53 protein-coding genes and 3 tRNA genes (1 of these 56 cut by a window edge) are annotated in these 56,852 nt (G+C 59.2%); 23 read left to right on the top strand and 33 right to left on the bottom strand.

Translation table 11 applies throughout. The features are described from left to right. The 5 genes from ACR0KJ_RS03490 to purC form a co-directional block, all read right to left on the bottom strand. A protein-coding gene (locus ACR0KJ_RS03490; protein ID WP_170450850.1) for a sigma-54-dependent transcriptional regulator crosses the window boundary here: on the bottom strand, positions 1–364 show its start. Its footprint begins 971 nt before the window's first position; only the first 364 of its 1,335 coding nucleotides appear in the window; it begins with the start codon at positions 362–364; its stop codon lies off the left edge, out of view. A gap of 11 nt (positions 365–375) precedes the next feature. Further along, positions 376–2,154: a sensor histidine kinase gene (locus tag ACR0KJ_RS03485; RefSeq protein WP_480625980.1), complete on the bottom strand. Its 1,779-nt coding sequence runs from the start codon at positions 2,152–2,154 to the stop codon at positions 376–378. Positions 2,155–2,190: 36 nt separating this feature from the next. Beyond that, on the bottom strand, positions 2,191–2,859 hold the full coding sequence (gene purQ, locus ACR0KJ_RS03480; RefSeq protein WP_170450854.1) for a phosphoribosylformylglycinamidine synthase subunit PurQ: 669 nt from the start codon (positions 2,857–2,859) through the stop codon (positions 2,191–2,193). Between the two features lie 25 nt (positions 2,860–2,884). Continuing rightward, positions 2,885–3,115 carry a phosphoribosylformylglycinamidine synthase subunit PurS gene (gene purS / locus ACR0KJ_RS03475; protein ID WP_117872765.1) on the bottom strand — a complete coding sequence of 77 codons (231 nt, stop codon included), beginning with the start codon at positions 3,113–3,115 and terminating at the stop codon, positions 2,885–2,887. 264 nt (positions 3,116–3,379) lie between these two features. Next, a complete protein-coding gene (gene purC, locus ACR0KJ_RS03470; protein ID WP_170450855.1) occupies positions 3,380–4,135 on the bottom strand; it encodes a phosphoribosylaminoimidazolesuccinocarboxamide synthase in 756 nt (251 codons plus the stop codon). A gap of 187 nt (positions 4,136–4,322) precedes the next feature. Between purC and ACR0KJ_RS03465 the strand changes: the two genes are divergently transcribed. Both ACR0KJ_RS03465 and bmt read left to right on the top strand, forming a co-directional pair. Further along, positions 4,323–4,643, top strand: a complete 321-nt coding sequence (locus ACR0KJ_RS03465) for a DUF1476 domain-containing protein (protein WP_170450857.1) — start codon at positions 4,323–4,325, stop codon at positions 4,641–4,643. Between the two features lie 125 nt (positions 4,644–4,768). Beyond that, positions 4,769–5,785, top strand: a complete 1,017-nt coding sequence (gene bmt / locus ACR0KJ_RS03460) for a betaine--homocysteine S-methyltransferase (protein WP_480625979.1) — start codon at positions 4,769–4,771, stop codon at positions 5,783–5,785. Positions 5,786–5,791: 6 nt separating this feature from the next. Here the strand turns inward: bmt and ACR0KJ_RS03455 are convergent, their stop codons facing one another. The 10 genes from ACR0KJ_RS03455 to ACR0KJ_RS03410 form a co-directional block, all read right to left on the bottom strand. After that, positions 5,792–6,568, bottom strand: a complete 777-nt coding sequence (locus ACR0KJ_RS03455) for an enoyl-CoA hydratase-related protein (protein ID WP_170450861.1) — start codon at positions 6,566–6,568, stop codon at positions 5,792–5,794. 73 nt (positions 6,569–6,641) lie between these two features. Next, positions 6,642–7,097 (bottom strand): cytochrome c-type biogenesis protein, encoded by a 456-nt coding sequence (locus tag ACR0KJ_RS03450; RefSeq protein ID WP_170450864.1) that lies wholly within the window; start codon positions 7,095–7,097, stop codon positions 6,642–6,644. Then, a complete protein-coding gene (locus ACR0KJ_RS03445) occupies positions 7,094–9,058 on the bottom strand; it encodes a heme lyase CcmF/NrfE family subunit (protein WP_170622285.1) in 1,965 nt (654 codons plus the stop codon). Before ACR0KJ_RS03445 ends, ACR0KJ_RS03450 begins: the two co-directional genes overlap by 4 nt. A 75-nt stretch (positions 9,059–9,133) precedes the next feature. Continuing rightward, positions 9,134–9,712, bottom strand: coding sequence for a holin family protein (locus tag ACR0KJ_RS03440; protein WP_170450866.1), 579 nt, complete (start codon positions 9,710–9,712; stop codon positions 9,134–9,136). Continuing rightward, positions 9,703–10,314, bottom strand: coding sequence for a holin-associated N-acetylmuramidase (locus tag ACR0KJ_RS03435; protein ID WP_170450868.1), 612 nt, complete (start codon positions 10,312–10,314; stop codon positions 9,703–9,705). Before ACR0KJ_RS03435 ends, ACR0KJ_RS03440 begins: the two co-directional genes overlap by 10 nt. A 150-nt stretch (positions 10,315–10,464) precedes the next feature. Next, positions 10,465–10,911 carry a cytochrome c maturation protein CcmE gene (gene ccmE / locus ACR0KJ_RS03430; RefSeq protein ID WP_480625978.1) on the bottom strand — a complete coding sequence of 149 codons (447 nt, stop codon included), beginning with the start codon at positions 10,909–10,911 and terminating at the stop codon, positions 10,465–10,467. Between the two features lie 7 nt (positions 10,912–10,918). Continuing rightward, complete coding sequence (gene argC / locus ACR0KJ_RS03425) at positions 10,919–11,947, bottom strand: N-acetyl-gamma-glutamyl-phosphate reductase (RefSeq protein WP_170450872.1); 1,029 nt, start codon at positions 11,945–11,947, stop codon at positions 10,919–10,921. A 94-nt stretch (positions 11,948–12,041) separates the two neighbouring features. Beyond that, on the bottom strand, positions 12,042–12,851 hold the full coding sequence (locus ACR0KJ_RS03420) for a glutamate racemase (RefSeq protein ID WP_480625977.1): 810 nt from the start codon (positions 12,849–12,851) through the stop codon (positions 12,042–12,044). Positions 12,852–12,859: 8 nt separating this feature from the next. After that, positions 12,860–13,738, bottom strand: a complete 879-nt coding sequence (locus tag ACR0KJ_RS03415) for a lysophospholipid acyltransferase family protein (protein ID WP_170518396.1) — start codon at positions 13,736–13,738, stop codon at positions 12,860–12,862. 79 nt (positions 13,739–13,817) lie between these two features. After that, positions 13,818–17,237, bottom strand: coding sequence for an indolepyruvate ferredoxin oxidoreductase family protein (locus tag ACR0KJ_RS03410; RefSeq protein ID WP_480625976.1), 3,420 nt, complete (start codon positions 17,235–17,237; stop codon positions 13,818–13,820). Positions 17,238–17,406: 169 nt separating this feature from the next. On the opposite strand from ACR0KJ_RS03410, the gene ACR0KJ_RS03405 reads away from it, so the two are divergent. From ACR0KJ_RS03405 to grxD, 5 genes are all read left to right on the top strand, one after another. Further along, positions 17,407–18,315, top strand: a complete 909-nt coding sequence (locus tag ACR0KJ_RS03405; protein ID WP_170450880.1) for a LysR family transcriptional regulator — start codon at positions 17,407–17,409, stop codon at positions 18,313–18,315. Positions 18,316–18,585: 270 nt separating this feature from the next. Further along, positions 18,586–20,838 (top strand): mechanosensitive ion channel family protein, encoded by a 2,253-nt coding sequence (locus ACR0KJ_RS03400; protein ID WP_170450883.1) that lies wholly within the window; start codon positions 18,586–18,588, stop codon positions 20,836–20,838. A gap of 190 nt (positions 20,839–21,028) precedes the next feature. Further along, positions 21,029–23,188 carry a phosphoribosylformylglycinamidine synthase subunit PurL gene (gene purL / locus ACR0KJ_RS03395; protein ID WP_480625975.1) on the top strand — a complete coding sequence of 720 codons (2,160 nt, stop codon included), beginning with the start codon at positions 21,029–21,031 and terminating at the stop codon, positions 23,186–23,188. 145 nt (positions 23,189–23,333) lie between these two features. After that, on the top strand, positions 23,334–23,570 hold the full coding sequence (locus ACR0KJ_RS03390) for a BolA/IbaG family iron-sulfur metabolism protein (RefSeq protein ID WP_039530494.1): 237 nt from the start codon (positions 23,334–23,336) through the stop codon (positions 23,568–23,570). A gap of 70 nt (positions 23,571–23,640) precedes the next feature. Beyond that, complete coding sequence (grxD, locus tag ACR0KJ_RS03385; protein ID WP_170518386.1) at positions 23,641–24,003, top strand: Grx4 family monothiol glutaredoxin; 363 nt, start codon at positions 23,641–23,643, stop codon at positions 24,001–24,003. 7 nt (positions 24,004–24,010) lie between these two features. Here the strand turns inward: grxD and ACR0KJ_RS03380 are convergent, their stop codons facing one another. From ACR0KJ_RS03380 to ACR0KJ_RS03370, 3 genes are read right to left on the bottom strand one after another with little or no spacing between them, the layout of a single operon-like run. Next, the gene (locus tag ACR0KJ_RS03380; RefSeq protein ID WP_480625974.1) at positions 24,011–24,361 is read right to left on the bottom strand and encodes an MliC family protein; all 351 of its coding nucleotides are present in this window, start codon (positions 24,359–24,361) and stop codon (positions 24,011–24,013) included. Continuing rightward, the gene (locus ACR0KJ_RS03375; protein ID WP_480625973.1) at positions 24,358–24,753 is read right to left on the bottom strand and encodes a cell division protein ZapA; all 396 of its coding nucleotides are present in this window, start codon (positions 24,751–24,753) and stop codon (positions 24,358–24,360) included. The genes ACR0KJ_RS03380 and ACR0KJ_RS03375 overlap by 4 nt, the downstream gene beginning before the upstream one ends. Then, positions 24,753–25,610, bottom strand: coding sequence for a hypothetical protein (locus ACR0KJ_RS03370; protein WP_480625972.1), 858 nt, complete (start codon positions 25,608–25,610; stop codon positions 24,753–24,755). Before ACR0KJ_RS03370 ends, ACR0KJ_RS03375 begins: the two co-directional genes overlap by 1 nt. 236 nt (positions 25,611–25,846) lie before the next feature. Here ACR0KJ_RS03370 and tkt point away from each other — a divergent pair, with 236 nt between their 5' ends. Beyond that, the gene (gene tkt, locus ACR0KJ_RS03365) at positions 25,847–27,868 is read left to right on the top strand and encodes a transketolase (RefSeq protein ID WP_170450894.1); all 2,022 of its coding nucleotides are present in this window, start codon (positions 25,847–25,849) and stop codon (positions 27,866–27,868) included. A gap of 48 nt (positions 27,869–27,916) precedes the next feature. Here tkt and ACR0KJ_RS03360 read toward each other — a convergent pair whose 3' ends face one another. After that, positions 27,917–28,717, bottom strand: coding sequence for a thioesterase family protein (locus tag ACR0KJ_RS03360; RefSeq protein ID WP_170450896.1), 801 nt, complete (start codon positions 28,715–28,717; stop codon positions 27,917–27,919). A gap of 89 nt (positions 28,718–28,806) precedes the next feature. After that, positions 28,807–29,778 carry a DUF808 domain-containing protein gene (locus tag ACR0KJ_RS03355; protein WP_170450898.1) on the bottom strand — a complete coding sequence of 324 codons (972 nt, stop codon included), beginning with the start codon at positions 29,776–29,778 and terminating at the stop codon, positions 28,807–28,809. 181 nt (positions 29,779–29,959) lie between these two features. Between ACR0KJ_RS03355 and gap (ACR0KJ_RS03350) the strand changes: the two genes are divergently transcribed. The 3 genes from gap (ACR0KJ_RS03350) to gap (ACR0KJ_RS03340) all read left to right on the top strand — a co-directional run bounded on the left by gap (ACR0KJ_RS03350) (position 29,960) and on the right by gap (ACR0KJ_RS03340) (position 32,274). Then, positions 29,960–30,961: a type I glyceraldehyde-3-phosphate dehydrogenase gene (gene gap / locus ACR0KJ_RS03350; RefSeq protein ID WP_170450900.1), complete on the top strand. Its 1,002-nt coding sequence runs from the start codon at positions 29,960–29,962 to the stop codon at positions 30,959–30,961. A 71-nt stretch (positions 30,962–31,032) separates the two neighbouring features. Further along, positions 31,033–31,176, top strand: a complete 144-nt coding sequence (locus tag ACR0KJ_RS03345) for a hypothetical protein (protein ID WP_170450902.1) — start codon at positions 31,033–31,035, stop codon at positions 31,174–31,176. Between the two features lie 93 nt (positions 31,177–31,269). Beyond that, positions 31,270–32,274, top strand: coding sequence for a type I glyceraldehyde-3-phosphate dehydrogenase (gene gap, locus ACR0KJ_RS03340; protein WP_480625971.1), 1,005 nt, complete (start codon positions 31,270–31,272; stop codon positions 32,272–32,274). Here gap (ACR0KJ_RS03340) and coaD read toward each other — a convergent pair. The 3 genes from coaD to ACR0KJ_RS03325 form a co-directional block, all read right to left on the bottom strand. Then, on the bottom strand, positions 32,266–32,757 hold the full coding sequence (gene coaD / locus ACR0KJ_RS03335) for a pantetheine-phosphate adenylyltransferase (RefSeq protein WP_170450906.1): 492 nt from the start codon (positions 32,755–32,757) through the stop codon (positions 32,266–32,268). The two genes, gap (ACR0KJ_RS03340) and coaD, sit on opposite strands and share 9 nt — an antisense overlap. Before the next feature lie 84 nt (positions 32,758–32,841). After that, on the bottom strand, positions 32,842–33,279 hold the full coding sequence (locus ACR0KJ_RS03330) for a CBS domain-containing protein (RefSeq protein WP_170621754.1): 438 nt from the start codon (positions 33,277–33,279) through the stop codon (positions 32,842–32,844). A gap of 59 nt (positions 33,280–33,338) precedes the next feature. Next, positions 33,339–34,241, bottom strand: a complete 903-nt coding sequence (locus ACR0KJ_RS03325) for a LysR family transcriptional regulator (protein ID WP_170621753.1) — start codon at positions 34,239–34,241, stop codon at positions 33,339–33,341. A gap of 105 nt (positions 34,242–34,346) precedes the next feature. Here ACR0KJ_RS03325 and ACR0KJ_RS03320 point away from each other — a divergent pair, with 105 nt between their 5' ends. Beyond that, positions 34,347–35,846, top strand: coding sequence for a CoA-acylating methylmalonate-semialdehyde dehydrogenase (locus ACR0KJ_RS03320; RefSeq protein WP_170450912.1), 1,500 nt, complete (start codon positions 34,347–34,349; stop codon positions 35,844–35,846). 202 nt (positions 35,847–36,048) lie between these two features. After that, positions 36,049–36,633 (top strand): L,D-transpeptidase, encoded by a 585-nt coding sequence (locus ACR0KJ_RS03315; protein WP_170453041.1) that lies wholly within the window; start codon positions 36,049–36,051, stop codon positions 36,631–36,633. 69 nt (positions 36,634–36,702) lie between these two features. Here the strand turns inward: ACR0KJ_RS03315 and ACR0KJ_RS03310 are convergent, their stop codons facing one another. Both ACR0KJ_RS03310 and ACR0KJ_RS03305 read right to left on the bottom strand, forming a co-directional pair. After that, positions 36,703–37,179 (bottom strand): fasciclin domain-containing protein, encoded by a 477-nt coding sequence (locus tag ACR0KJ_RS03310; protein ID WP_170450914.1) that lies wholly within the window; start codon positions 37,177–37,179, stop codon positions 36,703–36,705. A 71-nt stretch (positions 37,180–37,250) separates the two neighbouring features. Further along, on the bottom strand, positions 37,251–38,102 hold the full coding sequence (locus ACR0KJ_RS03305) for a class I SAM-dependent methyltransferase (RefSeq protein WP_170621750.1): 852 nt from the start codon (positions 38,100–38,102) through the stop codon (positions 37,251–37,253). Between the two features lie 140 nt (positions 38,103–38,242). Here ACR0KJ_RS03305 and ACR0KJ_RS03300 point away from each other — a divergent pair, with 140 nt between their 5' ends. The 4 genes from ACR0KJ_RS03300 to mmsB all read left to right on the top strand — a co-directional run bounded on the left by ACR0KJ_RS03300 (position 38,243) and on the right by mmsB (position 42,539). Further along, positions 38,243–39,358, top strand: a complete 1,116-nt coding sequence (locus tag ACR0KJ_RS03300; protein WP_480625970.1) for a carboxylate-amine ligase — start codon at positions 38,243–38,245, stop codon at positions 39,356–39,358. Between the two features lie 114 nt (positions 39,359–39,472). After that, the gene (locus ACR0KJ_RS03295; protein WP_170450920.1) at positions 39,473–40,615 is read left to right on the top strand and encodes an acyl-CoA dehydrogenase family protein; all 1,143 of its coding nucleotides are present in this window, start codon (positions 39,473–39,475) and stop codon (positions 40,613–40,615) included. Between the two features lie 7 nt (positions 40,616–40,622). Next, on the top strand, positions 40,623–41,663 hold the full coding sequence (locus tag ACR0KJ_RS03290) for an enoyl-CoA hydratase/isomerase family protein (protein WP_170450922.1): 1,041 nt from the start codon (positions 40,623–40,625) through the stop codon (positions 41,661–41,663). 3 nt (positions 41,664–41,666) lie between these two features. After that, positions 41,667–42,539 (top strand): 3-hydroxyisobutyrate dehydrogenase, encoded by an 873-nt coding sequence (gene mmsB / locus ACR0KJ_RS03285; RefSeq protein WP_170450924.1) that lies wholly within the window; start codon positions 41,667–41,669, stop codon positions 42,537–42,539. A 1-nt stretch (position 42,540) separates the two neighbouring features. Here the strand turns inward: mmsB and ACR0KJ_RS03280 are convergent, their stop codons facing one another. The 4 genes from ACR0KJ_RS03280 to ACR0KJ_RS03265 form a co-directional block, all read right to left on the bottom strand. Next, on the bottom strand, positions 42,541–43,410 hold the full coding sequence (locus ACR0KJ_RS03280; RefSeq protein WP_170621748.1) for a fused MFS/spermidine synthase: 870 nt from the start codon (positions 43,408–43,410) through the stop codon (positions 42,541–42,543). 91 nt (positions 43,411–43,501) lie between these two features. Further along, on the bottom strand, positions 43,502–46,360 hold the full coding sequence (gene uvrA / locus ACR0KJ_RS03275) for an excinuclease ABC subunit UvrA (protein ID WP_480625969.1): 2,859 nt from the start codon (positions 46,358–46,360) through the stop codon (positions 43,502–43,504). 179 nt (positions 46,361–46,539) lie between these two features. Next, positions 46,540–46,616, bottom strand: a tRNA-Asp gene (locus tag ACR0KJ_RS03270). A gap of 45 nt (positions 46,617–46,661) precedes the next feature. Next, positions 46,662–46,738, bottom strand: a tRNA-Asp gene (locus tag ACR0KJ_RS03265). A 334-nt stretch (positions 46,739–47,072) separates the two neighbouring features. On the opposite strand from ACR0KJ_RS03265, the gene ACR0KJ_RS03260 reads away from it, so the two are divergent. The 3 genes from ACR0KJ_RS03260 (at position 47,073) to ACR0KJ_RS03250 (ending at position 49,689) form a co-directional block, all read left to right on the top strand. Further along, positions 47,073–47,810, top strand: coding sequence for a porin (locus ACR0KJ_RS03260; protein ID WP_480625968.1), 738 nt, complete (start codon positions 47,073–47,075; stop codon positions 47,808–47,810). A 111-nt stretch (positions 47,811–47,921) separates the two neighbouring features. Beyond that, positions 47,922–47,996 (top strand) — tRNA-Val (locus ACR0KJ_RS03255). A gap of 106 nt (positions 47,997–48,102) precedes the next feature. Then, positions 48,103–49,689 (top strand): APC family permease, encoded by a 1,587-nt coding sequence (locus ACR0KJ_RS03250; protein WP_480625967.1) that lies wholly within the window; start codon positions 48,103–48,105, stop codon positions 49,687–49,689. A 50-nt stretch (positions 49,690–49,739) separates the two neighbouring features. Here ACR0KJ_RS03250 and lon read toward each other — a convergent pair whose 3' ends face one another. From lon to ACR0KJ_RS03230, 4 genes are all read right to left on the bottom strand, one after another. Beyond that, on the bottom strand, positions 49,740–52,148 hold the full coding sequence (lon, locus tag ACR0KJ_RS03245) for an endopeptidase La (RefSeq protein ID WP_480625966.1): 2,409 nt from the start codon (positions 52,146–52,148) through the stop codon (positions 49,740–49,742). Positions 52,149–52,374: 226 nt separating this feature from the next. Continuing rightward, complete coding sequence (locus ACR0KJ_RS03240; protein ID WP_170450936.1) at positions 52,375–52,782, bottom strand: DUF6636 domain-containing protein; 408 nt, start codon at positions 52,780–52,782, stop codon at positions 52,375–52,377. A gap of 92 nt (positions 52,783–52,874) precedes the next feature. Then, entirely contained in the window at positions 52,875–54,005 is a 1,131-nt protein-coding gene (tgt, locus tag ACR0KJ_RS03235) for a tRNA guanosine(34) transglycosylase Tgt (RefSeq protein WP_170450938.1), read from the bottom strand. A gap of 63 nt (positions 54,006–54,068) precedes the next feature. Then, positions 54,069–54,980, bottom strand: a complete 912-nt coding sequence (locus tag ACR0KJ_RS03230) for a nucleoside hydrolase (protein ID WP_480625965.1) — start codon at positions 54,978–54,980, stop codon at positions 54,069–54,071. A gap of 176 nt (positions 54,981–55,156) precedes the next feature. On the opposite strand from ACR0KJ_RS03230, the gene ACR0KJ_RS03225 reads away from it, so the two are divergent. The 3 genes from ACR0KJ_RS03225 to ACR0KJ_RS03215 all read left to right on the top strand — a co-directional run bounded on the left by ACR0KJ_RS03225 (position 55,157) and on the right by ACR0KJ_RS03215 (position 56,778). Continuing rightward, entirely contained in the window at positions 55,157–56,047 is an 891-nt protein-coding gene (locus ACR0KJ_RS03225; RefSeq protein ID WP_170450943.1) for an SPFH domain-containing protein, read from the top strand. Then, entirely contained in the window at positions 56,047–56,325 is a 279-nt protein-coding gene (locus tag ACR0KJ_RS03220; protein ID WP_170450945.1) for an NfeD family protein, read from the top strand. Before ACR0KJ_RS03225 ends, ACR0KJ_RS03220 begins: the two co-directional genes overlap by 1 nt. A gap of 90 nt (positions 56,326–56,415) precedes the next feature. Next, positions 56,416–56,778 carry an SUF system Fe-S cluster assembly protein gene (locus ACR0KJ_RS03215; protein WP_170450947.1) on the top strand — a complete coding sequence of 121 codons (363 nt, stop codon included), beginning with the start codon at positions 56,416–56,418 and terminating at the stop codon, positions 56,776–56,778. Positions 56,779–56,852 lie beyond the last annotated feature (74 nt).

The raw sequence follows: 56,852 nt of genomic DNA, 5'->3' as shown, positions 1-56,852 counted from the left end.
CATTGCTGGCGCGTTTGGCCAGTTCCGACATGCGATCCGGATTGAACGGTTTTTCAAGGAAATCGAACGCCCCAACCCGCATCGCCTCAACCGCCATGGGTACATCGCCGTGACCGGTGATCATGATCACCGGCAGAGTGCTGTCCGCCCCCATCAGCTTTTTCAAAAGCTGAATACCATCCATCCCGGGCATCTTGATATCCGAGATCACAATGCCCGGATAGTCCGGCCCCAGCACCTTCAGCGCATCTTCGGCGCTGGCAAAGGTTTCGGTGTCATATCCGGACAATGCCAGCCATTGGCTGATCGACTGGCGCATGTCCTGTTCATCATCCACAATGGCGATCTTCATGGCCTGTGCCATAGTCTTCCCTTTTATTCTGCGGCCTCAAGGCCGTCGCTTCCCAGTATCGGCAATTGCATTTCGAACACCGCGCCGCCGTGTTGTCCGTTGCGCGCGGTTAGCCGTCCACCATGGTCGTTCACGATCCCGGACGAGATGGCAAGCCCCAGTCCGACGCCATCGCCGGGCTGCTTGGTGGTGTAGAAGGGCTCGAACAGGTTCTCGATATCCTCGATCCCGTAGCCATTGTCGCGCACGGTCAGCACCGCCGTATCACCCGCTGCCAGGATGATTTCCACATCCGGCTCTGCCACCGATTTGGTGGCGTCCAGCGCATTGCGCAAGAGGTTGACCATTACCTGCTCAATCCGCATCCGGTCACCCATCACCACCACAGGTTCTTCCGGCAGGATCTGAGTGATCTTCACATGTCGCTGGCGCAGTTGCGGTTCCATCATCGACAGGGACGAGGCCAGCGCTTCACCAAGATTCACAGGTGAAAACGCATCTGCCCCTTTGCGAGCGTAAGATTTCAGTTGCCGTGTGATCGCACCCATGCGCTCGATCAGCCCATCGATGCGGCCAAAGCTGGCCAGCGCCTCTTCGGGGCGGTTGCGGCGCAGCAGCAGACGCGCGCCAGCCAGATAGGTTTTCATCGCCGCCAGCGGTTGATTGAGCTCGTGGCTCACCGCCGCAGACATCTCGCCCAACGCCGCCAGTTTCGAGCTTTGGGCAAGGGTCTGCTCGGCCAAATCCAGCGTCTTTTCAACCCTTTCCCGCTCAGCGATTTCCCGCTGTAGCCTTGTGTTCAATGCGCGAAGCTCTGCCGACTCGCGCTGGAACAGGGCCATCCGCAAGGTGGCCCGACGGCTGAGCGCATAGAAGGTCAGCGCCAGAAGAATCGCAAATCCCATGATTTCCAGCGCAAGCACGCTGTTCACCCGCTCGCGCACCGACTCGTACGAGGTGAACGAGGTCATCTGCCAGCCGCGGAACGGGATGCGTTTTTCCATTCGCATCACCGCCTCACCCTGCAGGTAGGCGTCGGGCGGAAGCGCCGTCCAATCGGTCGTGGCCCGGATCGCGCGTTGAATTGCGCCCTGAGGCGGTTGGCGCAGCATCGCCGACGTCTCATCCAGACCGCGCCATTGCGGCTCGGTTGAAAGGATGATGTTGCCGGTGCTGTCGGTCACCAGAACGGCGTGCGAAATACCTGCCCAGGCCCGCTCGAATTTCTGCAAATCGACCTCGACCACGATCACGCCGAGGATTTCGGCCGCACCTTGAATTCGGCGCGAATAGACAAAGCTGTAGCCGCCGGATTCCCTTGGTATGACCGAAAACAAGGTCGAATTGGCCCGGATTGCATCCACGAAATAAGGCGCGTTTCGATGCGCCTCACCCAGTCGGTTTCGGTCGGTGGCGGCAACCGTACGCCCGTCTCCATCCAGCAGCATCAGCGACGCGGCGCCGATTTCTTCCACGAACGAAATCAGGCGTTGGGTGGACAGCGTATAATCGCTGGATTGCAACGCCGAGATCAGGGTGGGGTCGCGCGACAACAATTGCGGAACAATGGCGTTGCGGCGCAACTCGCTCAGCAAGTTGCCGGAATCAAGCGCCAGCCGCAGTTCGGCGCTGTTTCGGGTGTCTTCGGTGAAGCGGTCGGTCAGCAGACGGTTGGTGATCCAGACCGTTGCTACCGTGACCAAAAGCAGCAGGATGATGGCCAGACGCAGCCGCCACCCCAGAGGTGCCCCGCGAAAGGGTCGTGCCAGTTTGGACCAGCCTGTGCGAACCTCGGTACTCATACCCAGAAGGTACGCGCGCTAGGGCCCAACCTCAAGTCACGCCGGAGCGAGCACGCCCGACAATGCGCGGAACAATGCCGTACCATCGGTGCCGCCGTGACCTTCATCCGCGGCCCGTTCCGGGTGCGGCATCATCCCGAGAACACGACGGTTTTCCGACAAAATACCAGCAATATCCCCGACCGAGCCGTTCGGGTTCTCGGTATAGGTGAACGCTATCCGGTCCTGATCGCGCAGCGTGGACAATGTGGCATCATCCGCGAAATAGTTGCCGTCGTGATGCGCAATCGGAATGCCAATCACGTCGCCAGCATTGTAGCCTTCGGTAAAGGCGCTGTTGCTGGTTTCGACCTTCAGGCCGACAGTTCTGCAGATGTATTTCAGCCCCGCATTACGCAACAGCGCGCCCGGCAGGATACCGGTCTCGGTCAGGATCTGAAAGCCGTTGCAGATACCCACGGCATAGCCGCCACGCTCGGTATGTTCGACAACCGCCTTGCAGATCGGGGATTGGGCCGCAATCGCGCCACACCGCAGGTAGTCGCCATAGGAAAAGCCGCCCGGAACGCCGACGATGTCGATCCCGTCCGGCAATGCCGCATCCTTGTGCCAGACCATATCGACCTGAAAACCGGCCTGTTCGAAAGCCACGGCAAGGTCCCGGTCGCAGTTCGAGCCGGGGAATACGATGACGGCAGCACGCATGGCAGACCCTCCTTTGCGGGTAATATCAGACCAGTTCGATCTCGTAGCGTTCGATGACCGTATTGGCCAACAGCTTCTCGCACATCTCGGTCACGTCAGCCTCGGTCGCGCCGTCTGCCAGCTCAAGGTCGATCACCTTGCCCTGGCGCACACCTTCGACCTGATCAAAGCCCATGGCGCCCAATGCGTGCCGCACAGCCTCGCCCTGCGGGTCCAGCACCCCGTTCTTGAGCATCACATGCACCCGTGCTTTCATTTTCGCAACTCCACCTGCGGGCCGCGCGTCAGGGCCCATTTCGTTGCGCGGGGGATAGCGTGGTTGCGGCCTTGGGACAACCCTGTTTGCACCGCAGTTTGACGCAGGTCGTTTTCTGGCCGCCACCGACGGGCATGTGCGACAAAGCCAGGCAATTCGGCGGCTCTGAATCCGCAAAGGGCGGTCACACTGGACGGGCTTTCAATCCCAACAAAAAAGCGCCACCGGATTCGCGGTAGCGCTTTGTTTCATCAGCCAAAGGGATCAGTTGATCAACGTTGGCTTGGTCACGTTGCTTTTCGGCAGCACACCCAGACGACGTGCAACTTCCGAATAGGCGTCGGTCAGATTGCCCAAATCACGGCGGAATACGTCCTTGTCCAGCTTCTGACCGGTTTCAATATCCCACAACCGGCAGCTATCGGGGCTGATTTCATCGGCCACGATCAAGCGCTGGTAATCGCCATCGAAAACGCGCCCGATTTCGATCTTGAAGTCGATCAGGCGAATTCCGACAGCCAGCATCAGGCCGCTCATGAAATCATTGACCCGCAGCGCAAGGCTTAGAATATCGTCCATGTCCTGCTGGCTGGCCCACCCGAAGGCGGCGATATGTTCCTCGGTGACCAGCGGATCGCCCAGCGAGTCATCCTTGTAGCAATACTCGACAATCGGGCGCGGCAACTGCGTGCCTTCGGCAATGCCCAGACGTTTGGACATCGTCCCTGCGGCATAGTTCCGGACGATCACTTCCAGCGGCACAATCTCGCAATTGCGCACCAGTTGCTCGCGCATGTTCAGGCGGCGGATGAAATGCGTGGGCACGCCGATCTGGTTCAGACCGTTCATGAAGAACTCGGACAGGCGGTTGTTCAACACGCCCTTGCCATCGATCACGTCCTTCTTTTCCGCATTGAACGCGGTGGCGTCATCCTTGAAATACTGCACAATCGTGCCCGGCTCGGGGCCTTCATACAGAATCTTGGCTTTGCCTTCGTAGATTTTCTTGCGACGCGCCATAAGCGACCTTTCCAGACTGATCAGAGGGATCGAGTCCCCTCACGTTGGCGTCCTCATAGTCCAAGCCCCCTCTTCCCGCAAGTTTACAGACCAGCGAGACTTTGACACAGCGCAAATACCTTGCACCGATGGTCCCGTATGGTCATATCATCAATGCAGACATCCTAACCCAAGAGGCCCCTGTCCCATGACCACTTTTGACGAGCGTGAAGCTGCGTTTGAATCGAAATTTGCACATGACGAAAAGATGCAGTTCATCGCCCGGATGCGCCGCAACCGGTTTATGGCTGTCTGGGCCTCGACCCTGAAGGGCGAGACCGTTGAACAGGCGCGCAAATACGGGCAGGAACTGGTGCACACGGACCTGCAGAATGTAAGCGAGGATGACGTGGTCAACGCGGTCAAAGGCTATCTGGGTGATCTGGCGGATGAAGCCAAAATCCGTTCAAAGATGGTCGAGCTGCTGGTCGAGGCCAAAGAACAGGTCATGGCCGAGGCCGATATCTGACCCTTCTCACAGAATTGCTCATGATCTTCATGAGTAATATGAATTTGATTTGACGCCCCTGTCATGAGACACGGGGCGTCTCTTTTTTCTTACAGGCGCATTACGCCTTGCTTCGGAATACCCCAATGACAAACGCGCTGACTGAACTTCTGAACACCGCCGATGCCATTCTGGCAGACGGCGCGACCGGCACCAATCTGTTCAATATGGGCCTGCAATCCGGCGATGCGCCCGAGCTTTGGAACGTTGACGCGCCGGACAAGATCAGGGCGCTGTATCAGGGTTCGGTCGATGCGGGCAGCGATCTGTTTCTGACCAACACCTTTGGTGGCACGGCCGCACGGCTGAAACTGCATGACGCACAGAATCGCGTGGGTGAGCTGAACCGCATCGGGGCCGAACTGGGCCGTGAAGTGGCGGACAAGGCCGGGCGCACCGTGATCGTGGCCGGGTCCGTCGGCCCGACCGGTGAGATCATGGAGCCTGTCGGCAGCCTGTCCCATGCGGAAGCGGTCGAGATGTTTCACGAACAGGCCGAGGCGCTGAAAGAAGGTGGCGCTGACGTCTTGTGGCTGGAAACCATCAGCGCGCCCGAGGAATTCCGCGCCGCCGCCGAGGCGTTTACACTGGCCGACATGCCCTGGTGTGGCACCATGAGCTTTGACACCGCCGGGCGCACCATGATGGGCGTGACCTCTTCCGATCTGGCCCTGCTGGTCGAGACCCTGCCCAACCCGCCAGTGGCCTTTGGCGCGAATTGCGGTACAGGCGCGTCGGACATTCTGCGCACGGTTCTGGGCTTTGCGGCTCAGGGCACCGAACGCCCGCTGATTTCCAAAGGCAATGCGGGTATTCCGAAATATGTGGATGGCCACATCCACTATGACGGTACGCCTGATCTGATGGCGCAATACGCCGTGATGGCCCGCGATGCCGGGGCCACCATCATCGGTGGCTGCTGTGGTACCATGCCCGCGCATCTGGAAAAGATGCGCCGCGCTTTGGACACCACGCCGCGCACGGAACGTCCAACGCTGGATCAGATCGCAGACGCGTTGGGGCCGTTCACGTCGGCCTCGGACGGCACGGGCGAGGATGCGGCAGCGCCGGAACGGCGCACGCGCCGTCGCCGCCGCGCCTGATTGCGATCAGCGCCCCTCGAATTTGGCGGGGCGCTTTTCCAGAAAGGCCACAACACCTTCGGCAAAGTCGCGCGAACGTCCGCATTCGCCCTGCAAATGCGCCTCGGTCGTCAACTGCTGCGTCAGCGTGTTTTCGTATGTTCCGCGCAGGGCCTGTTTCATCGCTGCAAAGCCTGCGGTCGGGCCGTTGGCCAGATAGGTGGCCCGCTTGCGCCAATGCGCGGCAAAATCCTCATCCGCGACCGCTTCCCAGATCAAACCCCAGTCATCCGCCTGACGGGCGCCGATTTTCTCGGCAAACAGCGACGCCCCCATCGCCTTGGCCAGCCCCATCTGACGCGGCATGAACCAGGTTCCGCCCGCATCCGGCAACAGTCCGATCAGGGCAAAAGCCTGCAGGAAATACGCACTTTCGGTTGCGATCACCACATCGGCACACAGCGCCAGATTCGCCCCCGCCCCGGCAGCCGGGCCGTTCACGGCGGCGATGGTCGGAACCGGGCAGTCATGGATGGTTTCAAGCATCGGCTGATACTCATCACGCAGGGACCGTTCGAGATCGATCTTCCCGGTCGATGACGCATCGCCCAGATCCTGCCCCGAGCAAAACGCCCCACCGGCTCCGGTCAGCACGACACAGCGCGCGTGGCGAGCGGCGTGTTTCATGGCATGGGTGATTTCCGCGCGCATCTGCGTGGTCAGAGCGTTCATCTTGTCCGGACGGTTGAATGTCAGAACGGCAAGCCCGTCCGTGATGTCCAACAGGATCGTTTCATAATCCATGCAAAGCCTCCCCTGGCGACAGTTTCAGCGAACCCTGACGTATTCGCAGGACAAGGGGAAGTGGAACCGCGCGTCAATCTTCCAGAATCTGACGCAGCCGTTCCTTTTCTTCGTCGCTGAGCGTATCCGTCTCGCCCGCCGCCTGAACTTTGGAACGGTTTCGAACAAAGTTCCACCCCATGCCAGCCGCAACCAGCAGCATCAGCGGACCGGCCAGCCACAGCATCAGGTTGGATCCCGTAACTTTCGGTTTCAGCAACACATATTCGCCATAGCGATCGACGATAAAGGAAATCGCCTGCTCGTCTGTATCCCCCGCGACCAGCCGTTCCCGCAGCAACAGGCGCAAATCGCGGGCGAGGTCCGCGTTGCTTTCATCGATGCTTTCATTTCGGCACACCAGACAGCGCAACCCCGTGCTAAGGTCACGCGCGCGCTGTTCCAGAACCGGATCGTCCAGAACCTCGTCAGGCTGCACGGCAAATCCGGGCGTCGCCAGCAGCATCAGGATCAAGATCAGGCGCTTCATTCCGCAGGTACTCCGGCCGAGGGGGTCTTGCGCGCGCCAGCAGCAACCCGGAAACGACGGTCACACAGGCTGAGAACACCACCCAGCGCCATCAGGATACATCCCGCCCAGATCCAGTTGGCAAAAGGTTTGACATAGGTCCGCATCACCCAGCCCCCATCGGCCTGTTGATCGCCAATCACCACATAAAGATCACGCAGAACCCGGTAGTCAATCGCCGCCTCGGTGGTGGGCATGCGCGCCACCGGATAGTCTCGTTTCTCTGGGTGCAAAGTGCCAATCACCCGATCACCGGATTCAACCAGAACATCGGCCGTGGTCGAAAAATAGTTCGGTCCCTGCACGCGTCGCACGTCTTCCAGCGTCAGGGTAAACTGCCCCACCTCGAACGGCTGACCGGGTTGGGCGACCCGAATATCCTCAACCTCCCACGCGGTCAGACCGGCGATGGCGAAGATGGTGACGCCCAGCCCGGTATGGGCCACGGCCTTGCCCCAATCGGCCCCCGGCAGGCGAAACAGCCGTTTCAGATTTCCTTTTCGGCCCGTACGGCTCCACAGATCAATAATCGCGCCGAGCGTGATCCAGGCCCCAAGGAACAGCCCCACCGGACCCAGCGCGCTGCGCCCGGTCTGCATTGCCCAAACCAACAGCCCCAAGGCCACGGCCAGCAGAAAGGCATAGCGCAGAGACCATGCCGTCTTGCCCAGCTTGCCCCGTTTCCAAGGAAGCATCGCACCAATGGGCAGAACGAGACCCAGCAGCACCATGAACGGCGTGAAGGCGACATTGAAAAACGGCGGCCCGACCGAGAGTTTCCGGTCAAACATCATCTCGGCCACCATCGGCCACATGGTCCCGGCGAATACGACAAAGCAGCTGACGGCCAGAAGAACGTTATTCACCACCAGCGCGCTTTCACGGCTGACAACACCAAAGACGCCCTTAGCCTCCATCGCCTGCGCGCGCGCCGCAAACAGGGTCAGTGCGCCGCCGATGAAGAAAACAAGGATCATCAGGATGAACACGCCGCGCTCGGGATCCGTTGCAAAGGCGTGCACCGAGGTCAGTAGGCCCGAGCGGACAATGAACGTCCCGATCAGCGAGAACCCAAAGGCGATGATCGCCAGCAAGATGGTCCAGCTTTTTAACGCTTCGCGCTTTTCAACCACAATGGCCGAATGCAACAGCGCCGCCGCCAGCAACCACGGCATGAACGAGGCATTCTCGACCGGGTCCCAGAACCAGAACCCACCCCAGCCAAGCTCGTAATACGCCCACCACGATCCCAGCGCGATACCGATGGTCAAAAAGACCCAGGCCGCCAGAGTCCACGGACGTACCCACCGCCCCCAGGCCGCATCAACCCGCCCCTCGATCAGCGCGGCGACGGCAAAGCTGAAGGCCATGCTAAGGCCCACATAGCCGAGGTACAGAAACGGCGGGTGAAACGCCAAACCGGGGTCCTGCAGCAGCGGGTTCAGGTCGCGCCCATCAAAGGGCGCAACGGCAAGCCGGTCGAACGGGTTCGAAGTGAACAGGATAAAGGCAAAAAACGCCACCGCCACGGCCGATTGCACAGCCAGCACCCGTGCCTTCAACGTCGGCGGCAAGCCACCCCCAAACACCGCTGCCATGGCACCAAACAGAGTCACGATCAGCACCCATAGCAGCATCGACCCTTCGTGGTTCCCCCATGTCCCGCTGATCTTGTAGATCATCGGTTTCGCAGAGTGACTGTTTTCAACCACGATCCGCAGCGAGAAATCCGAGCTTGTGAACGCCCAGACCAAGGCCCCAAATGAAAATGCGGTCAGCAGGAACTGTGAAATCGCGGCAGGTTCCGCAAATATCATCCACCCGGTCCACCGCTTGGCAGCGCCGACAAGGGGCACCACGCTTTGCACGATGGCGATCAGAAAGGCTAGAATTAGGGCGAAGTGACCAAGCTCTGTAATCATGCCCATGGATATACTCCGCGGGCTTCCTGATCGCCAATCACTTTCGCCCATTTTAGGCGCACATAGTGTCGCGGTTCAGGCGCTGCGCAACCGTTTCCAATCGACCAATGCAGGATTGGGATCGGAGCGCATCACCTCAAGCTGCAACCCGGCATCCGGGCCGGTATCGGCAACGCCCGGGCTGTCACTGCGCAACTCCCTCAGCGCGCGCAGATTGTCCATGACCTGCGGGGCCCGCAACATGGTCTGAGATATCTCACGCTGCAGATCCTGCGCCTTGGCCTGATGCCGCGCACCGAAATAGAACGACACGATGACACCCAGCAACCACCACAAAGGTTCAGGCACCAGTGCGATCCCCTGCATCCGCGCGGCAAACCACAATGGGTCGATCATCGCCGCCGCAAACAGGCCCAGCGTTCCCAACGCCAGCGCCGGGCGCGGTACGCGGTTCAGCCCGTCCATAAACCGATCAAACGCACCTTTGCGCGGCACTTGAAACTCGGCCCGGAATTGCGCCATCGCCTGCCCTTGCACGGCCAGCGCCCGCCTGGCCCCTTCTTCGGAGTTTTCTCTGAATATTTCCGCAGTTTCACGCACCACGTTGCGCCCGCCGCCGAACAGAAAACCCAATAACCCCGTAATCAACCCCATACCGCAACTCTCCTTTGAAACTCAACGTCGCCCATGTGGTATTTGGGCGAAATGAACTCCTCGGCCCGCCTGATCCATCCGCCTTTCCCACCGGCACGGCTGCGGGCGTATTTTCGCGTTGCGGGGCGTCGATCCGCCAACCGGAAATAATAGTTTCGGCGCGCCACGCCATATGCATCCCGAAGGGCAACAGCGTCAGGGCGCAACGCCTCTTCACAGGCGCGTTCCGTCTGCGGCCCAATGACCCCATCAACCGCCACATCAAAGCCCATCTCGCGCAATAACCGCTGAAGGATTCGAACCGCCTGCGCACCCGCGTTGACATACATGTCAAACACCGTCGCGTGCAGAATATCGGGCAAAGCGGCAATGCGTGGCTTCTCAAAATAGTGCCGCACGAAAATATCGACCGCCTGCCCACGGCTCAGCACCCGGACATCAGCGGTGTCGACCTGCCCATCGCCGTTCAAATCCAACCCAAGCCTGCGCATGGTGTGAATGGTGACGCCAAACTTCGTGGCCCCGCCCGGATCGTCCGGGTCGTCCACAAATCCGCCTTCCCGCGCTACGATCTCTGCCGCTATCTGTCGAACCGTCTGCATATCTTCCCCTGACCAATCTGCCGGGCAAAACGGTCACGCAAGACAGTTTACATCCCCAAACGAAACAGGGCGCTGCCGCCTGATACGCGCAACGCCCCTGCTTCTTCTGTTCAAAAATACCTCCGCCGGAGGCACGCAGCGCAGCTGCGTTCAGCTTTCCTCAGGCCCCTTGTAGACGCCTTGTTCTTTCAAAGCATCCATCACTTCCTTCGGCATATAAGTCTCATCGTGTTTCGCAAGTATTTCAGTGGCTTCAAAGACACCGTTCACGTAACTTCCGGTCCCCACCATGCCCTGATTTTCAGAAAACAGATCCGGCAGAACACCGGTAAACGCCACCTGCACGCTTTCGCCGCCATCGGTCACAACAAAACGCACAGTCTCGCCCTGCCCGCGAATGATCGAGCCTTCCTCGACCAGGCCACCGATACGAAACACCTCGGTCGGTGCGGGCGGTTCCGCGATCACCTGACTGGGCGAGCGGAAAAAGTTGATGCCGTCGCGCGTTGCGTACCCAATCAACGCCGTCGACGCCACAAGGGCGACAACGGCCACCAGAATGATCTGAACTCGACGACGTTTCTTGAGCGTTTTCATACCGTCCTCACGGGAATAGAGGGGCCATCATCAGCCCCCGGGTTTCATCCTCACCTAACATCAGGTTGGCGTTCTGCAAGGCTTGCCCACTGCTACCTTTTGTCAGGTTATCCAGCGCAGCGACCACAATCGCGCGCCGTTCGATCCGGTCAGCCACCACACCGATATGGCAGAAGTTCGAGCCCCGCACATGGTGGGTCGACGGGGCTTCGCCCATTGGCAGCATCTGAATGAACGGCTCGCCTTCATAGGCCTTGGCCAGCGTCTCATAGATGCTCTGCGGATCGCCCTTTACATAGGTCGTCGCCAGAATTCCGCGGTTCGCCGGGATCAGATGGGGGGTGAATTGCACATGGACCGTGCGCCCGGCGAGTTTCGAGAATTCCTGATCAAACTCACCCAGATGCCGGTGCGTACCGCCAATGGCATAGGCGTTATACCCCTCGCTCAACTCGGCGTGCAGCAGGTTCTCTTTCAAAGACCGCCCCGCACCCGAGACTGCGCATTTCAAGTCCAGCACGATATCGTCCAGATCGATCACACCGGCCGAGATCAACGGCCGCAGCACATACTGCCCCGTCGCCGCGTTGCACCCCGTGCCCGCCACCAGCCGAGCGGTGCGGATCTCGTCCCGGTAGAACTCGGTCAGGCCATAGACAGCCTCTTCCTGCTGCTCCAACGCGCTGTGCGGATTGCCGTACCATTTTTCGTACTCATCCGCGTCCCGCAGCCGGAAATCTGCGGACAGGTCGATGATTTTCAGGGTCTTCGGCAGATCCCGGATCACGTCCTGACTGGTTTTGTGTGGCAAAGCGCAGAAACACAGATCGATCCGAGAGAAGTCAATTTCCGAAATCTTGCACAGATCCGGCAGATCCATATGGCGCAGATGCGGGAAGACCTGCGCCATGCTCATGCCTGCCTTACGCTCGGCCGCCAGCGCGACGATCTCCATGTTCGGGTGCTCGGCGATCAGCCGCACCAGTTCGGCGCCGGTATAACCGGATGCGCCCAGAATTGCGATTTTGTGGGTCATGTCAGACCTCTTCTTTCCATGTGTCACATTTCATGACCGCCGATGTGACGGTCTTGGATTTAGAAAATTGGAAGGGGCGCGTCCTTGACCTAAATCAGGCCGCCTCGAACGAGATTTGTCGTCGGAGGAATTGTGTCGCCCGATCGCTGACAAAACCCGGTTTGCCGGTGGTCAGGAATCCGCTGGTGCCGTCGCCCAGCATATTGGGGTGGCGTTGCAGGTAGTCCGCCAGGCTTGCGGCAACCAGATCGCCCTGGCTGAAGACCTGAACATCCGGTCCCAACGCGGCCTGAAAGGTCTCGGCCATCAACGGGTAATGGGTGCAGCCCAGAATCGCGGCCTGAGGGTCGGGCATTTTCCGTTTCAACGCATCCACATGGCTGCGGACCAATGCCTCGGCCAGAATCATGTCGCCATCTTCAATGGCATCGACCACACCACCGCAGGCCTGCGCCTCGACATCGACGCCAATCGCGCGGAACGCCAGTTCCCGCTGAAAGGCCCGGCTGGATACGGTGGCAGGTGTGGCAAACAGGGCAACGTGCTTCACCGCAACCTCGCGCGGGGGTGAGTTATCGCCCCACTGCCGTTCGGTCAGAGCTTCGATTAGAGGAACGAAAACGCCCAGAACCCGCTTACCCTCGGGCACACCCGCTTCCTGCATCCGCCGCAGCGCAGCGGCGCTGGCGGTATTGCAGGCCAGAATCACCAGATTGCAGCCGCGATCCCACAGATCGTGCACCGACTTGCGGGTCAGCTGATAGATATCTTCGGCGTCGCGCACACCGTAAGGCGCGTGTGCACTGTCCGCAAAATACAGGAAATCAACGTCCGGCAGGTGTTTCTGCGCGGCGTTCAGGACGGTCAGACCGCCCAAACCGGAATCAAAGATGCCTACTGCCATTTGCCCCTTCAGGCGCGATGCCGTTCCTCGAATTCATAGCCGTAGTCATAAGACTTCAGCGGTGTCGGAGACAGCTCATACGTGGCTTTGCGCAGGAAATCCATCATCTTGCGCGTATCCTTGCCCAACGGGTCCAGAACATCGCGCCCGATGGGCTCGCCAATCACCACTTTGACCGGGGTATCGACGCGTTTCTTGAATTCTTTGATCAGCAGTCCCATGCGCAACGTGTTGTGCAGATGGCTGGCGATCTGGAACAGGCGCGAGGTGTGCCCGTCGAAAAACACGGGCACCACGGTCGCATTCGATTTTGCTACCATTCGGGCCGTGAACCCACGCCAACCCGGATCCATCGGATAGGCAAACGGGTTGACCGCCGTGCTGACCGTACCGCCCGGGAAAATCCCAATCGCCCCGCCATCCCCCAGATAGTTCAGCGCGGTTTTGCGGGTTTCCAGGTTCAGCTTCATCGCCTCTTTCGTCTCATCAAACGAAATCGGCAGGATGATGCGGTTCAATTCCTCGGCCTTGCGGAACACCCTATGGGCCAGAATGCGGAAATCGCCGCGCGTCTCGGAAAGCATATGCCCCATCATCAGACCATCCAGAATGCCATAGGGGTGGTTGGCAATCAGGATCAAAGGTCCGTCCTTGGGGATATTCGACAACGACCCGCCCACAACGTCCAGCGTCAGCCCATATCGTTCGACCATGACGGCCCAGAAGTCGCGCCCTTTGGCCACGTCTTTTTCATACCCATCCGCACGCTTGATCAGGCGCATTCGGCCCGTTGTATTCTCCATAAGCTTGATAACCATCCGACCGCCTTTGGTTTCGGCGGAATGGGCGTAGGAAATGTCACGAACGACATGACGGCGCGAGGGCATTTACGGACTCCGGTTGTTCGCCTGTATTATATGTTTGAGGCGCAATTTTGCCTAGCTATCGTGACAGGTTTGTGACGCCTCATTCCGCCGCAGCGCGCAGTTCAGGCCCGCCGCTGTGGATGGTGGCCAGCAACTCCTCACGCCGTTTCGCGGCTTTGGCCTCGTTTTCCAGCAAAACCGGGCCGAAACCGCGGATTTCCAGCGGCAGACGCGCCAGGGCGGCAATGGCTTCTTGCGTGTCCTGAGACACCAAAGGCAGGACCTGCTTCATGTCCTTTTCATATTGCCGGATCAACGCGCGTTCCATTTTGCGCTCGGCCGAGTATCCGAAAATGTCCAGAGGTGTTCCCCGCAGCACCTTCATCTTTGCCATCAGCTTGAGCGGCCCCAGCATCCACTCACCAAAGGCGCGTTTGCGCGGTCTGCCGTTACTGCCTGCTCCGCCAAAGATCGGCGGAGCAAGATGGAAGGTCATCTTGAAGTCGCCATCAAACTCCGCCGCCGCTTTGTCGCGGCTGCTGAGCAGCAAACGGGCAACCTCGTATTCGTCCTTGTAGGACAACAGTTTGTGGTATCCCTTGGCTGCCGCTTCGCGGATCTTGGCATCCTCGATCCCATCCACCAGCTTGCGATAACGTTTGGCCAGCCGCTTGGATTGGTAGTTGGTCAGGTGCTGCGCCCGGAACTCAATCATCTGGTCCAGAGATTTCGGCAACTCGGTGACCGAGGGCGACAACATCGCCTGCACCTCGTCCGGGTGCAGAACAGCCCAGCGGCCTACATCAAAGGCGCGTTTATTGCGCTCAACCGCTGTGCCGTTGAGTTCGATGGCACCCATTACGGCCTCGTAGGTAACCGGCAGGACGCCGCGCTGCCAGGCCGCACCAAAGACCATCATGTTGGAGTAGATCGAATCGCCCATCACCACCTTTGCCAACTCTGTGGCGTCGAATAGCGTGACATCGTCTTTCAGCCGCGCCTGCAAGGCCAGTTCCAACTGATCGGCCGGGATGCGGAATTCGGTGTCGCGGGTGAAATCGCCGGTCACGGTTTCGTGGCTGTTGACCACGGCACCTGTCTGTCCGGCCCGTGTCAGGCCCAGCGTCTTGGCCCCGGCTGACACCACCAAATCGCCACCAATCAGCGCGTGCGCCTCACCGGTGGCCACGCGAATGGCGCTGATGTCTTCCGGCTTGTTGGCCAGACGGCAGTGGATGTGAACCGCGCCGCCTTTTTGCGCCAGACCCGCCATCTCCATCATGCCCGCGCCCTTGCCATCTATCTGCGCGGCCTGCGCCAGAATAGCACCAAGGGTCACGACGCCCGTGCCACCAACCCCGGTGATGACCACGTTATGCGTGCCCTTGATCTGCGGTAGCTCCGGCAGTGGCAGATCGGGCAGATCAAGCTGTTTCGTCGCCTCTTTCCGGATTTTCGCCCCTTCCAGGGTGACAAAGGACGGGCAGAACCCGTTCAGGCAGGAAAAATCCTTGTTACAGCTTGATTGATCAATCGCCCGCTTGCGGCCCAGTTCGGTTTCCTTGGGCACGATCGAGACGCAGTTCGATTGCACGCCGCAATCGCCGCAACCTTCGCAGACATCCGTGTTGATAAAGACGCGCTTGTCCGGGTCCGGGAATTCCCCTCGCTTGCGGCGGCGGCGCTTTTCGGCAGCGCAGGTTTGGACATAGACAATGACCGAGACACCGTCGATCTCGCGGAACCGATCCTGCACTTGCATCAACTCGGCCCGTTCGAAGGTTTCCACACCGGAGGGCAAGGCGCCAAGGTTCACGTCTTCTTTCTCGTCATAAACCAGCGCTACGTGTTGGACACCCATGGCCTTGACCTCGGCCACGATCCGTTCGGCGGTCAGATCGCCTTCGTTTCCCTGTCCACCGGTCATTGCAACCGCGTCGTTGAACAGAATTTTGAAAGTGATGTTCGTGCCCGCCGACAAAGCGGCCCGGATCGCCTGCACGCCCGAGTGGTTATAGGTTCCGTCGCCAAGGTTCTGGAACACGTGATTGGTGGTCGAAAACGGAGCCTCCCCGATCCAGTTCGCGCCCTCTCCGCCCATCTGAGTGAACCCGGTCGTTTCCCGATCCATCCACTGCACCATGTAATGGCACCCGATCCCGGCATAAGCCCGGCTGCCATCGGGCACTTTGGTCGAGCTGTTATGCGGACAGCCCGAACAGAAATACGGCAGACGCGTCGCGATTTCCTGGGCGTTGTCGGCCCGACGCGCCTGGGACAGCTTTTCTAGCCCCGCCCGAACACCATCGGTATCGCGGCCCTCTTCGATCAGGATCTCACCCAGTTTCTCGGCAATCATGATCGGGTCCAGCGCGCCGCGCGTGGGGAACAGTTCCTCGCGGTGCAAGGTCCCGGCCCCGCCCTTGTACCAACCGTAAACGCGGCGACCCCGGCGGTCGTCAAAGATGGCTTCCTTGACCTGCACCTCGATCAGTTTGCGCTTTTCTTCAACGATAACAATCAGGTCCAGCCCTTCTGCCCAGTCATGGAACCCGGCCATATCCAGCGGAAAGGTCTGCCCGATCTTGTAGGTGGTGATACCCAGGCGCTCGGCCTCGGCCTCATCAATGTTCAGCAGCGACAGCGCGTGGGCCAGATCCAGCCAGTTCTTGCCAGCCGCCACAAACCCGATCTTGGCCCCCGGCTTGCCCCAGACCCGTTTATCCAGCTTGTTGGCATGAGAAAACGTCTCGGCCGCGAAACGTTTATAGTCGATGATCCGCGCCTCTTGCAGATGCGGCGTGTCGCCCAGTCGGATGTTCAGTCCGCCCTCGGGCATGTCGAACTCGGGCATTACCAGACCCACCCGGTCCGGCCTGCCATCCACGACCGAGGTCACCTCGATCGTGTCCTTCATCGTTTTCAAGCCAACCCAGACACCGGCAAACCGGCTGAGTGCAAAGCCGTAGATGCCGTAGTCCAATATCTCCTGCACGCCCGCCGGGCTGACCACCGGCATATACATATCGACCAAAGACCACTCGGATTGGTGCAAAACGGTCGAGCTTTCGCCCGTGTGGTCATCCCCCATCGCCATCAGCACGCCGCCATGCTGTGCCGTGCCCGCCATATTGGCGTGACGCATCACATCGCCCGACCGGTCGACACCCGGCCCTTTGCCGTACCAAAGACCGAACACACCATCATAGCGCCCATCGCCGCGCAATCCGGCCTGCTGACTGCCCCATAACGCGGTGGCGGCCAGATCTTCGTTCAGACCGTACTGAAAAGTCACGTCACTTTCGGCAAGATATCGCTGCGCCCGCATCATCTGCTGATCGACCGCGCCAAGTGGCGAACCGCGATATCCGGTCACCAGTCCCGCCGTATTCAGCCCGGCCTGCCGGTCGCGCGCGCGCTGCATCAGCATCAGACGCACCAGCGCCTGCGTTCCGTTCAAAAGAACAGGCGATTTCTCAAGATCGAACCGGTCGTTCAGCGATATTTGTGGCTGACTCATCAGACGTCTCCCCTCGTCAGATCAGTGTGCTTCATATTCTCGCATATTAGGTCACAAATGCTGACCTGTATAGAGTTTATCCACTGAAACCTAACGATTTCACCGTTTGTTTGTGGAACTTGTTACCTATTTCATATAGGCCTTCCCGAGGATAACGAAAGTTGCGGCGATGGATTGGGATAAGCTTAGGATATTTCACGCGGTTGCAGATGCAGGCAGCCTGACCCATGCGGGGGACAAGCTCAATTTGTCTCAATCCGCCGTGAGCCGTCAGATCCGCGCGCTGGAAGAATCACTCGATGCGACCCTGTTTCACCGTCACGCCCGTGGCCTGATCCTGACCGAACAGGGTGAGTTGTTGTTCGATGCGACCTCGGCCATGTCCAAACGCCTCGACGCTGCAGCTGCCCGCATCCGCGACAGCGAGGATGAGGTGTTCGGCGTCCTGCGTGTTACCACGACCTTCGGCTTTGGTACCCTGTGGCTGGCCCCGCGCCTGCCAAAGCTCTACGAGCAATACCCCGATCTGAACATCGACCTGATGCTGGAAGAACGCGTTCTGGACCTGCCCATGCGTGAGGCCGACGTTGCCATCCGCATGAAAGAACCCAGCCAGGCCGATCTGGTGCGCAAGCGGCTGATGACTGTACAGATGACGCTGTATGCCACGCAGGAGTACATCGAAACGCATGGCGGCAACCTGAAGTCGCTGGACGAGATCAAGGATCATCGCCTGATCTGCCAAACCCCCGCAGCGCCTCAGGTCGGGGCAAGCGCGTCAATGGTACGCCATTTGATGACCTATAATCCGGGGTCGCTGCTGACGGTGAACAACTACTTCGGCGTCCTGCAGGCCGTGCTGCACAATCTGGGCATTGGCGTTCTACCCGATTATGTCACGCAGGATTTCCCGCATCTGGTCCCGGTCCTTTCCGATATCGAAACCGCCGATGTTCCGGTTTATCTGGCCTACCCCGAGGAATTGCGGCACTCTAAACGCGTTGCAGCGTTCCGCGATTTTGTTCAGGCCGAAATCATTGAACAACGCAAGCAGTTGAAGAAATTGGGTAAACTATAGATATGCGCGCAGGGCATATCAGGGTTGTCCAATGCACAGTCTGAAACTCCTTGAACGTTAACAAACTGATCCCTAAATGAGCACTCGAAGGCGGTGATGCTGAAACGCTCATCATCTTCATACCTCCCTGTTGGACTATGGCCGAGCTTAGTGCTCGGCCTTTTTTTTGGTTTCACGGGTTGTCAGGGCGGTGAAACTGCTGGGAAATCTGGCGGCTTGTGCCTATGATCCCGAAAAACAACTAAATTTTTCGCGATCGAGGACAAATCAATGTTCCACCCCCTACGCCTTTTGGCGGCGCTTTTGTCATTTGTGCTGATGACCGCGCCATTGCATGCGCAAATCGCCACAACGTCGTCATCGGACGCACCTGCCACAGTGACCATCCCCGAGGACCTGACCCCGGAACAGGTAGATGGTCTGGTGGCCCGCATGTCGGACGATCAGGTCAGGTCGATCCTGTTGGAGCGTCTGGATGCCGTTGCCGAGAAAAACGCGGCAGAGGCGGAAGAAGTTGATGATCCGATCACGGAACTCAACGAAATCTGGACCGAAATGGTGACGTCGTGGACGCAGGTCATCATGACTGTGCCGAACATCTTCCATGCCCAGGTCGAGGCGGTTTCGAATTTCACGGGAACTTTTGGAGCCAGCGGAGCGCTTACACTTATGGGGTTGGTCCTGAGTGTTCTGGTCGTGGGCTTCATCGCGGAAAAGCTGTTTGAGCTGCTGACGCGTCGTTGGCATGTACAGGCTGAGGTTGAAGAAGAAGGCGATCTATGGGGCGCCGTCCGCTACCTGTTTGGTCGTTTCTGCCGAGAAATCGCCGGGCTTGTGGTGTTCTATGTGGTGATCCGCGCGGTCGGTCGCGGCCTTTTGTCTGCAGAACAAATCACCTATGCCGCGCCTTTCGTGTTCTATCTGATCTGGGTTCCGCGACTGGGTGCAGCCGCCTCGCGTTTCATTCTCGCACCCAAAAAACCGCATTACCGTTTGGTCAATATTGACGATCACTGGGCGAAATACCTGCATCGTAACCTGATTGGCCTGCTGATCTTGATCGGCTTCACGCTGTTCCTGTTGCACTTCAACCGGCTGAACGGGATCACCAGCGGCGAGACGCGCATTGGTTTCTGGCTGAACGCGGGGATTCACATCTATATCGGCGTCATCGCGTGGAAAGCGCGTGAGGGCCTGTCGCAGATGATGCTGGGCACCGACCCGGACCACACAAAATTCGACGAGGAAGTGGCGCACTACTATCCCTACTTCGCGATCGGTGTCTCGGCGGCGATCTGGCTATTGGTCGAGTTTCTGGTGGCTCAGCGCGATCCGTCGTCGCTTGCGCTTCTGGTTCAGGGCGCGCATTTCGCCACGATGTTCTGGCTGCTGATCGCGCCTGCGCTGGATACGTTAATCCGGGGTCTGGTGCGTCACCTGCAACCGCCAATGCTGGGCGAAGGCCCGGTGGCCGAGCAGGCCTACAGATCGACCAAACGCAGCTATATCCGCATTGGTCGCGTTCTGGCCGGTATCCTTGTGATCCTGATGATCGCCAAAGCCTGGAACCTGAACCTGCAGGAAATCGCAGGCGGCGCGCAGGAAGAAGGCAGCCGGCTGATCCAGTTCTTCATCATCATCGCGGTCGGCTACATCCTGAACGAGGTCGTCTCGCTTTGGATCAACCGTCGCCTGGCGAAAGAGATGACCGCCGATCAAAGCCCCGATGAAGAGGCTGGCGAAGGCGGCGGTTCGGGCGGATCGCGTCTGGCGACGGTTCTGCCGCTGCTGCGCGTCACGGCTCAGGTCGCGATTGCGGTGATCTTCCTTCTGCTGGCGCTGGGGGCCTTGGGTCTCGATATCACGCCGTTGCTGGCGGGTGCCGGTATCCTTGGTCTGGCCATCGGTTTCGGCGCGCAAAAACTGGTCTCGGACATTGTGGGCGGGATCTTCTTCCTGATCGACGATGCCTTCCGCGTGGGCGAATATGTCGATGTGGGCGGCACCACCGGCACGGTCGAGAAGATCTCGATCCGGTCGATGCAACTGCGCCACCATCGCGGGCCGGTGCACACCATTCCTTACGGTGAGATTCAGAAGCTGACCAATTACAGCCGCGACTGGGTCATCATGAAGCTGAAATTTACCGTGCCTTTCGACACCGACCCCAACAAGGTCAAGAAGATCTTCAAGAAGATCGGTGCCGAGATGATGGAGGACGAGACTCACAAGGATGGCTTCCTGCAGCCCTTCAAGTCGCAGGGTGTGTTCGACTTTGACGATGTCGGCATGATCATCCGCGGCAAGTTCATGGCCAAGCCGGGCAAACAATTCACCCTGCGCAAGGAAATCTTCAATCGGGTCAAGGCGTCGTTCAAGGAAAACGGCATCGACTTTGCCCGCCGCGAAGTGCGTGTTGCGATCCCGGGTCTGGATGAGGCCGAGAACCTGACGGATGAACAAAAGGCAGCCGTAGGTGCAGCAGCGGCGGATGCCGCCAACAAGGCGCAAAACCCCGCGTAACGATACGCAGCCAGCCCTCATTCTGTTGATGGCTGGCCGCTGAATTGCAAGGAAAGAACACGGAACCGCCCCTACCGTCGGTTCCGTTTTTCTTTGCCATAACCGCCCTGCGCTGACTTGGCCCTTTCCACAGGCCGCCCCTTGCCCTAAAAGGCGCGCAATCTCGGCCCACTTGGACACAGGACAGACGATGCAAGAGCCCGCTATCACACCCGATCTGATTGCCGCACACGGGCTCAAGCCCGAGGAATACGACATGATCCTCGAGATCATCGGGCGCGAGCCTTCCTTCACCGAATTGGGCATCTTCTCGGCCATGTGGAACGAGCACTGTTCCTACAAGTCGTCCAAAAAATGGCTGCGCACCCTGCCGACCTCTGGCCCTCAGGTGATCTGCGGTCCGGGCGAAAACGCCGGTGTAGTCGATATTGGCGACGGACAAGCCGTGGTCTTCAAGATGGAAAGCCACAACCACCCCTCGTATATCGAACCCTATCAGGGTGCGGCCACCGGCGTGGGTGGCATCCTGCGTGACGTCTTTACCATGGGCGCGCGTCCCATCGCCTCGATGAACGCGCTGTCGTTCGGTGAACCCGGCCACCACAAGACCCGCCAGTTGGTGAACGGCGTGGTCGAAGGCATCGGCGGCTATGGCAACTGCTTCGGCGTGCCTTGCGTCGGCGGCGAAGTGCGGTTCCATCCCGCCTATAACGGCAACTGCCTTGTGAACGCATTTGCCGCCGGTCTGGCCGACAGCGACAAGATTTTCTACTCGGCCGCATCGGGCGTCGGGATGCCGGTCGTCTATCTGGGTGCGAAAACCGGCCGCGACGGCGTTGGCGGTGCGACCATGGCCTCGGCCGAATTCGACGACACTATCGAAGAAAAGCGCCCCACCGTTCAGGTCGGCGACCCCTTCACCGAAAAGCGCCTGATGGAGGCGACGCTGGAGCTGATGCAGACCGGCGCGGTGATCTCGATCCAGGATATGGGCGCGGCGGGTCTGACCTGTTCTGCCGTGGAAATGGGCGACAAGGGCGGTCTGGGCGTGCGTCTGGATCTGGAAAACGTCCCCCAGCGCGAAGAGAACATGACAGCCTACGAGATGATGCTGTCGGAATCTCAGGAACGCATGCTGATGGTGCTGAAGCCCGAGCTTGAGGCCGAGGCCCGCGCCGTGTTCGAGAAATGGGATCTGGATTTTGCCATCGTTGGCGAAACCATCGCCGAAGACCGCTTTCTGATCATGCATAATGGTGAGGTCAAAGCCGATCTGGTCCTGTCCAAACTGTCCTCGACCGCGCCGGAATACGACCGACCGTGGGAGCCAACCCCCGAGGCCGCACCTTTGGAAGACGTGCCCCAGATCGATCCCATCGACGGTCTGCGCGCCCTGCTCGCCTCGCCCAACTACGCAGGCAAGCAATGGGTTTATGAACAATACGACACCATGGTCATGGCCGACAGCGCCCGCACACCCGGCCTGGGCGCAGGCATGGTCCGCGTCCACGGCACTGACAAGGTGCTGGCCTTCACCAGCGACGTGACGCCGCGCTACGTGCGGGCCAACCCGGTCGAAGGCGGCAAACAGGCGGTGGCCGAGGCCTATCGCAACCTGACTGCCGTCGGGGCCAAACCGCTGGCCACCACCGACAACCTGAACTTCGGCAACCCCGAAAAGCCCGAGATCATGGGTCAGTTCGTTGGTGCCATTCAGGGCATCGGCGCCGCCGTCGGCGCGCTGGACATGCCCATCGTGTCCGGCAACGTGTCGCTTTATAACGAGACCGACGGTCAGGCGATCCTGCCCACCCCGACCATCGGTGCCGTGGGTCTGCTGAACAACTCCGACGAGATCATTGGCAATGAAGTTCGCGAGGGCCATGTTGCCCTGATCATCGGCGAGACAAATGGCCATCTCGGCCAATCCGCCCTGCTGGCCGAAGTGTTCAACCGTGAAGACGGCGACGCCCCGCATGTGGATCTGGACGCGGAAAAGCGCAACGGGGATTTCATCCGCGCCAACCGCGAGATGATCAAGGCCTGCACCGATCTGGGCGATGGCGGCCTTGCGCTGGCCGCGTTCGAACTGGCCGAGGCCGCTGGCGTGGGCGTCCAACTCGACGAGGCCCCGACCGAGTTCCTGTTCGGCGAGGATCAGGCCCGCTATCTGGTCGCCTGCAACTTCGATCAGGCCGAGGCGCTGATGATCGCCGCCGGTCAGGCCGGTGTACCGCTGGTCTCGGTCGGTCGTTTCACCGGCGACAGCGTCAAGATCGGCGCGTCCGAGGCATCGCTGGCGGATTTGCAAGACACGTTCCGCACCAGCTTTGCGGCGGCTGTTGCCTGACCTACAGGCTTCTTCTCGTCCCAAATACGGACATCCTGCGCGCACAACCGGGCGCAGGATTTGCCGGTTTTGTCCGCGCGTGCCATCTTGCACGCCCCGCCCCATCGCTCTACATCTTGGGAAAGACTTTCAGGAGTAAACCTACATGCCGATGAGCGCCCACGAAATTGAAACCCTGCTGCGCGAGAGCTTTCCCAACGCGGAAATTCAGGTTGGCGGCAGCGATGGCGTGCATATGTCCGCCATGGTCGTGGACGAAAGCTTTCGCGGCAAAAACCGCGTTCAGCAGCAACGCGCCGTTTACGCGGCCTTGAAAGGCAAGATGGACGGGCCGGACGGAGAATTGCACGCGCTGGCGTTGACCACGAAAGTCCCAGAATAGCTCTTGGTTTTCCACAGAAAACAGAGATCCCAATGCATTCCCTAAAGGGAAGACCACAAGGAAACGCGAAATGACCGATGTGAAAACCCAGATCGATGAGACCGTCAAAGCAAATGACGTGGTTCTGTATATGAAAGGCACCAAAGAGATGCCGCAATGTGGCTTCTCATCCCGTGTGGCTGGCGTGCTGAACTATATGGGCGTCGATTATGCGGACGTGAACGTTCTGGCCGATGACGCGGTGCGTCAGGGCATCAAGGATTACTCGGACTGGCCGACCGTGCCGCAGCTTTACGTCAAAGGTGAGTTTGTCGGCGGCTGCGACATCATCACCGAGATGACCCTGTCGGGCGAACTGGACACGCTGTTTGACGAAAACGGCGTCGGCTACAACAAGGAAGCCGCAGACAAAATACGCGAAGCAAACGCGTGATCCAGCCTTAGCGGCTGGAGCAATTCTGATAGATCACCTGCTCGCTGGCGGCATCGTTTGCCGCCAGATAGCTGATGGACGCGTCCCACCCTTTCGAGCGCAGAACATAGGTGCCTTCCGTGTCGACGGATTCGTAGCGGATGCCCGAACCGCTTTCGACCTGACGCAACGCAACAAGAGTATTGTCCACAATCGTCGCCGCCGCACCCGTCCCGTCAGCAGCGTTGAAATAGGTGACCGGCAGCGGCAATCCGTTTTCGCAGGTGAAGGTCACGGACAGAATGTCGATCTCGGCCAACGCTGCCGAAGCAGACATCGCGACCAGTGCACCACCGGCCAGAACACGTAGCTTGTTCATTGGGATTTCTTCTCCTCAACGACCGAGGCCAGGGCTTCGGCCCGTGCCGCCAATTCGGCCAGCGTATCGGTCACCGAAGGCGGAACCACCGCAACCTCGACCCGTTCCGGCTCGGGCGCAGGGGCGCTGCGCAGGGTGTTCAGCTCGGTTTCGGCCTCGGCCAGTTTGGCCTCCAGCGCCTTGACCTTATCCTCGGTCGCAGCCGTTTTGTCGGCCAGCATCAGGCCCGCCATCAACAGCATCCGAGACTCCGGCATCCGACCGATCTGATCCGACAGAACTTGCGCCTCGTCATCCAGCATCTTTGCGGCAGATTGCAGAAACACCTCTTCCCCGTCCTGACAGGACACATCGAATCCGCGCCCGCCGATATGAATGGTAACCTCGGGCATTATTCCACCTCACCTTCCGCAAGTTTTGCCTGGTTCAGCAACGGCTCCAGCCGCGCCAGAACCGCGTGGGCCTCGGCCGCATCGGTCGCCTGCGCCGCGCGTGTCGCCTCCAATTCCGCGATCGTCGCCCGGTTCAGAAGTTCGGCATCTGTCACGCCTTGTTCCGCTGCGGCCCGCAACTCATCAACCGAACCACGCAGTTGTTCGTTGGCCTTGCGCATCCGTTGCAGATCATCATCCAGCCGAGACATCGCTGCCCCATGGCTGGCCCGTTCGGCGCGCAGCATCTCAAGCTCGGCGCTCAGGTCGCCGACACGTTCCGTATCGGCAAGTTCCGCCCGCAACCGGCTGTTTTCCGCCTCAATCTGCTTGGCCTGGGCCACAAGCGCCTGAAGCTGTTCCAACTCGGCCTGCAAGGGCGCGGTATCACCAAGCGCCTTAAGCTCGGCCTTTAGCTGTTCATTCTCGGCTTTCAGCGTGTCCAGCTCTTCCGAGTTTTCCAACGCGGCCTTGGCGGCGGCCAATTCCGCACGGGCTGCTTCGACCGATGCCAGCTTTGCAGTCGCCTCGGCCAGTTGTTCGCGCAGTGTCTCGGTTTCGGACCCGTCGCCCGAGGCCCCGCGGGCCTGATCCAATCCGGCGCGCAGCCCGTCGACTTCCTGTTCATGCCGTTCTTTCAGGGACTTCAGCCGTTCCTGTAGCTGAGCGTTCGCGACGCGTTCATCCTCAAGCTCGGCCTTCAACCCGTCATCCGCGTCGCCGCTGCCGGGGGCTGCGTCCTGCAAGGCGTCGACGCCCGCGCCAATGCGCTCCATCGCTGCAATAATGCGATGCTGTAATTCCTCGATCTGGCTCATGCCCCTGTCACCTCTTTATCAAGGTTCGTTCTGTTGCAGGGTGACCCGAATCAACGTCATCCCCCACCTGCAAGTAGTTTAGCGGAATGCGGCGGGAAATACCCACTGTTTGGTTTCAACAACTTGGACTGCTCTCTTGAAGCGCCTGGTCTTTGTGACACGCGGTTCTGCTTGCACTTTGAGGGGTGGATGCTATTGAGCGCGCAATCTGCTTCAAATCCAAAGGAACAACGCCCGTGGACCTGACTGCGCTGCGCAATGCCAACCCCGAACACTGGGACAAAGCTGCGGCCATCCGCACCCTGACCCTGGACGCCGTCGCCGCCGCCAATTCCGGCCATTCCGGCATGCCGATGGGCATGGCCGATGTTGCGACCGTGCTGTTCGAAAAGCACCTGAAATTCGACGCCGCAAACCCCAGCTGGCCCGACCGTGATCGGTTCATCCTATCGGCAGGCCATGGCTCGATGCTGGTCTATTCGCTGCTGTATCTTACGGGTCATGCCGACGTCACACTGGACGAGATCAAGAATTTCCGGCAGCTGGGCGCGAAAACCGCCGGTCACCCGGAAAACTTCCTGATCGATGGCGTTGAAACCACCACCGGCCCGCTGGGTCAGGGTATTTCGAACGCGGTTGGCTTTGCCATGGCCGAGGAAATTCAGCGCGCCCATTACGGCAAGAAGGTTGTCGATCACTATACTTACGTGATCGCAGGCGACGGTTGCCTGATGGAGGGTGTCAGCCAAGAGGCGATCACCCTGGCGGGCCGTCACGAACTCAGCAAGCTGATCGTCTTCTGGGACAACAACAACATCACCATCGACGGCACCGTCGACATTGCAGACCGCACCGATCAGGTGCGCCGTTTCGCAGCCTCGGGCTGGCATGTGATCGAGATCGACGGCCACGACCCCAAGGCCATCGATGCCGCTATCGTGGACGCGAAGAAATCCAGCAAGCCGACCATGATCGCATGTGAAAGCCATATCGCGCTGGGTCACGCGGCGCAGGACACGTCGAAAGGCCACGGCGCGCTGACCGATCAGGATCAGTTGAAAGCCGCCAAAGACGGCTATGGCTGGCCGCATGATGCGTTCGAAATCCCCGCGAATGTCAAATCCGCTTGGGAGGCCATCGGCTCGCGCGGTGCTGCTGAACGTGCCGCATGGGAAGAACGTTTTGCGCAACTGTCCGAACGCAAACAGGCCGAATTCAACCGTGCCTACGCGTTTGAGGCCCCCAAGAAACTGGCCAGCGCAATCCGTGCGTTCAAAAAGCAGGTGTCGGAAGATCAGCCCAAGCTGGCCACCCGCGCCTCGTCTGAAAAGGTTCTGAACGTCGTGAACCCGATCATGACCGAAACCGTTGGCGGCTCGGCTGACCTGACCGGTTCGAACAACACTAAATCAGCCGATATGGGTGTGTTCCTGCCGGAAAACCGTAAGGGTCGTTACATCCATTACGGTATCCGTGAACACGGTATGGCCGCCGCGATGAACGGCATGGCGCTGCATGGCGGCATCCGCCCCTATGGCGGTACGTTTATGGCGTTTACCGACTATGCCCGCCCGTCCATGCGTCTGGCGGCACTGATGAAGATCCCGTCGGTTTTTGTGATGACCCATGACTCGATCGGTCTGGGCGAAGACGGCCCGACCCACCAGCCGGTCGAGCATCTGGCAATCTCGCGCGCGACGCCGAACACCTATGTGTTCCGCCCCGCCGATACAGTTGAAACGGCTGAGGCATGGGAACTGGCGCTGACCTTCAAGGACAGCCCCTCGGTCCTGTCACTGACCCGTCAGGGCGTACCGACCGTGCGCAAGGATCACAAGACCAAGAACCTGACGGCGCAAGGCGCTTATGTTCTGGCCGAGGCCGAAGGCAAACGTCAGGCCATCCTGATTGCCACCGGGTCCGAGGTTTCGCTGGCGATGGACGTCAAAGCGATGCTCGAAGCCGAAGGCATCGGCACCCGCGTCGTCTCGATGCCCTGCATGGAGCTGTTCGCGCAGCAGGACGAAGCCTATCGCAAGCGCGTTCTGCCCGCCGGTGCCGTGCGCGTCGGGATCGAGGCCGCCGTTCGCGCCGGTGGCTGGGATCGCTGGCTGCTGGGCGAGCGTGGCCGCGAAGCCAAAGCGGGCTTCATCGGCATGTCTAGCTTTGGCGCATCGGCCCCTGCGGGTGAGCTTTACAAGCATTTCGGCATCACCGCCGAAGCGACCGTCGCCAAGGTCAAGGAATTGCTGGGCTAAACCCAAGCGCTCAACCCAAAAGCCCCGGCCAGCGCCGGGGCTTTTTTGTCAGACGAAGATGATAACCGACTGCATCCCGTCCACGATCAGATCGCCGTCGGTATTCCACACCCGCATGACCTGCGAGCTATAACCGTCGCGCCCTGCCGTCAGTTGATGTTCCAGCAGCCACCAGCCATCGCGAGTGTGAACATCCTCGGACAACACGTTGAAAATCCAGTTCATTGATGAATTCGGGCCGGGTTTCTTCAAGGTCGGATAGATCGCAGGCGGTGGCAGATCCGCGACCGAGATCAGCCCTTCCATCCGATCCCACATTCGCGGGTCACGGTGCCGCGCCCATAAACGCAAGTACCCGTGTTCCGCACCCGAAAACGGCAAAGAGCCTTCCACCCGTTTGACATCGAAATTCTCAAGGAACGGAATTGGCGGACGCGGCAAGCCCGGCGGGAAATAGGGATCACAGGCTTCGGGGTCCGGGGCGGGTTTTGCGGGGTGGTCAAATGCAACATGGCTGTCCTGCGCATGACCGAACGAGAAAGTGGCGGTTGCCGCCACCTGCCCTTCAATCTCGGCGCGGGCGCTGATGATTGTCACATTGCGGCCCTGGCGCAAAACCTCGGTACTGATCGTGGGCGCAGCGCCAATCGGGGCTGTGAAATTGATCAGAGCGGATCGCAAAGGCGGCAGGCCCTTATGATGTGCGTGGACAGTTGACAGCATCAGGGCCGAGGAAAACCCGCCAAAGGTCGTGCGGCCCTGCATCCAGTTCTGGGGCACAGGGAAACTCAGGCCGTTGTCTTTGGCGACCCGCGCCTCAAGAACATCGATCAAAGACTGATTGGGCATGAGGGTACCAATTCTACTGTGTCTTACCCGACACTAGCCGCCTGACAACACATCACCATCACAACCCAACGTCACATTCGGATTCTGTTTCAGTGCTTCTCGGCTGATCCGCTGAAAGCGCCCATCATCGGACCGACGACCTTGGTCGCGACCGGAATCAGAACAAAGCCCCAGGCCAGACCGAACACGCCGTCCATCGTGGCTTTGGACACCCACTCAATCACACCGACCCACTGGCCGGATGCCATATGACCAAGCGCATAAGCCCAATCGTGAATATGATGACCAAGCCAGCCAAAGCCCAGAACCTCCATCCCGTGGATGACAATCGATCCGCCGACCCACAACATCGCCGCCGTGCCGACGATGGACAGAATTTTCATAACCACCGGCATGGCCTTGACCAGACCCCGGCCTGTCCCACGCCCAATCGGCGTTGGCGCGTTCTGCGCCAGAAACAGCCCGACATCGTCCATCTTCACGATCAATGCGACCGATCCGTAAACGGCCACGGTCACGCCGATGCCCACTACTGCCAGAGTCGCCGCCTGCATCCAGATATTCGGGGCCTCAATCGCCGCCAGTGCAATCGTCATGATCTCAGCCGACAGGATAAAGTCGGTCTTGATCGCGCCCTTGACCTTTTGTTCTTCAAGGTGGCCGGGATCGCGCACGCTCATGTCTTCTTCGATGGCGTGGCTGCCATGAGGGAACAGGGCGTGAAAGATCTTCTCGGCCCCTTCGAAACATAAATAAGACCCGCCAAGCATCAGTAGCGGAGTGATCAGCCACGGCGCGAAATTCGCCAACAACAGCGCGACTGGCAAAAGCAGGATAAGCTTGTTGAAGAACGACCCGCGTGCAATGCGCCAGATGATCGGCAACTCGCGCGCAGGTGCGAAACCCTGAACGTATTTCGGCGTCACCGCCGCGTCGTCGATGATCACGCCCGCCGTCTTGGCCCCGGCCTTACCGGCCGCTGCTACCACATCATCGACCGAGGCCGCAGCCACCTTGGCAATCCCCGCCACGTCGTCCAAAAGGGCCAACAGACCGCTCATTGCGCATCCTTTCCTGTCACCTGTCGCACCGCGACCCTACCCGATCTCACAGCTAGCGCAAGCGTTAGCGCAATCGCGTGAGGTTTGCGCTAACACCTTAAAAATATGCCGCTTTTGCCCTTTTGAGATTCCAATTTCGCCGCTATATGGCCTGCAACGCAAGCGCATCTGGAGACATCTCATGACCATTAAGGTCGGCATCAATGGTTTTGGCCGCATTGGCCGCTGTACCCTGTCGCATATCGCCGCCTCTGGCCGCAACGACATCGAAGTGATCAAGGTCAACGCAACCGGCCCGCTGGAGACCTCGGCGCATCTGTTGAAGTATGACAGCATTCATGGCCGTTTCCCGCGCGATGTATCGATTGACGGAAACACCATGGATCTGGGTCGCGGCCCAATGCAGATGTTCTCGACCTACGACATGAACGAGCTGGACTGGGAAGGCTGCGATGTCGTTCTGGAATGCACCGGCAAATTCAATGACGGCATCAAGGCGAAAACGCACCTTGAGCGTGGCGCCGGCAAGGTTCTGCTGTCCGCACCGGGCAAGAATGTCGACAAGACCATCGTGTTTGGGGTCAACCACAACACCCTGACCGCGAATGACAACATGGTGTCGAACGGCTCGTGCACCACGAACTGCCTTGCCCCGCTTGCCAAGGTACTGGATGAAGGTGTCGGCATCGAGCATGGCATCATGACCACGATCCACGCCTATACCGGCGACCAGCCGACCCTGGACCGCCGTCACAGCGATCTGTATCGCGCCCGCGCTGCCGCGATGTCGATGATTCCAACCTCGACCGGTGCCGCCGCTGCGCTGGGTGAAGTGCTGCCCAACCTCAAGGGTCGTCTGGACGGTTCGGCCATCCGCGTGCCGACGCCGAATGTCTCGGCCGTTGATCTGAGCTTCCGCGCCTCGCGCGATGTGACCGTCGAAGAGGTCAACGCCATCGTCGAAGAAGCCGCCAAAGGCCCGATGCAGCGCGTTCTGGGGTACGAGCCCGCGCCGCTGGTCTCGACCGACTTCAACCATACCGAAGAAAGCTCGATCTTCGCACCCGATCAAACACGTGTTGTCGACAACCGCATGGTCCGCGTGCTGGCCTGGTATGACAACGAATGGGGCTTTTCGGTCCGCATGGCAGACGTTGCCGTTGCAATGGGTCGTCTTAACTGACCCTTCGGACTTCGCTTGTAGCTTTGCACCCGCTCAGGTTATCTGGGCGGGTGTTTTCGTTCGGGGACAGAATGACAAATCAACTCGCCATCTGGCTCGGATTGCTTATCCTCGGCGCGATCGTGCTGGACTATGCCCTGTTCGGACCCGAGCATTTGGTGTTCCTCAGCAAGAAACTTTACGCTTTCCTGGACTGGGTCGCTTTCTGGCGCTGACTGAGGTTTTTCTTGACATTCGCGCCAATCTGGAATTGTTAGCGCTAACCAAGCCCAATTCGGGACTCTCTGACGAATGAAACGGAGCGCGACATGACACTCAAACTGGCAATCAACGGCTTTGGACGGATCGGGCGCGGAGTTTTACGGGCGGTCATAGAATCGGGCCGCACGGATGTGCAGATCGTGGCGATCAACGATCTGGCGAAACCCGAAATGAACGCGCATCTGTTCGAGTTTGACAGCGTACATGGCCGCTACCCCAACACAGTCACCCTAAGCGACGCAGGTCTGGACGTCGGCGCGGGCCCCATCCGTCTGACCAGTGAACGCGATCCCGAAGCGCTGGATTGGTCGGACGTCGATGTCGTGCTGGAATGCACGGGTGTGTTCCGGACGCGTGAAGCCGCTGAGCGTCATCTGAAGAACGGATCGAAGAAAGTGCTGATCTCAGCCCCCGCGCGTGGCGATGGTGGGGTCAAGACCGTGGTCTTTGGTGTCAACGACGGTGAGTTGACGGCAGACGACATCATCGTCTCGAACGCGTCCTGCACCACCAACTGCCTGTCGCCGGTTGCTGCGGCGCTGGATGCGGGGCTTGGCATTGTGCATGGCAACATGACCACCGTTCACGCCTACACGGCCAGCCAGCCGGTGCACGATACGGCAGGCAAAGACCCTTACCTGTCGCGCGCTGCCGCCTTGTCGATGATCCCGACAACCACCGGCGCGGCTGCTGCGGTCGGGCTTGTGCTGCCGCAACTGGCCGGAAAGCTGACCGGTCAGGCGATCCGGGTCCCTACCCCCAACGTCTCGGTTGTCGATCTGGTGGCCGAGGTATCGCGCCCGACGACCGAGGATGAGGTCAACGCGCTGTTCGTCGATGCTGCTGCGAAAATTCCCGGCGTACTGGCTGCGGAAAACCGGCCCTTGATCTCGGTCGATTTCAATCATGATTCCCACAGCTCGACCGTGTCGCTGGCCGAAACCAAGGTCACCGACGGCACCCTTGTGCGGGTGCTGGCGTGGTATGACAATGAATGGGGTTTCTCGAACCGTATGCTGGACACAGCCGCCGCGATGGGTGCCTTAGCCTAAGCGGTCGCGCAAGGCCGCGTGGACGCTGGGTGTGACGAATTTCGACACATCCCCGTTTAGCCGCGCGATTTCTTTGACCAGCTTCGAGGCGATGGCCTGGTGCCGCGCCTCGGCCATCAGAAACACGGTCTCGATTGAATCGTCGAGGGCACGGTTCATGCCGACCATCTGGAATTCATACTCAAAGTCGGCCACAGCCCGCAGACCGCGCACGATGATCTGGGCGCCCACATCGCGGGCGCAATCGATCAGCAGATTTTCAAAGGGATGAGCAACGATCTCGGTGCCGGTCTGTTCGGTCAGATGCGCGCATTCCGCCTCGATCATGGCGACACGTTCTTCCAGTGAGAACAACGGCCCCTTGTCGCGGTTGATCGCAACGCCGATCACCAGCTTGTCCACCAGCGCAGAGGCCCGACGGATGATATCAATATGACCCAGTGTAATCGGGTCAAAGGTTCCCGGATACAATCCAACCCGCATCAGGATCTCCTGCGCAACATTATTTCTGCGCTAGCAAACATAACTTTGACGCAGGTGCAAGGGGTGGAAACGCCCCCGACCAAGTCAATGGCCCATGATCATGCCCTGAAGGGCGTCCTTTTCCATCGCCAGTTCCGCCAGTTGCGCCTTGACGACATCGCCAAGGGTAACAATGCCGACCAGCTTGCCTTCTTCTACGACCGGCATGTGGCGAAAGCGCCCTTCGGTCATGCGTGACATGATGTCCTGCACCGTTGCCTGCCGCGTGGTCGTAACCAGGTCTGCGGTCATGTAGGAGCTCACCGGCTGATTCAGGCACCCGCTGCCGCTGGCAGCCAGTTCGCGGACGATATCGCGTTCGGACAGAATGCCCACCGCCGTCTGCCCACCGTCTTCGGATACGACAACGGTCCCGATCCGTTTCTCCGCCAGGATTTTTGACGCCTCAGAGACCGTCGCTGAAGGTTGAACCGTGACCACGCCTTCTGCGGCCTTGGACTTCAGAATGGCCTGAACGAGCATTAAGAACACCTCCGGAATAATAAACTTATTCCAAAGCGTTGCGCGATTAGGACAACCTGTCAAGCTTCGGCGGCGGCTTCCAGCCGCGTCACTTCTTCACGGATGCCCTGCGTCAGCGCCTCGGCAAAGCGGTTCAGGCGTTCATTGCGCTGATCGCCCTGATGCCGGACCAGATAGAAACTGCGGGTCAAATGTACTTGGTCCGTCAGGATTTTCCTCAGGTTCGGATGGAACGGCAGGGTGAAATCATGCGCGACACAGACCCCGGTGCCCAAGGACACCTGCCGCAGCTGGACCGAGACCGAATTCGATGCAAGCGCGACACGGTCAACGCCGATGTCATTCAGATAATCCAGTTCCCGGTCAAAAATCATGTCCGGGATATACCCGATCAGACGGTGCCCTTTCAGATCGCCAACCTTGCGGATCGGATCATGGCGATCCAGATAATCCTGCGCGGCGACCATGTGCAGCCGATAGTCGCTGATTTTCTTGACCAGCAACTTTCCCGCCGTCGGAGCACTTACGGTAACGGCCATATCGGCCTCGCGCCGGGACAGGTTGATAATCCGGGGCAAGGCGAGGATCTGAATGTCCAGATCCGGGTTGGCATCGCTGATCTTGGCGCAGACTTGCGGCAACAGATAGTTGGCCGACCCATCCGGCGCCCCGATCCGGATCTGACCGCTAAGCGATTTGGTCGAGCCAACCACCGCACCGGCGGCGGCACGCATCGCCTCTTCGGCTTGCAGACCGTGATCCAGCAAGCGTTGACCTGCCCGCGTCAGAATGTAGCCTTGCTGCGATTTGGTAAATAACGGCGCGTCCAGAGTGGCCTCGAGCCGGGCAATGCGCCGACCGACCGTGGCCGGATCGATTTTCAGGATACGACCCGCTGAAGACAGGCTTTCCTCGCGCGCGACGGCCAGGAAAACCCTCATATCGTCCCAATTTGGGTCCATGCTTTGCCTTCCGTGCTTTTTCCAGCGCGTATTTTTCGAACATTTCCTCTGTTCGGGTGATTTTTGCAAGCCTATCCTGCGCCCAAACGTTCGGAGGAGATATCAATGCAAGACCTGACCCATTTCCTGAATGGCGCGCAAGTGGCCGGCACGTCAGGCCGGTTTGACGACGTCTTCAACCCTGCAACGGGCGAAGTACAATACAAATGCCCGATGGCCAGCGCCGCTGAAACGACGGCCGCCATTGAACAGGCCGCGATTGCGCAACCCGCATGGGGCGCGACCAACCCGCAAAAGCGGGCGCGCGTGATGATGGCGATGGTGCACCTGATGAACCGCGACATGGACAAGCTGGCCGAGGCGCTCAGCCGCGAGCACGGCAAGACCATCCCCGACGCAAAGGGGGACCTGCAGCGTGGACTGGAAGTGATCGAATACTGCATCGGCGCGCCGCAAATGCTGAAAGGCGAGTTCACCGACAGTGCAGGCCCCGGCATCGACATGTATTCGATGCGTCAGCCGCTAGGCGTTGTGGGGTCGATCATGCCCTTCAACTTTCCCGCCATGATGCCCTTGTGGCATGTCGGTCCGGCACTAGCCTGTGGGAATGCCGTGGTTCTGAAACCGTCTGAACGTGACCCCTCGGTCCCCTTGATGCTGGCGGAACTGTTCGTCGAGGCCGGTCTGCCGAAAGGCGTCTTTCAGGTCGTCAATGGCGACAAGGAGGCGGTCGACACCATCCTTGATAGCGAGATCATTCAGGGAGTGTCTTTCGTGGGCTCGACCCCGATCGCGCAGTATATCTATTCCCGCGCCACCGCGAACGGGAAACGCGCGCAGTGCTTTGGTGGGGCCAAGAACCATATGATCGTGATGCCCGATGCGGATCTGGATCAGGCTGCCGACGCCTTGGTCGGTGCCGGATTTGGCGCGGCGGGCGAACGGTGCATGGCCGTTTCGGTTGCGGTTCCGGTAGGTCAGGACACCGCCGACGCGCTGATCGAAAAGCTGGTGCCGCGCGTCGAAAAGCTGAAGGTCGGCCCCTACACCGCAGGCGATGACGTTGACATGGGTCCGGTCGTGACCGCCGCGTCAAAGGAACGTATTCTGGGCCTGATCAACTCAGGCGTCGAACAGGGCGCAAAGCTGGTCGTGGACAACCGCGATTTCAGCCTTCAGGGGTATGAGGACGGCTTCTTTGTCGGGCCGCACCTGTTCGACCATGTGACACCCGATATGGACATCTACAAACAAGAGATCTTTGGCCCCGTACTGTCGACCGTGCGCGCAGAGTCGTATGAAGAGGCGTTAAAGCTGGCGATGGACCACGAATATGGAAATGGCACCGCGATCTTCACCCGCGACGGGGACACAGCGCGTGACTTTGCCAACCGGGTCAACATCGGCATGATCGGCATCAACGTTCCCATCCCGGTACCGCTGGCCTACCACACCTTTGGCGGCTGGAAGAAATCCATGTTCGGGGACCTGAACCAGCACGGACCGGACAGCTTCAAGTTCTACACGCGCACCAAGACAGTGACGGCTCGCTGGCCGTCGGGCATCAAGGAAGGTGGCGAGTTCAATTTCAAAGCCATGGACTGATCTGAGCCCTAAAACCCTCAAGCCCGGCCCATTTGGCCGGGTTTTTGTGGCAAAGACTCGCCAATGCCCCTGAAAACCTGCGCCTTCACGATAAATTCAGGTTTCACAGGCTGGAAATTCGCATCCCGCACAAATAATTTACTCTCAAATTTTTTGATCGAGCAGTTCAAAAATATCGGAGGCCGTTTTGTCCAATTCCCGCATGACCCGCCGCTCGGCCCTTTTGGGGGTCGCGTCCGTTCTGGCAACGCCCGCGCTTGTACGCGCGCAAAGCACGGATGCCTTCCCGCAGACCGAAGACGCGATCAGCACACAGTTGCCGGTGCGCCGCAATGTATCCTCGTTCTCTCAGCAGAACTGGCAGGATCACTTTGACGAGCTTGGCTCGGGCTGCCTGCTGGCCGACATCACCAGTCGCGCCGTGCATTATTGGGGCCCGGACGGGACCTACAAGCTGTACCCAAGTTCTGTGCCGATGAGCGAAGAACTGACCAAGCGCGGCTACACCAAAGTTGTGCGCAAGGCCGAAAACCCAAGCTGGACACCGACCGCGTCGATGCGGGAACGCGATCCTTCGCTGCCTGTCCGGATGGATGGCGGCGATCCGGGCAACCCGTTGGGCACCCGCGCCATGTATCTGGACTGGCCCGCCTATCTGGTGCACGGCACCCATGACACGCGCAAAATCGGTCGTCAGAGCTCATCCGGTTGCATCGGACTATATAACCAGCATGTGGAAGAGCTGTATCCGCTGGTCCAGATCGGCACGCAGGTGCGTCTCGTCTGATCTGATCATCAGTTACACGAAAGCCCCGGCCATCAGGACCGGGGCTTTTGTTTTCTGCGGTCGTGGTGCTTATTCCGGCAGGATCACCGCGTCGACCACATGGATCACGCCATTGCTGGCCTCGATATCGGCCTGAACAACTTCGGCACCATTGACCTTCACGCCGTTACGCGCATTCACGCTCAGGCGGTCGCCCTGCACGGTCAGAACCTTCGCGCGCTTGCCAGCGATATCGCCCGACATCACCTTGGCCGGAACCACATGATAGGTCAGAATTTCAACCAGCTGATCCTTGTTCTCGGGCAGCAAGAGGCTTTCGACAGTCCCCTCGGGCAATGCTGCAAACGCCTCATCCGTCGGCGCAAACACGGTGAACGGGCCATTGCCCTTCAGCGTATCGACCAGACCGGCCGCCTGAACGGCTGCGACCAGGGTGGTGAACGATCCGGCAGATACTGCGGTATCGACAATGTCAGCAGCCTGGGCCTTCAGCGGCATGGCAAATGCGAGTGCGGCGGCAGCGCCCATAAACGTGCGACGAAACATGGCTGTCTTCTCCTCTCCAGCTTGTTATGGAAAGGGGTACGGGCCTTTTGTCACACCGGATCACTTTGAGATCACTGTTCCTTGATCTGAACCCAGATACTCTGGGCGCGACCCTCTTTCAAAAAGGGCAAGGCTTCGACGGCATCCGGACGCTCCTGTTGCAGGTAGTATCCCGGCCAAAGCATTGAAAACGCGCCAGATTGCAGCAAAGCGTGCAACATGTACTGTTCCCCCCAGCCGGGGCAGTCATAGAAGAACCGCTTGGGATATTCATAGGGCAAAAAAACATCATGCACGTGGATGACAACACCCGGTTTCAGGCTGGGAATGATGCGGCAGAACAGGTGCGCGACATCGTTCGACATCCGAACAACATGGCTGGAATCGATGAACAGGACATCGCCGGCCTCCAATTGGTCGAACAGCGCGGGGTCCACATCTTCCAGCCGTTTCTGTTCGAACGCGTCCACCACATGCGCAATATCCGCCCGGGGATACGGGTCGATGGCCGTGATCTTGGTTTCCAACCCACCATCGATGATCGCCTGACGTGTGACGCGGGTCGAATTTCCGCAGCCGACCTCGATAACCTGTCTTGGCTGAAACCTTCGGATCATCAGGTACAGCGCATCCGCGTCAGGGCTGTCATAGTAGCCATTGCCGAGGCGATAACCGGTCTGATTGCGCGTGGGGTCTTTCAGAGCGGCCAAGGCGTCGCGGTGTTCCGCAAACTCCTGTTTCAGCGGCTCGATATCGAACCCCTCCATCCCCGGTGACAGAGTGTATGCCGGTTTGGTCAGCCCCCCTGCCCGCTCGAACGCTTCAAGCCGTGCGCGTTCGTCCTGTTCGGCGGCCTTGTCGATCAGTTTCACCCCCAACTCATCAAGCGCTTCGTTGATCTTCGGGAATTTTCTGAGTTTCACGCGCGTCGCTCCGGTTCGGTGGCTTTCTGCATTTCCATACCTTTCCGGCATGGGCCTTCGCAAGCGGCAGAACGGCAAACCCTTGGCAAAACGCCGATTTCCGTATTCACTGAGGTCGTAAAACAAAGGGAGGTCCGCGTATGCAGCAGGATTTCACGCTGGGCATTGAAGAAGAGTATCTGCTGGTTGACCGCGACAGCCTGCAACTGACCGAAGCCCCCGCCGCCCTGATGGAAGCCTGCCAGGCCGATTTCGAAGGTCAAGTCAGTCCCGAATTCCTGCAATGCCAGATCGAGGTCGGCACGCGCCCTCATACCACGATCAAAGGCGCGCGTGAGGATCTGAAACGGCTGCGATCTTGTGTGTCGAAACACGCCGCCGCATATAACCTCAGCCCGATTGCGGTATCCTGCCACCCGTTCGCCAATTGGAAGGATCAGCACCACACCCGGAAGGAACGCTACGATGCCCTGCAACATGCATTGGGTGGTGTTGCGCGACGGATGCTGATCTGCGGAATGCACGTTCATGTAGGGGTCGAGGATCCGGCGCTGCGGGCTGACCTGATGCCCCAGCTCTGCTACTTTCTGCCTCACCTTCTGGCGCTGTCCACATCCTCGCCCTTCTGGAACGGAGAGGATACGGGCCTGTCCTCCTACCGCCTGACCGTCTTCGACAACCTGCCGCGCACTGGGCTGCCGCCTGACTATAACAGCTGGTCCGAATACGAGCGCACCACCGGCGTTCTGGTCGAATTGGGCGTGATCGAGGATACCTCAAAAATCTGGTGGGACCTGCGCCCCTCGCACCGGTTTCCGACGCTGGAAACCCGCATCATGGATGTGCAACCCCGGCTGGAACATACGCTGTCGCTGGCGGCCCTGGTGCAGGCCCTGACCCGAATGCTGTGCCGCCTAAAGGCGCGAAACCTGCGGTGGCGTCAGTATGATCGGTTCCTGATCAGTGAAAACCGGTGGCGCGCGCAGCGCTATGGGGTTGGCGAAGGGCTGATCGATTTCGGGGATCGCTCGATCAAACCGATGGCCGAACTTATGGGCGAACTTATGGGCATGCTGGCCGAAGATGCCGAGGCGCTGGGCACCATGACCGAACTCGCGCGATTGCGGCAGATTGCCGAAAACGGGACCTCGGCCACACGTCAACGGCGCGCGCATGCCGAAGCTGTTGCCAAAGACGAGGACCCCGGTCAGGCGGTCGTTCGCCATTTGATCGAAGAGTTTCACGCCGATCTGTGACCCTGCGGCGCGTAGTCGCCGCGCAGCCCGCGAACGATTGCTGATCTTGCAAAATTTCTGTAACGATTGCGAAATAAACAAGCGTTCAATTCTTTACCTGCGGGAGGGTACGCCATGGATTTCGGGCTGACCGAGGAACAAACAGCCATCTTCGATATGGCATATGCGTTTGGGCAGGAAAACATCGCCCCATTCGCGCGCCAATGGGAAAGCGACGGCACCATTCCAAAGGACTTGTGGCCCAAGATCGGGGAACTTGGATTCGGTGCGCTATACGTGTCCGAGGACAGCGGCGGGTCGGGCCTGACCCGGTTGGACGCGACACTGGTTTTCGAGGCCTTGTCGATGGCCTGCCCCTCGGTCGCGGCGTTTCTGTCGATCCACAACATGTGCGCCAAGATGCTGGACAGCTTCGCCAGCGACGACCTTAAATCCCAAGTTATGCCAAGCGTGCTGAGCCTGAACACAGTGCTCAGCTACTGTCTGACCGAACCGGGCTCAGGCTCGGACGCGGCCGCGCTGAAAACCCGCGCCGAACGCACGAATGAAGGGTACACGCTGAACGGGTCAAAGGCCTTTATTTCCGGCGGAGGATATTCGGACGCCTATGTTTGCATGGTGCGTACCGGTCAGGACGGCCCAAAGGGTATTTCGACCGTCTATGTTGAAGACGGAACACCCGGCCTCAGCTTTGGTGCGTTGGAACAAAAGATGGGCTGGAAAAGCCAACCCACCGCGCAGGTCCAGTTCGACGACTGCAAAATTCCATCCGGCAATCTGGTCGGCGTTGAAGGCGACGGGTTCAAATACGCCATGAAGGGTCTGGATGGCGGGCGTCTGAACATCGCCTCTTGTTCCTTGGGCGCGGCACAGGCCGGGCTGGACATGACCCTGCAATACATGTCCGAACGCAAAGCCTTTGGCCAATCCATCGACCAGTTCCAGGCCCTGCAATTCCGCCTGGCGGATATGGAGATCGAGCTGCAGGCCGCCCGCACTTTTCTGCGCCAAGCGGCCTGGAAACTGGATCAAGGCGCTCCGGATGCGACCAAATTCTGCGCCATGGCCAAGAAATTCGTGACCGAGACCGGATCGAAGGTCGTCGATCAGTGCCTGCAACTGCACGGCGGCTACGGCTATCTGGCCGATTACGGCATCGAAAAGCTTGTGCGTGATCTGCGGGTGCATCAGATATTGGAAGGCACGAACGAGATCATGCGCGTGATCGTCGCGCGCCAGATGATTGCACAAGGCTAAAGGTTACATGTCTGACATCGACATCCGCACAACCGGCCGCGCCGGGCGCATCACCCTGACCCGCCCCAAGGCGCTGAATGCGCTGACCTATGATATGTGCATGGCCATCGACACAGCCCTGCGCAACTGGCGCGAGGATGATGCGGTCGATCTGATCATCTTCGACGCCGAAGGCGACAAGGCCTTTTGCGCAGGAGGGGACATTGCTGAACTTTACCAGACCGGAGTCCAGGGCGACTTCGCCTATGGTCAGACATTCTGGCGCGACGAATACCGGCTGAACGCCCTGATCTTCGAATACCCCAAACCTGTCATCAGCTTCCTGCAAGGCTTCACCATGGGCGGCGGCGTCGGAATCGGCTGCCACGGCAGCCACCGGGTTGTCGGCGAAAGCTCTCAGATCGCGATGCCCGAATGCTCCATCGGGCTGGTTCCCGATGTCGGCGGCACGCTGATGTTGGCGCTGGCCCCCGGTCGATTGGGTGAGTTTCTGGGCATCACCGGGCACCGCATGGGCCCCGCTGATGCGATCCTTGCCGGGTTCGCCGATCATTTCATTCCGCAGGATCAATGGGCTGATCTGATCGACATGCTGGAGGCGTCCGGCAGCGCCGATCTGATTGGCGAACATGCCGCCACGCCGCCCAACGGTGAACTTGCCGGTCTGCAACCCGAAATTGACAGCACCTTCGATGGTGAGACACTCGGCGATATTCTCACCAACTTGCGGAGCAGTGGTTCCGAATTCGCGGTGAAGGCGCAGGCCAAGCTGGAACGGAACGCGCCGCTGTCGGCGGCCTGCACGGTGGAAATGCTGCACCGCCTGCGGGGAGAGTCTCTGACCATGCGCCGGGCGCTGGAAATGGAATACCGTTTCACCTTCCGCGCCATGCAACATGGTGATTTTCTGGAGGGCATCCGGGCTCAGATCATCGACAAGGACCGCAATCCCCGCTGGCAATATATGGATATGGCCGTGCCAGCAGTCGCGGTGTCAAAGATGTTACAGCCGCTGGGCAAAGACGCCCTGACATTCGAGGAGGAGTAAGTCATGCAAATCGGGTTTATCGGGCTGGGCAATATGGGCGCGCCCATGGCGGCCAATCTGGCCAAAGCCGGTCACACGGTGCGCGGTTTTGATACCGCAGGGGTCAGCGTGGACGGTGTCACCAATGTTGAGACAGCTGCCGAGGCCGTAGCGGACGCGGACGCCGTCATCACCATGCTGCCGAACGGAGCCATCCTGCGCGCCGTCGCCGATCAGATCATCCCCCATATGCAATCCGGTGCCGCTCTGATCGACTGTTCAACCGTCGATGTCGACAGCGCTCGCGCGGTCGCCGATCAGGCCAGTGCAGCCGGGCTGCTCTCAGTCGATGCTCCTGTTTCGGGCGGGATCGGAGGCGCCTCGGCAGGCACGCTGACCTTCATGGCCGGTGGATCCGAAGACGCCTTTGCCAAAGCTGCCCCCCTGTTCGAGATCATGGGGCAAAAGGCCGTGCACTGCGGCGAAGCCGGGGCCGGTCAAGCGGCCAAGATCTGCAACAACATGATCCTCGGCGTCACAATGATCGCTACTTGCGAAGCCTTTGCATTGGCTGACAAGCTGGGGCTGGACCGTCAAAAAATGTTCGACGTCGTCAGCACGTCCTCCGGCTATAGCTGGACCATGAACGCCTATTGCCCCGCCCCCGGCGTTGGCCCAACCAGCCCTGCGGATAACGGCTACCAACCCGGTTTTGCCGCCGAGCTGATGCTGAAAGACCTGCGCCTCAGCCAGCAAGCCGCCGAAAGCGCCGATGCGGACACTCCGATGGGGCAAGCCGCAACGGCGTTGTATGAACAATTCGTCGAAGGTGAAGACGGGAATGGTATGGATTTCAGTGCCATGCTGCCTCGATTCGAGAAACGCGGTCGCGGCTGATCTAACTTTCGTCTTGGGATAAGATACAAAGCCGATCTGCGTATTCGGACAAATCAAACCCAAACGGCATCCGCGTTTGCAGCGCGCGCGCGGATGCCGAAACACTGTCCGGATCGGCACACGCCTCTTTGCATCCGAACAGAACATGCGTGCCCTCGACTTCAACCATGCAGGCATCTGCAAAAACCGCCTGAAAGTCCGCTTTCTGCTCAGACAGCCGAGGGTCGCTGTCCACGAGATTCATGCAGACCACGCCCCGGGGCCTTAGCTTGCTTGCGCACATTTCAAAGAACGCGGGCGTGGACAAGGACTGCGGCACACGCCCGTCCGCCGCGAAGCAATCCAGATAGATGTGGTCGAATTGCGCGTCCAACTGTTCGGCCAAATGCAAGCTGCCGTCGGCGCAGGAAATCCGCAGGCGCGGACCGTCTTTCAGACCGAAATACCGGTATGACAGGTCAAGAACTTCCCGATCAATCTCCGAGCCGGTGATCATGACATCATCGAGCAGCGCATGAAGAACCGTGGGCACCCGCCCACCGCCACCGCCCATGACATAGACGCGCTCGGGCCGAGGCACGAAAGCAAGGCACAACAGCATCGCCTGCGTATAACCACCGGTCAGAGTCAGCGGGTTTGTCAGATCAATGCGCGACATGACTCCGCTGAGCGCGTCGTTGGTCAGAGGAACTCCGCTGGGGCAAAACACCAGAAACAGCTCGCTCCCGCTCTTTGCAACGACCACCTGACCGATTTGGCCCTGCCGATGCTCGACCAAACCATCCGGCAGATCCTGCAAATGCCTCAGCCGCTGTGCAATTGAGCCGGGTAAGGATGCCGAGGTGAACACGGTCGGATCTGGATCGGCCATGCGACCTCCGTTCGCGTTGGACGCACCGACACCGCCGATTTGCCAGGCGCCGTCCCCAATAGACGTATTCCTGGCAGTATGCGTGAGCGGGCTACTCGGCGGCAACCGCCTTTGCATCAAGCATCTGTTTCAGATACCGCCCGGTGTGGCTGCGCTCGACCTCGGCCACCTCTTCCGGGGTGCCGGTCGCGACAATCTCACCACCACCGTCACCGCCTTCGGGGCCGATATCGATGATATGGTCGGCGGTTTTCACCACGTCCAGATTGTGTTCGATTACAACAACCGTATTTCCCTGATCGACCAATTCATGCAGCACTTCCAACAGCTTGCGCACGTCTTCGAAATGCAGACCCGTGGTCGGTTCATCCAGAATATACAAGGTGCGCCCGGTGGAACGTTTGCTGAGCTCTTTCGACAGCTTCACCCGCTGCGCCTCGCCCCCTGACAGGGTCGTGGCCTGTTGACCGACCTTGATATAGCCCAGCCCCACACGCGCCAGCGCATCCATCTTGTCGCGGATCGACGGCACGGCTTTGAAGAACTCCTGCGCGTCCTCTACCGTCATGTCCAGCACGTCGGCGATGGACTTGCCCTTGAACTTGATCTCCAGCGTCTCGCGGTTGTAGCGCGCGCCCTTGCAGGTCTCGCAGGTCACGTAGACATCGGGAAGGAAGTGCATCTCGATCTTGATGACACCATCCCCCTGACACGCCTCGCAACGGCCACCTTTGACGTTAAAGCTGAACCGCCCCGGCTTGTACCCGCGCGCCTTTGCCTCAGGGAGGCCAGCAAACCAGTCACGGATCGGGGTGAAGGCCCCCGTGTAAGTCGCTGGATTCGAACGCGGAGTCCGTCCGATGGGCCGTTGGTCAATGTCGATGACCTTGTCCAGAAACTCCAGCCCCTTGATGGTCTCGCACGGCGCGGGTGTCTGACGCGCACCGTTCAGACGCATCGAGGCGGTTTTGAACAGCGTCTCGATGGTCAGCGTGGATTTGCCGCCTCCGGACACGCCGGTCACACAGACGAATTTACCCAGTGGAAAATCGGCGGTCACATTCTTCAGGTTGTTTCCCGTCGCTTTGACAACCGAAACCTTCTTTTTGTTACCTTTGCGCCGTTCGGTCGGCACCGAAATCTCTCGCGTGCCGGCCAGATATTGACCCGTGATCGAAGCGGCGTCAGCCGTGATTTCCGCAGGCGTTCCTTTACTGACCACCTGCCCGCCATGCACACCCGCGCCGGGGCCAATGTCGAACACATAGTCCGCCTCGCGAATGGCTTCCTCGTCATGTTCTACGACGATCACCGTGTTCCCCTGATCTCGCAGGTTCTTGAGCGTACCCAGCAGGCGATCATTGTCGCGCTGGTGCAAACCGATGGATGGCTCGTCCAGCACATACAGAACACCCGTCAAGCCCGAGCCGATCTGGCTGGCCAAGCGGATACGCTGACTTTCCCCTCCGGACAGTGTGCCACTTGAACGTGACAGCGTAAGGTATTCCAAACCAACGTTATTCAGGAATCCAAGGCGTTCGCGGATTTCCTTGAGGATGGCGCGCGCGATCTCGTTCTTCTGCACGCTCAGATGGTTCGGCGCATCCTCAACCCAAGCCAGCGCCTCGCGGATCGACATCTCGACCACCTGACCCACATGCAGGCCCGCGATCTTTACCGCCAACGCCTCGGGGCGTAGGCGGTAGCCTTCGCAGGTGCCGCAGGGACGGTTGTTTTGATACCGTTCGAATTCCTCGCGAATCCACGCGCTGTCGGTCTCGCGATAACGGCGTTCCATGTTCGGTATCACGCCCTCAAAACTGCGCGTGACCTGATAGACCCGCCCGCCTTCGTCATAGCGGAACTGGATTTCCTCATCGCCCGAGCCGCGTAGGAAGACCTGCTGCACCTTCGACGGAAGGTCCTTCCACGGCGTGTTCTTGTCGAACTCATAATGCCGCGCGATGGCCTCGATGGTTTGCAGGAAATACGGGGACTTCCCTTTGCGCCATGGGGCCAAGGCACCATCGTACAGCTTCAATGTCTGATCCGGTACGACGAGGCGTTCGTCAAAGAACAGCTCGACCCCCAAACCGTCACAATCCGGGCATGCCCCGAAAGGAGCATTGAATGAGAACAGGCGTGGTTCGATTTCGGGAATGGTGAAACCACTGACCGGGCAGGCAAAATTTTCGCTGAACGTGATACGTTCCGGATCACCCTCGCGCGGGGCGGTTTCCAGAATCGCGATACCATCGGCCAAATCCAAGGCGGTGCGCAGGCTGTCGGCCAGCCGGGTTTCCATCCCTTCGCGCACAACCAGGCGATCGACCACAACGTCGATATCGTGGCGGAATTTTTTGTCCAGCGTCGGAGGCTCATCCAACTCGTAGAATTCGCCGTCAACTTTCACACGCTGGAAGCCCTGTTTGCGCAGTTCCAGAAACTCTTTCTTATACTCACCCTTCCGGTCGCGTACGATAGGGGCCAGCAGGTAGCCGCGCGTCCCCTCCTCCATCATCATGATCCGATCGACCATGTCCTGCACCTGCTGCGCTTCGATCGGCAAACCGGTCGCAGGGCTGTAAGGCGTTCCTGCGCGCGCAAAGAGCAAACGCATATAGTCGTAGATTTCGGTAACGGTCCCGACGGTCGAACGTGGGTTTTTCGATGTGGTTTTCTGTTCGATGGAAATCGCCGGGGACAGGCCGCTGATATGGTCCACATCCGGCTTTTCCATCATATCCAGGAACTGACGCGCATAGGCCGACAGGCTTTCGACATAGCGGCGCTGACCTTCGGCATAGATCGTGTCAAACGCCAGCGAGGATTTGCCCGAGCCGGACAGACCGGTGATCACCACCAGCTGATCCCGTGGAATATCGACGTCGATCCCTTTCAGGTTATGCTCGCGCGCGCCGCGCACTTCGATGTTCTTCAGCTCAGCCATTCAGGCCCCCAACCAGACAAGTGTCCTAGAAATAGGCGAGCGGCGCTGAGTCTCCAACAGAAAAGTTAGAACAAAGTGTGAACGAACCGATTATTGCCGACACCTACTGACAAGGCGCGACGCAGTTGGGCCTTGCTAGGCAATTGCTGATGGCCTGAGGTGGAAACTAAAGAAGAAAATGGCGCGGTTGACGGGGCTCGAACCCGCGACCCCCGGCGTGACAGGCCGGTACTCTAACCAACTGAGCTACAACCGCGCTTCTATTTTCATGGCCTTTATCCTGGACCAAGGATTGCAGCGATGGCGCGGTTGACGGGGCTCGAACCCGCGACCCCCGGCGTGACAGGCCGGTACTCTAACCAACTGAGCTACAACCGCCCGCTGCACGTTCGCTCTGAACGTTGGGGTGTATTATGGCCCCGCCCCGGCATCGTCAAGCGGCGTTTTGAAGTTTTTTCCGAATTCCAGAATTTTACGCATGCCGCTGTCCGGGCGGCGGCGTCAGTTTTCTGGATACGGTCAAATGGCACGCGGTTGTCCGTGGATTTCCGCACAGAAACACCATGCTTCACCCTCAATGTGACACCCCGGCAACAGCACCAGTTAATTCAAGTGAATCAATACACCGCAAAGCAGAATCAACCTAATGCTGCGCGCGCAAAAAGGGCCACATTCCGGGGCCCGGCCAACAAAAAAAGATCGGAGCATAATCTTGAAAAAACTCTTTATCTACAGCGCCCTGTCAGCAACCCTGTCGACCGGCGCGGCGCAGGCTGTCGAACTTACAGGCGGTTATCTTGATCTGGGGTATTCAACCTTCACCGACACCGATTTTGGTGACGTCTACAACCTGAACGGAGCTGCTGAACTGGCCTTCACCCGCGCGTTCAGCGCCCAGTTGGATCTGGGCGGCTATCGTTTTCAGGACCTCGGCGAAACCGCAACGAACTGGACACTGCATGCCAACTTGCACACCAGCGGCAACGCGTCGTTTGGTGCGTTCTACGGTCAGGAAAAGTTGGAAGATGCTGATTTCGACTTTTTCGGAATCGAGGGTGGCTTCGACGCAGGCCCGGCAGAGATCGAAGGTTATATCGGTCGCCAGGAACTGAGCAACGTCTCTGGTCTGGACGGAACAATCTTCGGAGTTTCGGCCAAAACCGAACTGAGTGACCGCTGGGACTTCACCGCAAGCTGGGACATTGTCGACAACTTTGTCGGTGCGTTGGATTACAACCTGTTTGCAATCGGCGCCACCTATGCCGCCGCTGACAACGCCGAAGTTTATGGCAATATCGGCGTCGCACATATCTCATCCCCGCTGGTTTCCGGCAGCTCGAACGAGGCCTATGTGGGCGTCGGCGTTCGTGTGAACTTTGGCAACGATCGCGGCACGACATTTGGCCGTCGCGGCGTTCTGGCCAAACTGCCTGGCCTGCCCGGTCTGTAAAACACCAGGGCCCCGGTTTTCCGGGGCCTTCCGTTTTGCGCATGTTAGCCGGGAAAACTGATCTTCCCGCCCTTGCAGAGCACCAAGACCTGCGGTAAGAGGCCGCCCTATGGGTGATTAGCTCAGTGGTAGAGCGCTTCGTTCACATCGAAGATGTCAGGAGTTCAAATCTCTTATCACCCACCATTCCCCTTTCCAATCGTGTGACTCCACCCAGCTTGCCACCGGGCGTTGTAACTGCGTATCCTTTTCACAATCGCTGAATTAACGGCGCGTGAACAAGAGGATACGCATGGCCAAACTGAAGCGGGATATTGGCCTTGTGGGTCTGACCTTCATTTCAGTCGGCGGAATCATCGGGTCAGGATGGCTGTTTGGGCCGTTGCTGGCGGTGCAACACGCAGGCCCTGCTGCGATCCTGTCATGGATCATTGGCGCGGTAGCGATGTTCATCCTTGCCATTACATTCGCCGAGATTTCGGCCATGCTACCGATCCCCGGCGGCATCGCCCGCGTACCACAGTTCTCGCACGGCAACATCGTGTCGATGGCGATGGGCTGGACGGCCTGGATCGGCTACAACACCACGGCCCCGATCGAAGTCGAGGCAATGTTGAAATACCTGGCCCCCTACGCCCCGTGGCTCCACACCGCAGCGACCGGAGATCTGACCGGCGCGGGTATTGCAGTGGCCCTGTTCTTCATGCTGCTGTTCGTGGCCATCAACGCCTTGGGCGTCAAGTTCTTCACCCAGGTCAACGCCGCGCTGACATGGGCCAAGGTTGCATTTCCGATTGTGCTGTCGGTGCTTCTGATTGCCAGCCGGTTTGACACGCAGAATTTCTCGCACCCCGACGGATTCGCACCTTACGGTCTGCAAGGCATCATGGCCGCTGTATCGACCGGAGGGGTGATCTTTTCGTTCATCGGTTTCCGCCACGTGGTCGACATGGCCGGAGAGGTTCGGAACCCGAAATTCGATATTCCCGCCGCGCTGATCCTGTCGATCATTCTGTGCGCCGCCATCTATCTGGGCCTGCAAGTCGCATTCATCGGCGCGCTTGACGCCGACATGCTGAAAAACGGGTGGAGCAACCTGACCTTTGGCGGCGAAGGCCCGCTGGATGCGGTCATCATGTCCGTTGGTATGGTCTGGTTTCTCAGCCTGCTGAATGTGGGATCGGTCATTGGCCCCTTCGGTAACGGGCTTGTGGCCACCGGGTCGAATGCCCGCATCGCGCTCGCCCTGTCGAAGAACGGGTTCCTGCCGCAGCGCTTGACGATTCTGTCCACGTTTGGCGTGCCGCTTTGGGCGCTGGCCTTGAACTTTGTGATCGGCATTGTGTTTCTGCTGACGGTGCCCTTTACCACAGTCATCGCCCTGAACGGGGCCGCAATTGTCTTGTCCTTTGCGGTGGGGCCAATCGCCGTTGTCTGCCTGCGCCGCTTGATGCCCGACCACCCCAGATCCATCCGCATCCCCGCCGTCAAACTGGTGGCCGTCACCGCCTTCGCCGTTGCAACTCTGGTCGTCTATTGGAGCGGCTGGGACACCGTATGGCGGCTGGGCATCGCGCTGATGGCAGGGATGGTCCTGCTTTTAGTCCGGTTCTGGGGTCGGCTGGATGAGATGGACGTGACCGAGGCGCTGTGGCTGGTGCCCTATCTGGCGGGCATCGGCCTGATCTCATACCTCGGTCAGTTCGGTGACGGCGCGCTGAAGCAAATTCCGTTCGGGTGGGACATTGTACTCTGCACCCTGTTCTCGGCGGTAGTTTTCGCCCTCGCCGTTCGGTCCGCCCTACGGGATGAAAAGTTTCAACAATACATTGCGGAAGAAGAGATACTGGACCCCAAAAAACCGATTATTGGGTTCTGAAACGAAAAAAGGCGGGGTCCGGCCCCGCCTTTTCAATCTTTTCCGCACGCTTAATGCGCCGTCGCTGATGGGCCTGCGTTTTCCGCAGCCTTTGTCGCAGCGGCAGCAGCTTCCTCGGCGGCCTCGTCCCATTCGATGGGCTCTGGCTCGCGCACCAGTGCTTGTTTCAATACTTCCGAGACATGTTTGACGGGAATGATTTCCAGCCCTTCTTTCACATTGTCCGGAATCTCGGCCAGATCCTTTTCGTTTTCTTCCGGGATCAGAACCGTCTTGATGCCACCGCGCAGCGCCGCCAGCAGTTTCTCTTTCAAACCACCGATGGGCATCGCATTGCCGCGCAACGAAACCTCGCCCGTCATGGCAATGTCCTTGCGCACTGGAATGCCGGTCAGGACCGAGACAATCGAGGTCACCATCGCCAGACCCGCCGAGGGGCCGTCCTTGGGCGTTGCCCCATCCGGCACGTGGACGTGAATGTCCAGCTTGTCGAACTGCGGCGGCTTCACCCCGATCTTCGGTGAGATCGACCGCACATAGGACGAGGCCGCGTCGATGGATTCCTTCATCACATCGCCCAGCTTACCGGTGGTCTTCATCCGACCCTTGCCGGGCAGTTTCAGCGCCTCGATATGCAGCAGATCACCGCCCACGGACGTCCAGGCCAGACCGGTCACGACGCCGATCTGGTCGTCCTGCTCGGCCAGGCCATAGCGGAACTTCGGCACACCCAAGAAATCATCCAGATTGTCCGGCGTCACCGTCACGGTCTCGGCCTCTTTCTTGATGATCTTGGTCAGCGATTTCCGCGCAACCTTGGCGATTTCACGTTCAAGGTTCCGCACGCCCGCCTCGCGGGTATAGGTGCGGATGATCTTTTGCAGCGCCTCATCGGTCAGTTCGAACTCTTTGGCTTTCAGACCGTGGTTCTTGACCTGCTTGCTGATCAAGTGCTGCTTGGCGATCTCACTCTTTTCCTCTTCGGTGTAACCGGCCAGCGGGATGATTTCCATCCGATCCAGCAGAGGCCCCGGCATGTTGTAGCTGTTCGAGGTTGTCAGGAACATCACGTTGGACAGGTCATATTCGACCTCAAGGTAGTGGTCCATGAACGTGCTGTTCTGTTCCGGATCCAGCACTTCCAGCATCGCCGAGGCCGGGTCGCCACGGAAGTCCTGCCCCATCTTGTCGATTTCATCGAGCAGGATAAGCGGGTTCGTGGTTTTCGCCTTTTTCAGCGCCTGAATGATCTTGCCGGGCATTGAGCCGATATAGGTGCGACGGTGGCCCCTGATCTCGGATTCGTCGCGCACACCACCCAGCGAGATGCGGATAAACTCGCGCCCCGTGGCTTTTGCAACCGATTTACCCAGCGAGGTTTTACCCACACCGGGAGGGCCAACAAGGCACAGGATCGGGCCTTTCAGCTTTTTCGAACGCTGCTGAACCGCCAGATATTCGACGATCCGCTCTTTGACTTTCTCAAGCCCATAGTGATCAGCGTCCAGAATGTCCTGCGCGCGGCCCAAGTCCTTTTTGACGCGGGATTTGGTGCCCCACGGCAGCGACAGAATCCAGTCCAAATAGTTGCGCACGACGGTGGCTTCGGCCGACATCGGGCTCATGTTGCGAAGCTTTTTCAGCTCGCCTTCAGCCTTTTCGCGGGCCTCTTTCGACAGCTTGGTTTCGTTGATCTTGGCTTCCAGCTCGGCGACTTCGTTCGAACCGTCCTCACCATCGCCGAGTTCCTTCTGAATGGCCTTCATCTGCTCATTCAGGTAGTACTCGCGCTGCGTCTTCTCCATCTGGGATTTGACGCGGGTCTTGATCTTTTTCTCGACCTGCAGAACCGACATTTCGCCCTGCATCAGGCCATAGACCTTCTCAAGCCGTTCGCTGACGCTGAGCGTCTCAAGCAGTTCCTGCTTTTGCTCAACCTCAATACCCAGATGACCCGACACCAGATCGGCCAGCTTGGCAGGCTCGGTGGTTTCACCAACGGCGGTCAGAGCCTCTTCGGGGATGTTCTTGCGCACTTTTGCGTAGCGCTCGAACTCATCCGCTACAGTGCGCAGCAGCGCCTGTGTGGTGGTCACATCGCCCGGGATTTCGGTCAGATACTCGGCACGCGCCTCGAAAAACTGATCGTTTTCAAGGAATTCCGTGATCTGCACACGCGCCTGTCCTTCGACCAACACCTTGACGGTGCCGTCGGGCAGTTTCAGCAGTTGCAGGACGTTGGCCAGAACACCAGCCTGATAGATGCCGTCCACTTCCGGATCATCGACACCGGGGTCGATCTGGCTGGACAACAGAATTTGCTTATCATCCTGCATCACCTCTTCCAGCGCGCGGACCGATTTGTCTCGGCCCACGAACAGCGGCACGATCATATGCGGGAAAACCACAATGTCGCGCAGCGGCAGGACGGGGTATGAGGAATTCAGAGGCTCTTGCATGCTCTATCCTTATCGTTGGCAAGACGGCTCTGGTCCCTGCTTGAGGCAACGCTTGGCCGTCTCCTGTCTTGGATGGTTAAAGGTGGGGCTGTCACCGCCCTATTTCAACCTCACCATCATGTCTCTGGCGCAGCATGACCCGAGGTTTTCCGGACTGCAAGGCGTCCCGGAAACATATCCACCGAAATTAACGCACCCTGCGTGAGAAATACGCAGGCAAAAAAGATCAGAACACGCGCTGCACGGCGCGGGACAGGAAAAACCCGTGGCCGTCCTGATTGCGACACTCCAGACCTTTCCGCGAGGAGCTACAGGTAAACCCACCAAACTGGCCCGTGACACCATATTCCGCACGGTTAAACCCGCCGCGGTTTCGATTCAGCGGCTGGCACAGCATTTCCACGGGGCCGGTATTGAACATCAGGAAATCATGGCCCCAGTCGGATTGGCAGTCGGAAGGCCGAGGTAACGCGGGCTGGCCGGACTTTTCGATTATCGTGCACTGGATATCAGAAGACTCAGCGCCTTCGCCCACCGAACACTGAATATTTTCGGAAGGGGTTTCAAAGGTCCAGACATCTGAAATGACAGGTGTCGCGCAGAAAATTGCTGCGCCGAGAAAAAGGCGAAACATAAAAACTCTCCGGGTCACGAACTAAAAATAACATTGCTTAAAGTGTCCTCAGACTACCTGAAAACCACGCAATTGTCACCCGAACGGGACGGCTATAGCGGCTCGATATCGCCCTGCGCGCGCGTTGCATGGAAATCGGCCTGCCACGCATCGAAGCTTCCGGCCGAGATGGCATCCCGCATGCCCTGCATGATCTCCTGGAAATAATGCAGGTTGTGCCAGGTCAACAACATGCCCGAGATCATCTCGTTCGACCGGAACACATGATGCAGATAGGCGCGCGAATAATTCGAACAGGCCGGGCACGAGCATTCCTGATCCAGTGGGCGCGGGTCGTCCGCATGCCGCGCGTTTTTGATGTTCACCACGCCACGACGGGTGAAAACCTGTCCGGTACGGCCAGAGCGCGACGGTAGGACGCAATCCATCATGTCCACACCGCGCGCCACCGCGCCGACGATGTCATCCGGCTTGCCCACGCCCATCAGATAGCGTGGCTTGTCGGTGGGCAGGAAATCGGGGGCATAGTCGAGGCAGTCAAACATCGCCTCCTGCCCTTCACCCACGGCCAGACCGCCAATGGCGTAACCTTCGAAACCGATGGCTTTCAACGCCTCGGCGCTTTCTTCCCGCAGATCCTGTTCCAAACCGCCCTGCATGATCCCAAACAGCGCGTGACCCGGACGATCCCCGAACGCATCGCGCGACCGCTCGGCCCACCGCATCGACAGGCGCATCGACTCGGCAATCCGCTCCCGGTCGGCGGGCAGCGAGGGGCATTCGTCGAAACACATCACAATGTCCGAGCCCAGCAGGCGCTGGATTTCCATCGAGCGTTCCGGCGTGAGTTCGTGCTTGGACCCATCCACATGAGATTTGAAGGTCACGCCCTTCTCGGTCAGCTTGCGCAGCCCAGCCAGCGACATGACCTGAAACCCGCCCGAATCCGTCAGAATGGGCCGCTCCCAATTCATGAATTTGTGCAGGCCCCCCAGACGGTCAATCCGCTCGGCCGTGGGACGCAGCATCAGGTGATAGGTGTTGCCCAGCAGAATATCCGCCCCGGTTGCACGCACGCTTTCCGGCATCATCGCCTTGACGGTCGCCGCGGTGCCGACCGGCATGAAGGCCGGCGTGCGCACCTCGCCCCTTGGCGTGTTGATCACGCCGGTACGGGCCTTGCCATCGGTGGCTTTCAGCTCAAAAGAAAACTGCTGGGTCATATCATCGTCTCTGATCGCGGAACCGGGCAGGCTTTGCCCGATCCACCGGTGCTTTGCAACCCGTCAGGGCAACGAGGCGACGCGGGCCGTAAACAGATCCACCACCCCTGCCCCGTCCACATCCCGACAGACCGAGACCTTTGGGCGACCGTCATGTGGCACCGTGGCCCCCAGCGCAGCGCCTTCAGTGGTGACGTTCAAACCGGTCTGAACGATCTCGAACATATGATCATGGGTGCAGGCGATTACTGCGGTCGAGTCGTGCAGGCCGCAGCCTTCCAACCCACCGATATCCTTGTAGAACTTCAGATAAAACCGCGAAATATCGCGCAGGAATGCGCCCATATTGGGCGACTGATCTGCCAGCGCCTCGAAATCTGCGGTTTCGTACAGGGTTTTCAGCGTGACATCCAAACCTACGACCACTGTCTCTGGTGGCGCGGCGAACACCGCATTGGCTGCCTTGGCGTCGTGGTAGATATTCGCCTCGGCATGTTCGGTGATATTGCCGGGGCAATAGACAGCGCCACCCATGACAACCAACCGGTTGAGGTTCTGCGCGAACTCGGCATCCAGCTTCATGGCGTCGGCGATGTTGGTCAGTGGACCAACGGCGCAGACGACCAGCTCACCCCGATGCTGGCGCGCCATGTCCGCCAGAAATTCGGCCGCGGACAAGTCGTGGTTCTGCCCGATCTCGGGAATATCGGTCAAATCGCCAAAACCCTCGGGGCCATGCACATGCTCGGACGGGCTGTGGCTGTCCTGCCCGTGGGCAAAAGGCGCGCCTTGGGCGACCGGAATTCCCAAACCCAGCTTATCGACCAGAAACCGGGCGTTTCGGCTGGATTGGTGGACATGCGTGTTGCCAAAAACAGTGGTCAGCCCGATCAGGTCAATCTCGGGCGCGGCAGCGGCGTAGGCGATGGCCATGGCATCGTCGATACCGGGGTCTGTGTCGATAATCAGTTTCATCCCGTTCCGATAGCGCAATCAGACACAGATGCAAAGCGATCACTGTCACTGCTTGCAACCGTCCGAATGGGCCATACCGCTATTTGCAACCGCCTGCATTCACGCCATACCAGAGTTGAAATCGGGCGACTCAATCCCCAAATGTATACTAATGTACACAATAAAAGAGGACAGTTATGACAGAAGAGCAGATCATTGGATTGCTTTCGTCGAATATCATTTACTTTTTGGCCGCCATTCTGGTGGTCATCGTTACGCTCAAAGGCATCAAGATCGTTCCCCAATCCGAAAAATACGTGGTTGAACGGTTCGGACGCCTGCACTCGGTGCTTGGCCCGGGCATCAACTTTATCGTTCCGTTTCTGGATGTTGCACGCCACAAGATATCCATTCTGGAACGCCAGCTGCCCAATGCGACACAAGACGCGATCACCAAGGACAACGTGCTGGTTCAGATCGACACCTCGGTCTTCTACCGCATTCTTGAGCCTGAAAAGACCGTGTACCGTATCCGCGACGTGGACGGCGCGATTGCCACCACCGTTGCCGGTATCGTCCGCGCCGAGATCGGTAAAATGGATCTGGATGAGGTTCAGTCGAACCGCGCCCAGCTGATCGCTCAGATTCAGGAAAGCGTCGAAACCGCCGTGGATGACTGGGGCATCGAAGTGACCCGGGCCGAGATCTTGGACGTGAACCTCGATCAGGCCACCCGCGACGCGATGTTGCAACAGCTGAACGCCGAACGCGCCCGCCGCGCGCAGGTGACCGAAGCCGAAGGTCAGAAACGCGCCGTGGAACTGCAGGCTGACGCCGAGCTTTATGCCGCAGAACAAACCGCCAAAGCCCGCCGCATTCAGGCCGAGGCCGAGGCATATGCCACCGGCGTCGTCGCCAAGGCCATTCAGGACAACGGGATCGAGGCCGCGCAGTATCAGGTTGCGCTGAAACAGGTGGAATCGCTGAACGCGCTGGGCAATGGCACCGGCAAACAAACGATTGTCTTGCCTGCAAATGCTCTGGAAGCCTTTGGCGATGCGTTCAAGATGCTGAAAGGAGGCAAGTGATGGCCGACCCCTTCTGGCTGACATGGTGGATCTGGTTGGCGGGCGCTTTGGCGCTCGGCATCCTCGAAATCGTTCTGCCCGGTTTTATCTTTCTGGGCTTTGCCATCGGGGCCGCTGTGACCGGGCTGCTGCTGCTTATCCCGGGGCTTGCCCCATCGCTGCCGGTTGTACTGCTGATCTTCGCGGTGCTGTCGCTGATCGCGTGGCTGGGCCTGCGCCGAACCTTTGCGCACCCGCATGGGCAGGTGAAAACCTTTGAGCATGATATCAACGACTAACGTCAAGGGTCGCGCGGCGGCCTTTGCAGCACTGGACGCTGCCACAGCCATTCCCTATATAATCACTCAGGCAACCGACCCGAGGCGAAGATGACGCACCCGAGCGAACACTTAGAAGGCACACCGCTGATTGCACCTTCGACAATTGAACACCCCCTTTACGACCAGGTGGTCGAGGCGTGCAGAACGGTTTATGACCCTGAAATTCCTGTCAATATCTATGACCTCGGCCTGATCTATACGATCGACATCAAGGACGACAATGCGGTCAAGGTGATCATGACGCTGACCGCGCCCGGCTGCCCGGTTGCGGGCGATATGCCCGGCTGGATCATGGAGGCCATCGAACCGGTTCCGGGGATCAAGGAAGTGGACGTTGAACTGACGTGGGAGCCGCCCTGGGGCATGGAGATGATGTCGGACGAAGCCCGGCTTGAACTCGGGTTCATGTGATCGCGCTTAAGGCATTGTCACAAAAGGTTAATCCATCCGTTACCGAACTGTAGGCCCGCTGTCACATTTCTGCG

This window comes from Ruegeria sp. AD6, assembly GCF_056542325.1.
The sequence above is the reverse complement of the archived record's forward strand: the minus strand, read 5'-3'. Positions and strand labels throughout refer to the sequence as shown.

Bases quoted from the DNA above. Each gene is read 5' to 3' on its own strand.
- ACR0KJ_RS03345 (WP_170450902.1), top strand. From the start codon at position 31,033: ATGACAAATCAACTCGCCATCTGGCTCGGATTGCTTATCCTCGGCGCG.
- ACR0KJ_RS03420 (WP_480625977.1), bottom strand. From the start codon at position 12,851: ATGGCAGTAGGCATCTTTGATTCCGGTTTGGGCGGTCTGACCGTCCTG.
- ACR0KJ_RS03295 (WP_170450920.1), top strand. From the start codon at position 39,473: ATGGATTTCGGGCTGACCGAGGAACAAACAGCCATCTTCGATATGGCA.
- ACR0KJ_RS03465 (WP_170450857.1), top strand. From the start codon at position 4,323: ATGACCACTTTTGACGAGCGTGAAGCTGCGTTTGAATCGAAATTTGCA.
- ACR0KJ_RS03445 (WP_170622285.1), bottom strand. From the start codon at position 9,058: ATGATTACAGAGCTTGGTCACTTCGCCCTAATTCTAGCCTTTCTGATC.
- ACR0KJ_RS03450 (WP_170450864.1), bottom strand. From the start codon at position 7,097: ATGAAGCGCCTGATCTTGATCCTGATGCTGCTGGCGACGCCCGGATTT.
- ACR0KJ_RS03280 (WP_170621748.1), bottom strand. From the start codon at position 43,410: ATGGCCGATCCAGATCCGACCGTGTTCACCTCGGCATCCTTACCCGGC.
- ACR0KJ_RS03370 (WP_480625972.1), bottom strand. From the start codon at position 25,610: ATGAGCCAGATCGAGGAATTACAGCATCGCATTATTGCAGCGATGGAG.
- ACR0KJ_RS03355 (WP_170450898.1), bottom strand. From the start codon at position 29,778: ATGAGCGGTCTGTTGGCCCTTTTGGACGACGTGGCGGGGATTGCCAAG.
- ACR0KJ_RS03250 (WP_480625967.1), top strand. From the start codon at position 48,103: ATGGCCAAACTGAAGCGGGATATTGGCCTTGTGGGTCTGACCTTCATT.
- ACR0KJ_RS03240 (WP_170450936.1), bottom strand. From the start codon at position 52,782: ATGTTTCGCCTTTTTCTCGGCGCAGCAATTTTCTGCGCGACACCTGTC.
- ACR0KJ_RS03215 (WP_170450947.1), top strand. From the start codon at position 56,416: ATGACGCACCCGAGCGAACACTTAGAAGGCACACCGCTGATTGCACCT.
- ACR0KJ_RS03330 (WP_170621754.1), bottom strand. From the start codon at position 33,279: ATGCTCGTTCAGGCCATTCTGAAGTCCAAGGCCGCAGAAGGCGTGGTC.
- ACR0KJ_RS03415 (WP_170518396.1), bottom strand. From the start codon at position 13,738: ATGCCCTCGCGCCGTCATGTCGTTCGTGACATTTCCTACGCCCATTCC.
- uvrA (WP_480625969.1), bottom strand. From the start codon at position 46,360: ATGGCTGAGCTGAAGAACATCGAAGTGCGCGGCGCGCGCGAGCATAAC.
- tgt (WP_170450938.1), bottom strand. From the start codon at position 54,005: ATGACCCAGCAGTTTTCTTTTGAGCTGAAAGCCACCGATGGCAAGGCC.
- ACR0KJ_RS03325 (WP_170621753.1), bottom strand. From the start codon at position 34,241: ATGGACCCAAATTGGGACGATATGAGGGTTTTCCTGGCCGTCGCGCGC.
- ACR0KJ_RS03410 (WP_480625976.1), bottom strand. From the start codon at position 17,237: ATGAGTCAGCCACAAATATCGCTGAACGACCGGTTCGATCTTGAGAAA.
- mmsB (WP_170450924.1), top strand. From the start codon at position 41,667: ATGCAAATCGGGTTTATCGGGCTGGGCAATATGGGCGCGCCCATGGCG.
- ACR0KJ_RS03315 (WP_170453041.1), top strand. From the start codon at position 36,049: ATGACCCGCCGCTCGGCCCTTTTGGGGGTCGCGTCCGTTCTGGCAACG.
- ACR0KJ_RS03405 (WP_170450880.1), top strand. From the start codon at position 17,407: ATGGATTGGGATAAGCTTAGGATATTTCACGCGGTTGCAGATGCAGGC.
- purQ (WP_170450854.1), bottom strand. From the start codon at position 2,859: ATGCGTGCTGCCGTCATCGTATTCCCCGGCTCGAACTGCGACCGGGAC.
- argC (WP_170450872.1), bottom strand. From the start codon at position 11,947: ATGACCCACAAAATCGCAATTCTGGGCGCATCCGGTTATACCGGCGCC.
- ACR0KJ_RS03225 (WP_170450943.1), top strand. From the start codon at position 55,157: ATGACAGAAGAGCAGATCATTGGATTGCTTTCGTCGAATATCATTTAC.
- ACR0KJ_RS03390 (WP_039530494.1), top strand. From the start codon at position 23,334: ATGCCGATGAGCGCCCACGAAATTGAAACCCTGCTGCGCGAGAGCTTT.
- ACR0KJ_RS03230 (WP_480625965.1), bottom strand. From the start codon at position 54,980: ATGAAACTGATTATCGACACAGACCCCGGTATCGACGATGCCATGGCC.
- ACR0KJ_RS03360 (WP_170450896.1), bottom strand. From the start codon at position 28,717: ATGCCCAATCAGTCTTTGATCGATGTTCTTGAGGCGCGGGTCGCCAAA.
- ACR0KJ_RS03310 (WP_170450914.1), bottom strand. From the start codon at position 37,179: ATGTTTCGTCGCACGTTTATGGGCGCTGCCGCCGCACTCGCATTTGCC.
- gap (WP_480625971.1), top strand. From the start codon at position 31,270: ATGACACTCAAACTGGCAATCAACGGCTTTGGACGGATCGGGCGCGGA.
- ACR0KJ_RS03455 (WP_170450861.1), bottom strand. From the start codon at position 6,568: ATGGATTATGAAACGATCCTGTTGGACATCACGGACGGGCTTGCCGTT.
- purS (WP_117872765.1), bottom strand. From the start codon at position 3,115: ATGAAAGCACGGGTGCATGTGATGCTCAAGAACGGGGTGCTGGACCCG.
- grxD (WP_170518386.1), top strand. From the start codon at position 23,641: ATGACCGATGTGAAAACCCAGATCGATGAGACCGTCAAAGCAAATGAC.
- purL (WP_480625975.1), top strand. From the start codon at position 21,029: ATGCAAGAGCCCGCTATCACACCCGATCTGATTGCCGCACACGGGCTC.
- ACR0KJ_RS03300 (WP_480625970.1), top strand. From the start codon at position 38,243: ATGCAGCAGGATTTCACGCTGGGCATTGAAGAAGAGTATCTGCTGGTT.
- ACR0KJ_RS03485 (WP_480625980.1), bottom strand. From the start codon at position 2,154: ATGAGTACCGAGGTTCGCACAGGCTGGTCCAAACTGGCACGACCCTTT.
- ccmE (WP_480625978.1), bottom strand. From the start codon at position 10,911: ATGAAAACGCTCAAGAAACGTCGTCGAGTTCAGATCATTCTGGTGGCC.
- ACR0KJ_RS03380 (WP_480625974.1), bottom strand. From the start codon at position 24,361: ATGAACAAGCTACGTGTTCTGGCCGGTGGTGCACTGGTCGCGATGTCT.
- coaD (WP_170450906.1), bottom strand. From the start codon at position 32,757: ATGCGGGTTGGATTGTATCCGGGAACCTTTGACCCGATTACACTGGGT.
- purC (WP_170450855.1), bottom strand. From the start codon at position 4,135: ATGGCGCGTCGCAAGAAAATCTACGAAGGCAAAGCCAAGATTCTGTAT.
- lon (WP_480625966.1), bottom strand. From the start codon at position 52,148: ATGCAAGAGCCTCTGAATTCCTCATACCCCGTCCTGCCGCTGCGCGAC.
- ACR0KJ_RS03400 (WP_170450883.1), top strand. From the start codon at position 18,586: ATGTTCCACCCCCTACGCCTTTTGGCGGCGCTTTTGTCATTTGTGCTG.
- ACR0KJ_RS03290 (WP_170450922.1), top strand. From the start codon at position 40,623: ATGTCTGACATCGACATCCGCACAACCGGCCGCGCCGGGCGCATCACC.
- ACR0KJ_RS03320 (WP_170450912.1), top strand. From the start codon at position 34,347: ATGCAAGACCTGACCCATTTCCTGAATGGCGCGCAAGTGGCCGGCACG.
- bmt (WP_480625979.1), top strand. From the start codon at position 4,769: ATGACAAACGCGCTGACTGAACTTCTGAACACCGCCGATGCCATTCTG.
- ACR0KJ_RS03440 (WP_170450866.1), bottom strand. From the start codon at position 9,712: ATGGGGTTGATTACGGGGTTATTGGGTTTTCTGTTCGGCGGCGGGCGC.
- ACR0KJ_RS03220 (WP_170450945.1), top strand. From the start codon at position 56,047: ATGGCCGACCCCTTCTGGCTGACATGGTGGATCTGGTTGGCGGGCGCT.
- ACR0KJ_RS03435 (WP_170450868.1), bottom strand. From the start codon at position 10,314: ATGCAGACGGTTCGACAGATAGCGGCAGAGATCGTAGCGCGGGAAGGC.
- gap (WP_170450900.1), top strand. From the start codon at position 29,960: ATGACCATTAAGGTCGGCATCAATGGTTTTGGCCGCATTGGCCGCTGT.
- ACR0KJ_RS03375 (WP_480625973.1), bottom strand. From the start codon at position 24,753: ATGCCCGAGGTTACCATTCATATCGGCGGGCGCGGATTCGATGTGTCC.